General features: G+C 68.8%; 45 protein-coding genes (1 of these 45 running past the window's edge). 26 read left to right on the top strand and 19 right to left on the bottom strand.

From position 1 onward, the window contains the following. The 12 genes from ACWDUD_RS08075 to ACWDUD_RS08020 form a co-directional block, all read left to right on the top strand. Positions 1-1395: the 3' portion of a glycosyltransferase gene (locus ACWDUD_RS08075; RefSeq protein ID WP_450109066.1), read on the top strand. Its footprint begins 534 nt before the window's first position; only the last 1395 of its 1929 coding nucleotides appear in the window; the start codon falls outside the window, past its left edge; it ends in the stop codon at positions 1393-1395. Between the two features lie 46 nt (positions 1396-1441). Continuing rightward, positions 1442-1939, top strand: a complete 498-nt coding sequence (locus tag ACWDUD_RS08070; protein WP_197252616.1) for a phosphatase PAP2 family protein — start codon at positions 1442-1444, stop codon at positions 1937-1939. Beyond that, on the top strand, positions 1936-2841 hold the full coding sequence (locus ACWDUD_RS08065; RefSeq protein WP_197252612.1) for a decaprenyl-phosphate phosphoribosyltransferase: 906 nt from the start codon (positions 1936-1938) through the stop codon (positions 2839-2841). The genes ACWDUD_RS08070 and ACWDUD_RS08065 overlap by 4 nt, the downstream gene beginning before the upstream one ends. A 118-nt stretch (positions 2842-2959) precedes the next feature. Beyond that, positions 2960-4771, top strand: coding sequence for a flagellar motor control protein ZomB (gene zomB / locus ACWDUD_RS08060; protein WP_450109065.1), 1812 nt, complete (start codon positions 2960-2962; stop codon positions 4769-4771). A 281-nt stretch (positions 4772-5052) separates the two neighbouring features. After that, positions 5053-6063, top strand: a complete 1011-nt coding sequence (locus tag ACWDUD_RS08055; RefSeq protein ID WP_450108979.1) for an alpha/beta hydrolase — start codon at positions 5053-5055, stop codon at positions 6061-6063. Between the two features lie 250 nt (positions 6064-6313). Continuing rightward, entirely contained in the window at positions 6314-8176 is a 1863-nt protein-coding gene (locus tag ACWDUD_RS08050; RefSeq protein WP_450109064.1) for an alpha/beta hydrolase-fold protein, read from the top strand. Between the two features lie 192 nt (positions 8177-8368). Continuing rightward, positions 8369-8938 carry a DUF732 domain-containing protein gene (locus ACWDUD_RS08045; protein ID WP_197251575.1) on the top strand — a complete coding sequence of 190 codons (570 nt, stop codon included), beginning with the start codon at positions 8369-8371 and terminating at the stop codon, positions 8936-8938. An 18-nt stretch (positions 8939-8956) separates the two neighbouring features. Beyond that, positions 8957-9916, top strand: coding sequence for a cutinase family protein (locus ACWDUD_RS08040; protein ID WP_450109063.1), 960 nt, complete (start codon positions 8957-8959; stop codon positions 9914-9916). 147 nt (positions 9917-10063) lie between these two features. Then, positions 10064-11065, top strand: a complete 1002-nt coding sequence (locus ACWDUD_RS08035) for an LLM class F420-dependent oxidoreductase (RefSeq protein ID WP_450108978.1) — start codon at positions 10064-10066, stop codon at positions 11063-11065. Between the two features lie 188 nt (positions 11066-11253). Continuing rightward, entirely contained in the window at positions 11254-13143 is a 1890-nt protein-coding gene (gene fadD32, locus ACWDUD_RS08030) for a long-chain-fatty-acid--AMP ligase FadD32 (RefSeq protein ID WP_450108977.1), read from the top strand. A gap of 50 nt (positions 13144-13193) precedes the next feature. Continuing rightward, positions 13194-18179 (top strand): polyketide synthase Pks13, encoded by a 4986-nt coding sequence (pks13, locus tag ACWDUD_RS08025; protein WP_450109062.1) that lies wholly within the window; start codon positions 13194-13196, stop codon positions 18177-18179. Between the two features lie 7 nt (positions 18180-18186). Further along, positions 18187-19728: an acyl-CoA carboxylase subunit beta gene (locus ACWDUD_RS08020; protein ID WP_420753353.1), complete on the top strand. Its 1542-nt coding sequence runs from the start codon at positions 18187-18189 to the stop codon at positions 19726-19728. A 159-nt stretch (positions 19729-19887) separates the two neighbouring features. On the opposite strand, the gene ACWDUD_RS08015 is transcribed toward ACWDUD_RS08020, so the two are convergent. Together ACWDUD_RS08015 and ACWDUD_RS08010 are read right to left on the bottom strand one after the other, a co-directional pair. After that, the gene (locus ACWDUD_RS08015) at positions 19888-23196 is read right to left on the bottom strand and encodes an arabinosyltransferase domain-containing protein (protein WP_450108976.1); all 3309 of its coding nucleotides are present in this window, start codon (positions 23194-23196) and stop codon (positions 19888-19890) included. A gap of 64 nt (positions 23197-23260) precedes the next feature. Further along, positions 23261-26539 (bottom strand): arabinosyltransferase domain-containing protein, encoded by a 3279-nt coding sequence (locus ACWDUD_RS08010; RefSeq protein ID WP_450108975.1) that lies wholly within the window; start codon positions 26537-26539, stop codon positions 23261-23263. A 119-nt stretch (positions 26540-26658) separates the two neighbouring features. Here ACWDUD_RS08010 and ACWDUD_RS08005 point away from each other — a divergent pair, with 119 nt between their 5' ends. Then, entirely contained in the window at positions 26659-29505 is a 2847-nt protein-coding gene (locus tag ACWDUD_RS08005; protein WP_450108974.1) for an FAD-binding and (Fe-S)-binding domain-containing protein, read from the top strand. A gap of 87 nt (positions 29506-29592) precedes the next feature. Here the strand turns inward: ACWDUD_RS08005 and ACWDUD_RS08000 are convergent, their stop codons facing one another. The 4 genes from ACWDUD_RS08000 to ACWDUD_RS07985 all read right to left on the bottom strand — a co-directional run bounded on the left by ACWDUD_RS08000 (position 29593) and on the right by ACWDUD_RS07985 (position 31995). Further along, positions 29593-30042, bottom strand: a complete 450-nt coding sequence (locus tag ACWDUD_RS08000) for a hypothetical protein (protein ID WP_450108973.1) — start codon at positions 30040-30042, stop codon at positions 29593-29595. A gap of 212 nt (positions 30043-30254) precedes the next feature. After that, positions 30255-31325, bottom strand: a complete 1071-nt coding sequence (locus ACWDUD_RS07995) for a hypothetical protein (protein ID WP_450108972.1) — start codon at positions 31323-31325, stop codon at positions 30255-30257. Between the two features lie 77 nt (positions 31326-31402). Beyond that, the gene (locus tag ACWDUD_RS07990; protein WP_450108971.1) at positions 31403-31678 is read right to left on the bottom strand and encodes a hypothetical protein; all 276 of its coding nucleotides are present in this window, start codon (positions 31676-31678) and stop codon (positions 31403-31405) included. Further along, the gene (locus ACWDUD_RS07985; protein ID WP_450108970.1) at positions 31675-31995 is read right to left on the bottom strand and encodes an SAV_915 family protein; all 321 of its coding nucleotides are present in this window, start codon (positions 31993-31995) and stop codon (positions 31675-31677) included. Before ACWDUD_RS07985 ends, ACWDUD_RS07990 begins: the two co-directional genes overlap by 4 nt. Before the next feature lie 125 nt (positions 31996-32120). Here ACWDUD_RS07985 and ACWDUD_RS07980 point away from each other — a divergent pair, with 125 nt between their 5' ends. Beyond that, positions 32121-32552, top strand: coding sequence for a DoxX family protein (locus ACWDUD_RS07980; protein ID WP_450108969.1), 432 nt, complete (start codon positions 32121-32123; stop codon positions 32550-32552). On the opposite strand, the gene ACWDUD_RS07975 is transcribed toward ACWDUD_RS07980, so the two are convergent. After that, positions 32530-34482 (bottom strand): galactan 5-O-arabinofuranosyltransferase, encoded by a 1953-nt coding sequence (locus ACWDUD_RS07975; RefSeq protein ID WP_450108968.1) that lies wholly within the window; start codon positions 34480-34482, stop codon positions 32530-32532. The two genes, ACWDUD_RS07980 and ACWDUD_RS07975, sit on opposite strands and share 23 nt — an antisense overlap. A gap of 204 nt (positions 34483-34686) precedes the next feature. Here ACWDUD_RS07975 and ACWDUD_RS07970 point away from each other — a divergent pair, with 204 nt between their 5' ends. Further along, positions 34687-35007 (top strand): hypothetical protein, encoded by a 321-nt coding sequence (locus tag ACWDUD_RS07970; protein ID WP_197251588.1) that lies wholly within the window; start codon positions 34687-34689, stop codon positions 35005-35007. A gap of 55 nt (positions 35008-35062) precedes the next feature. Here the strand turns inward: ACWDUD_RS07970 and ACWDUD_RS07965 are convergent, their stop codons facing one another. Genes ACWDUD_RS07965 through ACWDUD_RS07955 form a run of 3 tightly spaced genes read right to left on the bottom strand, consistent with a single transcriptional unit; the run spans position 35063 to position 37676 of the window. Continuing rightward, positions 35063-35824 carry a decaprenylphospho-beta-D-erythro-pentofuranosid-2-ulose 2-reductase gene (locus ACWDUD_RS07965; RefSeq protein WP_450108967.1) on the bottom strand — a complete coding sequence of 254 codons (762 nt, stop codon included), beginning with the start codon at positions 35822-35824 and terminating at the stop codon, positions 35063-35065. Continuing rightward, positions 35824-37248 carry an FAD-binding oxidoreductase gene (locus ACWDUD_RS07960; protein ID WP_248673816.1) on the bottom strand — a complete coding sequence of 475 codons (1425 nt, stop codon included), beginning with the start codon at positions 37246-37248 and terminating at the stop codon, positions 35824-35826. Before ACWDUD_RS07960 ends, ACWDUD_RS07965 begins: the two co-directional genes overlap by 1 nt. A 50-nt stretch (positions 37249-37298) precedes the next feature. Beyond that, complete coding sequence (locus ACWDUD_RS07955; RefSeq protein ID WP_197251592.1) at positions 37299-37676, bottom strand: VOC family protein; 378 nt, start codon at positions 37674-37676, stop codon at positions 37299-37301. Here ACWDUD_RS07955 and ACWDUD_RS07950 point away from each other — a divergent pair. After that, positions 37675-38220, top strand: coding sequence for a GtrA family protein (locus tag ACWDUD_RS07950; protein WP_269437587.1), 546 nt, complete (start codon positions 37675-37677; stop codon positions 38218-38220). The two genes, ACWDUD_RS07955 and ACWDUD_RS07950, sit on opposite strands and share 2 nt — an antisense overlap. A 117-nt stretch (positions 38221-38337) precedes the next feature. On the opposite strand, the gene ACWDUD_RS07945 is transcribed toward ACWDUD_RS07950, so the two are convergent. The 3 genes from ACWDUD_RS07945 to rfbA are packed head-to-tail and all read right to left on the bottom strand — an operon-like array spanning position 38338 to position 40270. Further along, positions 38338-38811 carry a GtrA family protein gene (locus tag ACWDUD_RS07945; RefSeq protein WP_197251593.1) on the bottom strand — a complete coding sequence of 158 codons (474 nt, stop codon included), beginning with the start codon at positions 38809-38811 and terminating at the stop codon, positions 38338-38340. Next, complete coding sequence (gene rfbC, locus ACWDUD_RS07940; RefSeq protein WP_450108966.1) at positions 38808-39395, bottom strand: dTDP-4-dehydrorhamnose 3,5-epimerase; 588 nt, start codon at positions 39393-39395, stop codon at positions 38808-38810. Before rfbC ends, ACWDUD_RS07945 begins: the two co-directional genes overlap by 4 nt. Before the next feature lie 2 nt (positions 39396-39397). Beyond that, positions 39398-40270, bottom strand: coding sequence for a glucose-1-phosphate thymidylyltransferase RfbA (gene rfbA, locus ACWDUD_RS07935; RefSeq protein WP_197251595.1), 873 nt, complete (start codon positions 40268-40270; stop codon positions 39398-39400). 65 nt (positions 40271-40335) lie between these two features. On the opposite strand from rfbA, the gene rfbB reads away from it, so the two are divergent. After that, a complete protein-coding gene (rfbB, locus tag ACWDUD_RS07930) occupies positions 40336-41352 on the top strand; it encodes a dTDP-glucose 4,6-dehydratase (RefSeq protein ID WP_450108965.1) in 1017 nt (338 codons plus the stop codon). On the opposite strand, the gene ACWDUD_RS07925 is transcribed toward rfbB, so the two are convergent. Together ACWDUD_RS07925 and ACWDUD_RS07920 are read right to left on the bottom strand one after the other, a co-directional pair. Beyond that, positions 41310-42278, bottom strand: coding sequence for an NAD-dependent epimerase/dehydratase family protein (locus ACWDUD_RS07925; RefSeq protein ID WP_450108964.1), 969 nt, complete (start codon positions 42276-42278; stop codon positions 41310-41312). The two genes, rfbB and ACWDUD_RS07925, sit on opposite strands and share 43 nt — an antisense overlap. A 2-nt stretch (positions 42279-42280) precedes the next feature. Continuing rightward, positions 42281-43282, bottom strand: coding sequence for a glycosyltransferase (locus tag ACWDUD_RS07920; RefSeq protein WP_450109061.1), 1002 nt, complete (start codon positions 43280-43282; stop codon positions 42281-42283). Positions 43283-43437: 155 nt separating this feature from the next. Here ACWDUD_RS07920 and ACWDUD_RS07915 point away from each other — a divergent pair, with 155 nt between their 5' ends. Next, the gene (locus ACWDUD_RS07915) at positions 43438-44277 is read left to right on the top strand and encodes a glycosyltransferase family 2 protein (protein WP_450108963.1); all 840 of its coding nucleotides are present in this window, start codon (positions 43438-43440) and stop codon (positions 44275-44277) included. On the opposite strand, the gene ACWDUD_RS07910 is transcribed toward ACWDUD_RS07915, so the two are convergent. Further along, positions 44264-46498, bottom strand: a complete 2235-nt coding sequence (locus tag ACWDUD_RS07910; protein WP_450108962.1) for a hypothetical protein — start codon at positions 46496-46498, stop codon at positions 44264-44266. The two genes, ACWDUD_RS07915 and ACWDUD_RS07910, sit on opposite strands and share 14 nt — an antisense overlap. A gap of 194 nt (positions 46499-46692) precedes the next feature. On the opposite strand from ACWDUD_RS07910, the gene ACWDUD_RS07905 reads away from it, so the two are divergent. Together ACWDUD_RS07905 and ACWDUD_RS07900 are read left to right on the top strand one after the other, a co-directional pair. Further along, positions 46693-48594: a glycosyltransferase gene (locus ACWDUD_RS07905; RefSeq protein WP_450108961.1), complete on the top strand. Its 1902-nt coding sequence runs from the start codon at positions 46693-46695 to the stop codon at positions 48592-48594. Between the two features lie 3 nt (positions 48595-48597). Further along, a complete protein-coding gene (locus ACWDUD_RS07900; RefSeq protein WP_450108960.1) occupies positions 48598-50109 on the top strand; it encodes a glycosyltransferase family 39 protein in 1512 nt (503 codons plus the stop codon). A gap of 18 nt (positions 50110-50127) precedes the next feature. Here ACWDUD_RS07900 and wzm read toward each other — a convergent pair whose 3' ends face one another. After that, on the bottom strand, positions 50128-50976 hold the full coding sequence (gene wzm / locus ACWDUD_RS07895; RefSeq protein WP_450108959.1) for a galactan export ABC transporter permease subunit Wzm/RfbD: 849 nt from the start codon (positions 50974-50976) through the stop codon (positions 50128-50130). A gap of 53 nt (positions 50977-51029) precedes the next feature. Further along, positions 51030-51593, bottom strand: coding sequence for a TetR/AcrR family transcriptional regulator (locus ACWDUD_RS07890; protein WP_450108958.1), 564 nt, complete (start codon positions 51591-51593; stop codon positions 51030-51032). Between the two features lie 88 nt (positions 51594-51681). On the opposite strand from ACWDUD_RS07890, the gene ACWDUD_RS07885 reads away from it, so the two are divergent. The 5 genes from ACWDUD_RS07885 to ACWDUD_RS07865 all read left to right on the top strand — a co-directional run bounded on the left by ACWDUD_RS07885 (position 51682) and on the right by ACWDUD_RS07865 (position 55445). Next, positions 51682-52128: an anthrone oxygenase family protein gene (locus ACWDUD_RS07885; RefSeq protein WP_450108957.1), complete on the top strand. Its 447-nt coding sequence runs from the start codon at positions 51682-51684 to the stop codon at positions 52126-52128. A 77-nt stretch (positions 52129-52205) separates the two neighbouring features. Then, entirely contained in the window at positions 52206-52823 is a 618-nt protein-coding gene (locus tag ACWDUD_RS07880) for a hypothetical protein (protein ID WP_197251605.1), read from the top strand. A 189-nt stretch (positions 52824-53012) separates the two neighbouring features. Further along, the gene (locus ACWDUD_RS07875; RefSeq protein WP_450108956.1) at positions 53013-54323 is read left to right on the top strand and encodes a TerD family protein; all 1311 of its coding nucleotides are present in this window, start codon (positions 53013-53015) and stop codon (positions 54321-54323) included. A gap of 372 nt (positions 54324-54695) precedes the next feature. Beyond that, on the top strand, positions 54696-55022 hold the full coding sequence (locus ACWDUD_RS07870; RefSeq protein WP_197251607.1) for a hypothetical protein: 327 nt from the start codon (positions 54696-54698) through the stop codon (positions 55020-55022). A gap of 210 nt (positions 55023-55232) precedes the next feature. After that, a complete protein-coding gene (locus tag ACWDUD_RS07865) occupies positions 55233-55445 on the top strand; it encodes a TOBE domain-containing protein (protein WP_197251608.1) in 213 nt (70 codons plus the stop codon). A gap of 235 nt (positions 55446-55680) precedes the next feature. On the opposite strand, the gene ACWDUD_RS07860 is transcribed toward ACWDUD_RS07865, so the two are convergent. Next, the gene (locus ACWDUD_RS07860) at positions 55681-56745 is read right to left on the bottom strand and encodes a PDDEXK nuclease domain-containing protein (RefSeq protein WP_450108955.1); all 1065 of its coding nucleotides are present in this window, start codon (positions 56743-56745) and stop codon (positions 55681-55683) included. A gap of 448 nt (positions 56746-57193) precedes the next feature. Between ACWDUD_RS07860 and ACWDUD_RS07855 the strand changes: the two genes are divergently transcribed. Then, the gene (locus tag ACWDUD_RS07855) at positions 57194-57481 is read left to right on the top strand and encodes an anthrone oxygenase family protein (RefSeq protein WP_420751531.1); all 288 of its coding nucleotides are present in this window, start codon (positions 57194-57196) and stop codon (positions 57479-57481) included. The last annotated feature ends 190 nt before the right edge of the window (positions 57482-57671 follow it).

Below are 57671 nucleotides of genomic sequence, written 5' to 3'. Positions count from 1 at the left end.
GTCGGCATCCCGACGTTCAACCGTCCCGCCGACTGCGTGAAGGCGCTGCGGGCGCTCGCGTCGGATCCGCTGGTCATGGACGTCGTCGACGCCGTGATCATCCCCGACCAGGGCACCCGCAAGGTCCGCGACGAGGACGACTTCGCCGAGGCCGCCGCGCCGTTCGGCGACCGGCTGGTCATCCACGACCAGGCCAATCTCGGTGGTTCCGGTGGCTACAGCCGCATCATGTACGAGGCGTTGAAGACCACCGATTCTCCTTACATCCTCTTCATGGACGACGACATCGAGATCGAACCGGACTCGGTGCTGCGCGCGCTGGCCCTGTCGCGGTTCGCGAAGTCCCCGATGCTCGTCGGCGGCCAGATGCTCAATCTGCAAGAGCGCAGTCACCTGCACACGATGGGCGAGGTCGTGAACCGGTCGATCTTCATGTGGTCGGCCGCCCCGAACGTCGAATACGACCACGACTTCGCGGCGAAGCCGCTGCGTGACCGCGAGAACTCGAAGCTGCTGCACCGCCGCATCGACGTCGACTTCAACGGCTGGTGGATGTGCATGATCCCGCGCGTCGTCGCGGAGGAGATCGGCCAGCCGCTGCCGCTGTTCATCAAGTGGGACGACGCCGAGTACGGGCTGCGGGCGCGCGCCGCCGGCTACCCGACGGTGACGATGCCCGGTGCCGCGATCTGGCACATGGCCTGGTCCGACAAGGACGACGCGATCGACTGGCAGGCGTACTTCCACCTGCGCAACCGGCTCGTCGTGGCGGCGCTGCACATGCCCGGCGACGGCCGCGGCCTGGTGCTCGACACGGTCAAGGCGACGATCAAGCACCTCGTGTGCCTCGAATACTCGACCGTCGCGATCCAGAACAAGGCCATCGAGGACTTCCTCGCCGGACCGGACAGGCTCTTCGAGCTGCTCCCGACCGCCCTCGGCCAGGTGCACGCGCTGCGGAAGAACTTCTCCGACGCGCGGGTGCTGCCGTCGTCGACGGAGCTGCCGTTGCCGTCGGGTGCCGGGGTGGGTGCGGTCGGGCAGCCGCGCGGACCGATCGGGAAGCTGTCGCGGCTCGCGAAGGGCGTCGTGCACAACCTGCGTCCGGCCGCCGAGACGCATCACGAGCAGCCCCAGATGAACGTTCCGACGATCGATGCCCGCTGGTTCCTGCTGTCGCAGGTCGACGGTGTGACCGTCACCACCGCGGATGGGCGCGGCGTCGTCTACCGTAAGCGCGACCGAGCGCAGGCCGGAGCACTGTTGTCCGAGGCGCTGCGACTGCGGCGCGAACTGGCACGACGGTTCCCGGAGCTGAAGAAGCAGTACCAGGATGCGGTTCCTGCCCTGACGAGCAAGGAGGAGTGGGAGCGTGTCTTCGCTGTCGAGCAGTGATCGAGCTGCCGGGAAGACCGAAGCCTGGACGACCACCGAGTCGGAGATCCGGATCCTGCAGGCCGTGCAGGCCACGGTCGGTTCCCGGCCGCAGGCGATCGCGATCGCCCGCAGCATGTCGCACTTCGGTGAGCACGCCCTCGGCTGGGCCGCGATCGGTGGTGTCGGAGCCCTCGTCGACCGTCGTCGTCGCCGGCAGTGGGCGGGTGTCGCGGTCGGAGCGGTCGGTGCGCACGCGGCGTCGATCGTGGTCAAGCGCATCGTGCGCCGGCCGCGGCCCGACGATCCGACGGTCGCGGTGAACGTGTCGACGCCGAGCCGATTGAGCTTCCCGTCGTCGCACGCCACCTCGACAACCGCGGCCGCGGTCCTGCTCGGCCGCCTGACCGGGCTACCCTTGCCCGCGGTACTCGTCCCGCCGATGTTGCTGTCGCGACTCGTCCTCGGTGTGCACTACCCGACGGACGTCCTGGCCGGCGCCGCCCTCGGCGCAGTTTCGGCCGCCGCGGTCGTGCGGGCAGAAAAGAAGTTTGGAGAACGATGAGCGAGGAACCGGCCACCGTCACCCGGCCGCCCCAGAACCTGCCTGCGGGCATCGTCAAGGCCGTCCGGCCGCGCCAGTGGGTCAAGAACGTACTGGTGCTCGCCGCGCCGCTCGCCGCGGGTTCGGCCACCGAACTCGACGTCCTCGGGCCCGTCGCGCTGGCGTTCGTCGTGTTCTGCATGGCGGCCTCGGGTATCTACCTGGTCAACGACGCGATGGACGTCGAGGCCGACCGGGCGCACCCGACCAAGCGGTTCCGGCCGATCGCGGCGGGTGTCGTCCCGGTCAACCTGGCGTTCGGGCTGGCCACGGTGTTGCTGGTCGGGTCGATCGCGCTCTCGTTCCTGGCGAACTGGCAGCTCGCGGTCGTGATGGCCGTGTACATCGGCATCCAGCTCGCGTACTGCTTCGGGCTCAAGCACCAGGCCGTGCTCGACATCTGCATCGTCTCGTCCGGCTTCCTGATCCGCGCGATCGCCGGTGGTGTCGCGGCGGGGATCCCGCTGTCGCAGTGGTTCCTGCTGATCATGGCGTTCGGGTCGCTGTTCATGGCGGCCGGTAAGCGGTACGCAGAGCTGCGGCTGGCCAACAAGACCGGCGCGAAGATCCGCAAGTCGCTCGAGTACTACACCGAGACCTACCTGCGGTTCGTGTGGACGCTGTCGGCGACCGCGGTCGTCATCTGCTACGGCCTGTGGGCGTTCGAGCGCGACATGGTGGCCGAGTCGAACTGGTTCGCCATCTCGATGATCCCGTTCGTGATCGCGATCCTGCGGTACGCGGTCGACGTCGACGGCGGCGAGGCGGGGGAGCCGGAGGAAATCGCTCTCGGCGACCGGGTTCTGCAGTTGCTCGCGATCGTGTGGATCGTGGTGGTCGGTGGTGCTGTCTACCTCTTCTGACGTCGCTGCAGACGTCGAGTCGTCGGCGCGGCAGGGCGGACCGGCCCACCGCGTCCCCGGTACTCCCGGCTGGGCCCGCGGGATCTTCGCGGCGGGTGTCGTGGTCACCGGCCTGCTCATGTTCTGGGGCGCGTGGGAGCGCCGCTGGATCGCCGACGACGGCCTGATCGTGCTCCGCACGGTGCGGAACCTGCTGGCCGGCAACGGCCCGGTGTTCAACATCGGGGAGCGCGTGGAGGCCAACACGTCCACGTTGTGGACGTACCTGGTCTACGCGTTCGGGTGGTTCACCGGGGCGCGCCTCGAGTACGTGGTGCTCGGGCTGGCGCTGGTCCTGTCGACCGCGGCGGTGGTCGTCGCGATGTTCGGCACGGCCCGGCTCTACCGCTGGCGGCTGCGCGAGGCGAGAGGCACGCTGCTGCTGCTTCCCGCGGGCATGCTCGTCTACATCGCGGTTCCGCCCGCACGCGACTTCGCGACGTCCGGGCTCGAGAGCTGCCTGGTGATCTTCTGGATCGCGCTGCTGTGGTTGCTCATGGTGCGCTGGTCCACGACCGAGACGCCGGGGACCGCCGGGGTGCTCGGGACGGCGTTCGTCGCCGGCCTCGGACCGCTGGTGCGGCCCGAACTCGCGGTCCTCGCGGTCATCGCGCTGGCGATGCTGTTCCTCGCCGCCGACCAGACGTGGCGTGTGCGTGTCGCGATGGTCGCGGTCGCGGGTGCGGTGCCGGTGGGCTACCAGATCTGGCGCATGGGCTACTACGGCCTGCCCTACCCGAACACCGCCGTCTCGAAGGACGCGGGCGGCGCCAAGTGGGCGCAGGGTTTCGAATACCTGGGCAATCTCGTGAACCCCTATCTGCTGTGGTTCCCGCTGCTCCTGCTGCTGATCGTCGTGGTGGTGATGTTCTCGACGAGCCGCCGGGACGACGCGACCCTCGGCGAGCGCGTGCGCGGCCTGGCATCCGGCGACGCGCGCACCCTGCTCGCGCGGGGACAGCGGGCGCTGCGCACCCCGACCGCGGTGGTCGTGTTCGTGCTGGGCAGCGGCGTGCTGCTCGCGCTGTACTCGTTGCGCGTCGGCGGCGACTTCATGCACGGGCGGGTGCTGCTGCCGCCGTTGTTCTGTCTTCTGATCCCCGTCGCGGTCGTGCCGTTGCGTCTGCCCGAGAGCGGCGAGCCGCGCCGGGCGACGACGATCGCCGGTGCGGTCGGGGTGCTGTGGCTCGGCACGGTCGTGTGGTCGGCGTTCGCCGCCGGGACCACGGGCATGACCGAGGGGGCGGTGGTCGGCCGGTCCGGCATCGTCGACGAGCGCGCGTTCTACGCCATGAACACCGGTCACGCGCATCCGATCCGGGCCGAGGACTACCTCGACTACCCGCGGATGCGGGCGATGGTGGAGGCGATCGAGAACACGCCGAACGGTGGATTGCTGCTGCCGACACCGTCGTTCGACGCATGGGACGTGGTTCCGCCGCCGGAGCCGATCCCGCCGGGCGGCGCCGGGCACACTGTGTTCTTCCTCAATCTGGGGATGACCAGCATGAATACGCCGCTGGACGTGCGGGTGATCGATCAGATGGGGCTGGCCTACCCGCTGGCCGCGCACACCGAACGGCTCGAGGACGGCCGGATCGGGCACGACAAGGTGCTGTATCCGGACTGGGTGATCGCGGATACCGGGATGGTGAACGTGCACCCGTGGCTGCCCGGCTACCTCGACGAGGACTGGGTGGCGCAGGCCGGGGTGGCGCTCACGTGCCCGCAGACCCGGGAGGTGCTCGATTCGTCGCGGGCGGAGCTGACGTGGCCGCTGTTCAAGCGGAATCTGAGCCATGCGTTCGAGTACGCGAAGTATCGCTTCGACCGCGTCCCGAAGTACGAGATCCAGCGGTGTGGCCTGGAGCTTCCCCCGCCGCGCGGGTGAAACGACGGGTCACTTCTAGATCGTTCGCTTGGGTTCCGAGGCCGATCTCGATAGGATCACGCCAAATTACGAGTAGATAACGGTCGAGGGATGGGCGACCGGACCTCGCGGGCGACTTCCGTTGTGTGAGCAGGGGAGCGGAGGGTTTGTCACAGCTTCCGCAGTCATTTACAGTCTTGACCGCAGTGTGACTTGTGGCGCCGCTCCGCGGGCCGCCACCGCCGAAATCCGACGGGGAACGCGTAGGCGTACGCCGCAGATCGAGAAAGTGAGCATTGTTCATGCGTTTAGTCCCGAGGTTGTCGCAGCGCCTCCGCAAGCGTGTGGTCGGCACCGCCGCTGCTGCGCTCGTGCTGCCGGTCGCGGCCGGTGTCGCCGGAACCACCGCAGCCCTGGCCGCCCCCGCGCAGTCCGCCCCGATCGCGCACAGCGCGCCGGCCGGCGGCTTCGAGGAGGTCTTCGTCGACTCCGACATGGGCCCGATCAAGGTGCAGATCCAGTGGGCCGCCCGTGGTGGCGACGCCGCGCTGTACCTGCTCGACGGCCTGCGTGCCCGGGACGACGCGAACGCGTGGACGTTCGAGACGAACGCGCTCACCCAGTTCGCCAACGACAATGTCTCGCTCATCATGCCGGTCGGCGGTGAGTCGAGCTTCTACACCGACTGGTACGCCCCGAGCAACCTCAACGGGCAGGACGTCACCTACAAGTGGGAGACCTTCCTGACCGAGCAGCTGCCCGAGTACCTCGCCACGCGCGGTGTCTCGCCGAACAACAACGGCATCCTCGGCCTGTCGATGGGTGGCTCCGCCGCTCTGACGCTGGCCGCGTACCACCGCGACCAGTTCAAGTTCGCGTCGTCGCTGTCGGGTTACCTGAACCTGTCCGCTCCGGGCATGCGTGAGGCCATCCGCGTCGCGATGCTCGACGCCGGTCGCTACAACGTCGACTCGATGTGGGGCCCGCCGTGGAGCCCGGCCTGGCTGCGCAACGACCCGTTCGTCTTCGCGCCGAAGCTCGAGGGCCTGTCGCTGTACATCTCGGCGGCCAGCGGCCTGCCCGGCCAGCACGACAACCCGAAGGGCCTGACCGGCTTCTACAACACCGGCAACGCGATGGGCCTCGAGGCGCTGTCCCTCGTCCAGACCCGCGCCTTCCAGGTGAAGCTGGCCACGCTCGGCATCCCGGCCACGTTCGACTTCCCGGCCCGCGGTACCCACGCGTGGAAGTACTGGGAGGACGAGCTGTGGAAGGTCCGCCCGCAGATCCTGGACGCCCTGAACGCGCACTGACGCTTCAACCGCGCACGTAATCGGCGCACACTGCCGACACCATGCCGCCCGATCGCCCCGCAGGGGGTGATCCGGGCGGCATGCGTCGTTGTGAACAATTTTCTCACCAGTCACAGCGCGCCGTCACCGATCCTGGGACTTTCCCGTGTACAAACGATCTTCGGACGCAGTGGAAGCGACCTTCGTACACGAAGGGGTTGGACAGGCTCCCGCGAACCGGCCCCGGCAACGCAGGAAGTGAGCGATGCACATGCGAACAGTGATCGGTGGTCCCCGAGTGAAGCGACGCATCCTGGCCGCACTCGCCGCGACGCTGGTTGCGCCGATGGCGGCGGGACTGACCACCGCCGCGGTCGCATCCGCGGAACCTGCCCGGACCGAGCCCGCCACCACGCAGGCCCCGGCGTCGGGTGTGAACGTCCGGCGCGTCGACTGGCTCACCGATCGCCGCGTCGCCGTGTGGATCGAATCCCCGTCGATGGGCACCCCGATCCAGGTCCAGCTGCTTCTGGCCCGGGACTGGAACATCCGGCCCGACGCGCGCTTCCCCGTCGTGTACATGCTCGACGGGATGCGCGCCCGTGACGACGAGAACGGCTGGACCCTCGAGACGGACGCCGAGGCGTTCTTCGCGGACAAGAACGTCACCGCCGTGCTGCCCATCGGTGGCCAGTCCAGCTTCTACGCGGACTGGGTGGACCAGAACAACGGGCAGAACTACAAGTGGGAGACGTTCCTGACCAAGGAACTGCCGCAGGTCCTCGAACGCGACTGGCGGGCCACGAGCACCCGCGGTGTGGTCGGCCTGTCCATGGGCGGTACCGCCGCGATGTTCCTGCCCGCCCGCAATCCCGGCTTCTTCCAGTTCGCGGCGTCGCTGTCGGGCATCCTCACCACCACGACCCTCGGCATGCCCGAGGCCATCAAGTACGCCATGCAGGACGCGGGCGGCTTCGACGTCGATGCCATGTGGGGTCCGGCCGGTAGCGAGAACTGGGAATCGCACGATCCGTATCTGCTCGCCGACAAGCTGCGCGGCGTGAGCCTGTACGTCTCCAGTGGCAGCGGCAGCACCGGGCCGTACGACCAGCCCTCGGGCGTGCCCGGCGTCAGCACCAACTACGCGGGCATGGGCCTCGAGATCCTGTCGCGGCTGACCTCGCAGGCGTTCGCCACCAAGCTCAACAAGATCGGAATCCCCGCGCAGGTCGTGTACCGCCCGTCCGGCACCCACTCGTGGCCGTACTGGGAGTTCGAGCTGCACCAGCTGTGGCCGCAGCTCGCGAACACGCTCGGGGTGCCGGTGGACAAGCCGTCGTGCTCGGCGGCCGGGTCGATCGGCGACACCGCCGCGGCCAACCCGTGGCTCGGCGACTGCCTCACCGCCGAGTACCCGGTGGCCGGCGGACGGGTCCAGGACTTCCGGTTCGGCCGGGTTTTCGCATCCGACGCGGGCACCTTCCCGGTCGCCGGTGCCATCGGCGGCGCCTACCAGGGCAGTGGCGGTCCGGCAGGCCCGCTCGGCTTCCCGAAGACCGGGGAGAACGGCACCCCCGACGGGCGCGGCCGGTTCAACCACTTCCAGCACGGTTCGATCTACTGGACGCCGCAGACCGGCGCCCACGCGATCCGCGGTGTGCTCCTCGACGAATGGGCGCGACAGGGCTGGGAGGGCGGCCCGCTCGGCTACCCCGTGTTCGACGAGATCGTGACGCCGAACAAGCCGGGTCTGGTCCAGGGCTTCGAGATCGGCTCGCTGTACTGGAGCGAACCCACCGGCGCCCACGCCGTGCAGGGCCTGATCATGGGCAAGTACGCCGAGATGGGGTACGAGAACAGCTGGCTCGGGTTCCCGAAGACCAGCGAGATCCCCGTCAAGGACGGTGGCCGCTTCAACGCGTTCGAGGGCGGCAACATCTACTGGAGCCCGCTGAGCGGCGCCTGGCCGGTGCGCAACGGCCCGATCTTCGACGCCTGGAGGGACGCCGGCTACGAGAACGGCCGACTGGGCTTCCCGATCAGCGACGAGTTCCCGATCGAGGGCGGGGTCCGGCAGAACTTCCAGGGCGGGTTCGTCACCCGGGTCGGTGACGTCACCGCGGTGAGTCCCTAGGCCACGACCCTCCAGGACCGGTCTCGACCGCGCGGTCGGGGGCACCTATCGTCGGGCGGTGATCGGAGCGACGGCTTCGATCACCGCCCGAAGCTCTCTGTAGCCTGGGGCGGGGCCGGCCCGTCCGGCCCCACGACACTGTTCGCCCGTCAGACCGTTTGCTCACGAAACCGGATGCGAGGACACCACCACATGCCTGCACGGACCCGTTCGCGTTCGACCCGCGTGGTCGGCGCCTGCGTTGCCGCACTGACCGCCGCCGCTGTGCTGGGCGCCTGCGGAAGCGACGATTCCACCGCGACGAGCACCCCGTCGGCGACGACGTCCGCGACGGCCGCGACCACGTCGGCATCCGCGACGGCGACGACGGGCGCCGAGGGCACCGCAGCGGAATCTCCCGCCGTCGAAGCACCCGTGACCAGCCCCGGCGAGGCCGCGACCGCGCCGCCGGCCGAACCCCAGACCGCACCGGGCTTCCCCGGCCCGACCGAGGTCCCCACCGATTCGCGGGACGCGGCGTTCCTCGACGCGTTGCGCGCGGAGGGGGTCGAGCCGTCCGGCGATGGCAGCAGCGCGATCAACACCGCCAACTACATCTGCGGTGCGATCGCCCAGGGCGGCAGCGAGGACGAGATCAAGACGATCGTCACGGCCCTGGTCGGCAGCGACGCCGTCGCCTCGGGGATCGAGATCACCGAGGAGCAGGCCGCCGAGACCGCGAACGTCTACATCGCGACCGCCAAGTCGACCTACTGCAGCTAGGGGAGGATCCACAGCATGATGGCCAGGACGAAGACGAGGCGGCGCGGACGCGTCCTCGTCGTGATCGTTGCGCTTCTCGTCCTGGTCGTCGTGCTGGCGCTGTGGTACATCTTCGCCGGGCGGCTGCCCACGCCGGTCCCGCCGATCCCGCCGACGCCGGAGCAGCCGCAGTCGCAACCCGCGGAGTGCCCCGACGTCCAGGTGGTGTCGGTGCCCGGCACGTGGGAATCCGCGGTCGGCGACGATCCGTACAACCCGACGGCCAACCCGTTCTCGTTGATGTTGAACGTGACCCGGCCGTTGCAGCAGCAGTTCGATCCGCAGCGCGCGGACGTCTACACCGTGCCGTACGTCGCGCAGTTCTCCAATCCGATCGCGCTGCCGCCGGACGGTCAGCAGTCGTACAACAACAGCCGCACCGCGGGCACCGCGGCGATGGAGGACATCCTGACGCGCCGCTTCGCCGAGTGCCCGCTCACGTCCTACATCCTCACGGGCTTCTCCCAGGGCGCGGTGATCACCGGTGACGTCGCGGCGAAGATCGGGGCCGGGAACGGGCCGGTGCCCGCGGATCGCGTGCTCGGTGTCGCGCTCATCGCCGACGGCCGGCGTGACCCCGACGCGGCCCCGACGATCGGCCCCCCGGTGTCCGGGGTGGGCGCCGAGCTGGCGCTGGCCGGGCTCCGGCTACCGGGTATCACCCTGACCGGTCCCAGGCCGGGTGGGTTCGGTGAACTCGCCGACCGGACCGTGCAGATCTGCGCGCCCAGCGACGGCATCTGCGACGCCCCGCCGGACGCGCTCAATCCCGGCAATCTGCTCGCGAGTGCGCCGCGGCTGCTCGAGTACTACAACAACCCGGTGCATGCGATGTACAACACGTTCGTCGTCGACGACGCCGGCGCCACGGCGACGCAGTGGGTCGCGAGCTGGGCCGCGGACAAGATCAACGCGGCGCCGACGCCCCCGGAAGAGTGATCCGAGGATCTGGTTACCGGGCGGTAGTGTCGGGGGTCACGACCCGATACAATCTCTCCACCGTCGGCACTTAGACTCGACAATCGGGCTGCGTCCGGAGTGTCCGGGCCGTGGCGCACGGACACAGCACACTGGAGAGAAGGTTCGATGAGTGCGACCGACGGCTCCGCAGCACTTCAGCCGCGGAAGTTCCGCTTCGCCGCGGGTGGGGAGGGCAACGCCGAGGAAGGCGGGGCCAGGCGTTTCGTCAAGCTCGCGCAGCGGGCCGAGGAGCTCGGCTACGACAGCTTCATGATCCCGGATCACCTGGGCAACCAGGTCGGACCGATCGCCGCGCTCGGCGCCCTCGCCGTGGCGACCGACCGCATCCGGATCGGCACCGCGATGCTCGCGAACGGATTCCGCCACCCCGCGATCCTCGCCAAGGACGCCGCCACCATCGACGTGCTCTCCGGTGGCCGCCTCGAACTCGGGCTCGGGGCCGGCTGGATGAAGGACGAATTCGACAAGGCGGGCATCGCCTACGACCGTCCCGGTGTGCGGATCGAGAAGCTCGAGGAGACGCTGCAGATCCTCGACGTGCTGCTGCGCGGCCGGGAATGCACCTTCGAGGGCAAGCACTACCGCATCGACGGCCTCAAGGGCAGTCCGCGGCCACGTCAGGGCCCGCGGCCACCGATCGCGGTCGGCGGTGGTGGTCCGCGCATGCTCGCCCTGGCCGCCCGGTACGCCGACATCATCTCGGTGGCGCCCCCGACCAACAGCGACGGCAAGTTGTTGCTGTCCGGCATCACGATGGCAAGCACGATCGAGCGGGTGGAGACGATCCGGAAGGCCGCCGGTGATCGCTTCGCCGACATCGAGTTGAACTGGACCATCACCATGATCCTCGTCACCGACGACAAGCAGCAGGCCGCGGAGATGGCGCTGGGTGCGCTCGATCAGGGGTTCCCTCCGAACATCGAGGTCGACACCCGCCTGACGGTCGACGACATCCTCGAATCCCCGTATCTGGCAATCGGTTCGCACGAGGAGATCGCCGATCGGATCCGTGCGGTGCGCGCCAAGACCGGCATGTCGTACGTGGGCGTCTTCCCGACTCAGATGGAGGCGTTCGCGCCGGTGATTCCCCTGCTCGCGGGGGAATGACGTAGTGAGGATCTGTAACATATTCGTGATCTCGGACCGATGAACTGGTCCGACGGGTTGCACGTTCGCAGGCCACTCGGCAGCGAATGTGCGACGGTCCGTGTTACGCGGGCCAACGAATCGCGAAGTAATGAACGGGGCGCAACCATGTCGGGTGGTTGTGGGATCGCTTCGACAGGGAGAAGGAATTGAGCGTCGGTTTCGAAGAGTTCATCGATGAGAACGGTCATATCGTTCTGCCCGAGGGCAACACGCTGCTCGATCACCTCGAACAGCACACGAACGGTAACGGCGACGATCTCGCCTACCGCTACATCGATTACTCCCGCGAGCGCGACGGAGAGGTGCACGAGCTGACCTGGCGTCAGTTCGGTGTGCGGATGCGTGCGATCGCATCCCGTCTCCAGCAGGTCACCAAGCCGGGTGATCGTGTCGCGATCCTGGCGCCCCAGGGCCTGGACTACGTCGTGTCGTTCTTCGCGGCCATCTACGCCGGCGCCATCGCGGTGCCCCTGTTCGACCCGGACGAGCCGGGCCACACCGACCGCCTGCACGCCGTGCTCGGCGACTGCACGCCCAGCGCGATCCTGACGACGACGGCGTCCGCCGCGGGCGTCCGCCAGTTCTTCCGTCCGCTGCCGGCCGCGCAGCGCCCCCGGGTCATCGCGGTCGACGCCATCCCCGATTCGGTCGCCGACACCTGGACGCGCCCGGAGATCGGGACCGACGACATCGCCTACCTGCAGTACACCTCCGGTTCGACCCGGGTTCCGGCCGGCGTGGAGATCACCCACCGGTCCGTGCTCACCAACGTCGTGCAGATGGCCGACTCGATCGAGCTCAACGAGTCCTCCCGCGGCGTGACCTGGCTTCCGCTGTTCCACGACATGGGTCTGCTCACGGTGATCCTGCCCGCGATCGGCGGCAAGTACATCACCATCATGAGCCCGCGCGCGTTCGTGGCGCGGCCCGGCCGCTGGATCCGCGAACTCGCCGCCGTCTCCGACGGTGCCGGCACGTTCGCCGCGGCCCCGAACTTCGCGTTCGAGCACGCCGCCGCGCGCGGCCTGCCGAAGCCGGGGGAGACCCTCGATCTGTCCAACGTGATCGGGCTGATCAACGGCAGCGAGCCGGTCACCACGTCGTCGATGCGCAAGTTCAACGAGGCGTTCGCCCCGTACGGCCTGCCGAAGACGGCCATCAAGCCGTCCTACGGCATGGCGGAGGCGACCCTGTTCGTGTCCTCCACCAAGAGCACCGACGAAGCGAAGGTCATCTACGTCGACCGCAGCGAGCTGAACGCGGGCCGCATCGTGAAGGTGGACCGCGAAGCACCGGGCGCGATCGCCCAGGTGTCCTGCGGCTACGTCGCGCGCAGCCAGTGGGCCGCGATCGTCGACGCCGAGACCGGCGCCGAGGTCCCCGACGAGCACGTCGGCGAGATCTGGCTGCACGGCGACAACATCGGCATCGGCTACTGGGGTCGCAAGGACGAGACCGACGAGACCTTCCACAACCGGATCACGTCCCGTCTCGAGGAGAACAGCCACGCCGAGGGCACCGCGCCGGACTCCAACTGGCTGCGCACCGGCGACTACGGCGTCTACATCGACGGCGAGCTGTACATCACCGGTCGCGTCAAGGACCTGGTGATCGTCGACGGCCGCAACCACTACCCGCAGGACCTCGAGTTCTCGGCGCAGGAGGCCAGCTCGTCGCTGCGCCCCGGCTTCATCGCGGCCTTCGCGGTCCCGGCCAACCAGCTTCCCGTCGACGTGTTCGAGAACGAGGCCTCCGGCCTGAAGTTCGACGCCGACGACGCTTCCGAACAGCTGGTCATCGTCGCCGAGCGCGGCCCGGGCGCCGGCAAGGCCGATCCGCAGCCGATCGCCGACGCGGTCCGCGCGGCGATCTCCAGCCGCCACGGTGTGACGGCACGCGACATCCTGCTGGTTCCGGCCGGGTCCATCCCGCGCACGTCCAGCGGCAAGATCGCGCGCCGGGCCTGCAAGGCCGCCTACATCGAGGGAACGCTGCGCGGGGGGTATCAGCAGCAAGCATTCCCCGATAGCGTGTAACAATTGTTCTCTTTCCCGGGTAGCGTGGTGGGTTGATGGCTGACACTGAAATGACCGTCGCGCAGCTGCGCGAGTGGCTGCGGAACTGGATCGCCGACGCGACCGGGCAACCGGCGTCACAGATCTCCGACGACCGTCCGATGGAGGAGTTCGGCCTCTCGTCGAGAGACGCCGTGGCCCTCAGCGGCGAGATCGAAGACCTGCTCGGCGTCACGCTCACCGCGACGATCGCGTACCAGCACCCGACCATCGCGTCGCTGGCCACCCGCATCATCGAGGGCGAACCCGAGGTGCCCGCCGCCGCCGACGACGCGTTCTACGCGGTCGGCGGCGTCACCGGCGCCAAGGACATCGCGATCGTCGGCATGTCCGCCCGGCTGCCCGGGCACGTGGACACCCCCGCGCAGATGTGGGAGCTGCTCGCCGAAGGCCGCAGCGGCATCACCGACCTGCCCGAGGGCCGCTGGTCCGAATTCGAGGGCGACCCGGTCGTCGCCGAGGCCATCGCGAACGCCAACACGCGCGGCGGTTACCTCGACGACGTCAAGGGCTTCGACGCCGAGTTCTTCGCGATGTCGCCGCGCGAGGTCGAGATGGTCGACCCGCAGCAGCGGCTCGCGCTCGAACTCGCGTGGGAAGCGCTCGAGCACGCCCACATCCCGGCGAACGAGCTCAAGGGCGGCTCCGTCGGCGTGTTCATCGGCAGCTCGGCCAACGACTACCAGCTGCTCGCGGTCGCCGACCCGTCCGCGGCCGACCCGTACGCGATCACCGGCACGTCCACCGCGATCGTCGCGAACCGGGTGTCGTACTTCTTCGACTTCCGCGGCCCGTCGGTCACCATCGACACCGCGTGCTCGTCGTCGCTCGTCGCGGTGCACCAGGCCGTGCGTGCCCTGCGCGGCGGCGAAGCCGACGTGGCCCTCGCCGGCGGCGTGAACATGCTGCTCGCGCCCGCGGGCACCCTCGGTTTCGACGAGACCGGCATGCTCACCGAGGACGGCAAGATCAAGGCCTTCTCCGCCGACGCCAACGGCATCGTGCGGTCCGAGGGCGGCGGGCTCGTCGTCCTCAAGCGGCTCGAGGACGCCGAACGCGACGGCGACAACATCCTCGCCGTCATCGCCGGGTCGGCCGTCAACCAGGACGGACGTTCCAACGGGCTGGTCGCCCCCAACCCGGAGGCGCAGGTCGACGTGCTGCGCCGCGCCTACCGCGACGCGCAGATCCTGCCGTCCGGGGTCGACTACATCGAGGCGCACGGCACCGGCACGGTGCTCGGCGACCCGATCGAGGCCGAGGCGCTCGGCAAGGTCGTCGGCCGCGGCCGCGACGCCGACAAGCCCGTCCTGCTGGGCTCGGCCAAGACCAACTTCGGGCACCTCGAGGCCGCCGCCGGCGCCGCGGGCCTGATCAAGGTCGTCCTCGCGATGCAGGAGAACCACCTGCCCGCGTCCCTGAACTACACCGCCCCCAACCCGTACATCCCGTTCGAGCAGGCCCGCCTGAAGGTGGTCGCGGAGGGCGTCGACTGGCCGCGCTACACCGGCGCCGCCGTCGCGGGTGTCTCCGGTTTCGGGTTCGGCGGCACCAACGCGCACGTCGTGGTCCGCGAATACACCGGGCACGCCGGACTCGAGGAGTCCGAGGCCGAGGTCGAGGTCCTGCCGGAAGAGGTCGAGGCCCTTGCCGGCGAGACGGCCGCCGAGACCCCCGCCGCCGAGAGTGCGGCCCGCGAACTGCCCGTACTGCTCCCGGTGTCCGCGGCGCTGCCGTCGCGTCGCCGCCGGGCCGCCGCGGACCTCGCGGACTGGCTCGAGACCGAGGTCGGCAGCACCACGCCGCTCGCCGACATCGCACGCACCCTCTCGCGCCGCAACCACGGCCGCTCGCGTGCCGTGGTCATCGCGAACGACCGCGCCGAGGCCATCGCCGGACTGCGCGCGGTCGCGGCCGGCAAGCCCGCCCAGGGCGTCTTCAGCTCGGACACCCCCGACACCAAGGGCCCCGTCTGGGTGCTGTCGGGCTTCGGTGCCCAGCACCGCAAGATGGCCAAGCAGCTCTACCTCGAGAACCCGGTGTTCGCCGCCGCCGTCGACGAGGTCGACGAACTGATCTACGACGAGTCGGGCTACTCCATGAAGGAGAAGTTCCTCGACGACGCGCAGGACTACGACGTCGAGACCGCCCAGGTCGGCATCTTCACCATCCAGATCGGCCTGGCCGCGTTGCTGCGCCACCACGGCGCCGAGCCCGCCGCGATCATCGGGCACTCGATGGGTGAGGCGGCCGGCGCGTACATCTCCGGCGGCCTGTCGCTCGAGGACGCCGTGCGCGTCATCTGCGCGCGCTCGCGGCTGATGGGCGAGGCCGAGGCCGGCCTCGAGGGCGACGACATCCGTCTCATGGCGCTCGTCGAATACAGCGCCGACGAGATCTCCGCCGTGCTCACGGACTTCCCGCACCTCGAGGTCTGCGTCTACGCGGCGCCCACGCACACCGTCATCGGCGGACCGCAGGACGAGGTCAACGCGATCGTCGCGCGGGCCGAGTCCGAGGAGAAGTTCGCGCGCGTCCTGCAGACCAAGGGCGCGAGCCACACCTCGCAGGTCGATCCGCTGCTCGGCGAGCTCGCCGCCGAACTCGCCGGCATCGAACCGCACCGCCTGAAGGTGGACGTGTACTCGTCCGTCGATCAGGAGACCCTGTACCGCGCGGGCCACGAGGGCATCCACCCGGTCGAGTACTGGACCAAGGGCCTGCGGCACAGCGTGTACTTCACGCAGGCCGTGCGGCAGGCGCTGGCCGACGGATACACCACGTTCCTCGAGCTCAACGCCAACCCCGCGACCCTCATGTCCGTCGCCGCCACCGCGTTCGACGCGGGCGTGCAGGACGGCAAGTTCATCCAGACGCTCAAGCGCAAGGAAGACGAGTCGCTCGGCGTGCTCACCGCGCTCGCGCAGCTCTACACGTACGGGCACGCGGTGGATCTGCGCAGCCTGCTGCCGGACGGCGAGTACGCGGACCTGCCGCGGACCGCGTTCCTGCGCAAGGAGTTCTGGCTGAAGACGCGCATCGGTTCCGGCGGCAACGGCCGGGTCCCCGGCGCCCGCGTCGCCCTGCCCGATGGCCGCTTCGCGTGGGAGGTGCAGGCTTCGGCCGTCACCGATTCCGCGGCCCTCGCGACCGCCGCGGCCGCGCAGGTGTATGCCGACGTCACGCTCGTCGCGAGCGTCCCGCACGCGCCGGTCCCGGCCTCCGGCACGCTCACCACGACCCTCACCCCGCATCCCGGTGGCGCCTCCCTGCAGGTCCACGCGAAGGATGCCTCCGGGTTCACGCTCGTCCACGAGGCCGTCGTGTCCTCCGGCGAGGTGCTGCCGGAACCGGTCGTCGCGCCCGTCGAACGTGCGGCCGACACCGTCGAGGAACTGCCCGAGGTCGTCGAATCCTTCGGCGACAGGTGGGATCCGGAAGGTTCGGAGAGCCTCGAGGACCGGCTCGCGGTGATCGTCGCCGAGTCGATGGGCTACGCCCCGGAGGACCTGCCGGTCGAGATCCCGCTCATCGACCTGGGCCTGGACTCGCTGATGGCGGTCCGCATCAAGAACCGCGTCGAGTACGAGTTCGACATTCCGCAGCTGCAGCTGTCCGCCGTCAAGGACGCGAGCCTGCGCGACGTCGCCAAGTACCTGCGGTACGCGGTCGAGAACCGCGAGGAGGTCGCCGCGCTCGCCGCGCAGCAGGCCGCCGAGAAGGCCGCCGAACGGGCAGCGGAGGACGCCGAGGACGCCGCGAACGCGGTCACGGTGCCGCCGGTCGAGGACACCACCGTCATCGCCGAGGCCGAAGCGATCCTCGCCGAGGCCGAAGCCGAGACTGCGAAGGCCGAAGCGTCACCGGCTGAGGCGGCCCGGACCGACATCACCGATCAGCAGGCGGTTGCGGAGGCGTCCGGTCAGCACGTGCCGCCGCGCGACGCCGCCGAGCGTCTGACGTTCGCGTCCTGGGCGGTGATCACCGGCGAATCGGCCAAGGGCATCTTCGACACGCTGCCGATCCTCGACGACGAGACCGCCGAGCGGCTCGCCGCGCGCCTGACCGAGCGGTCCAACGGTGAGATCACCGTCGACGACGTGCTCGACGCCGAAACCATCGAGCAGCTCGCCGAGACCGTGCGCCAGCACCTCGAATCCGCCGACCGCATCGACGGCCTGGTCCGTACGCTGCGTGCCCGCCCCGAGGGTTCCGACGCCGTGCCGGTGTTCGTGTTCCACCCCGCAGGCGGATCCACCGTGGCCTACGAGCCGCTGCTCAAGCGTCTGCCCGCCGACACCCCGATGTACGGGTTCGAGCGGACCGAAGGCCCGATCGAGCAGCGTGCCGCCGAGTACCTGCCGTTGATCAAGGAGATCCAGGGCGACGGCCCGTACGTACTGTACGGCTGGTCCCTCGGTGGCGTGCTCGCCTACGCGGTCGCGCGGATGCTCCGCGCCGAGGGCAAGGACGTGCGGTACGTCGGCCTCATCGACACCGTCATGGCCGGTGAGAAGGTCGAGGACACGCCGGAAGAGATCACCAAGCGCTGGCAGCGGTACGCGAAGTTCGCGAAGAAGACCTACGGGGTCGATGCGCCGCTGCCGTACGAGCAGCTCGCCCAGGCCGACGACGAGGGCCAGGTCCGCATCCTCATGGACCTGCTCAAGCTCAGCGGCGCGAAGATTCCGGGCGGCATCATCGAACATCAGCGCACGTCCTGGCTCGACAACCGTGCCATCCAGACCGCGAAGCTCGAGCCCTACGACGGGACCGTGGTGCTGTACATGGCCGACAAGTATCACGATGACGCGATAGACCTCGAGCCGGCGTTCGGAACCCGGCAGCCCGACGGGGGGTGGGGCGAGGTCGTCCGCAATCTGGAGGTGATCCACGTCGGTGGTGACCACCTGCAGATCGTGGATGAACCGTACATCGCGAAGGTGGGGGCCGACCTGACCCGGAAGCTGGCCGAGATCGCGGCCACGAGGAGCTGAACGAGTAGTGAGCACCACGGCAGAAAAGCTGGCCGACCTGCGCAAAAAACTCGAAATCGCGAAGGAGCCTGCGGGCGAAGCCGCGATTGCGAAGCGCGCGAAGAAGGGCATCCCGAGCGCACGGGAACGCATCGACATGCTGCTCGACAGGGGCAGCTTCATCGAGATCGGTGCGCTCATGCGCACGCCCGGGAACCCGGACGCGTTCTACGGCGACGCCGTCGTCGTCGGGCACGGGACCGTCGACGGGCGGCCCGTCGCTGTGTTCTCCCACGACCAGACCGTCCTGGGTGGCAGTGTCGGTGAGATGTTCGGCCGCAAGGTGTCGGCTGTACTCGAGCACGCCCTGAAGGTCGGTTGCCCGGTCGTCGGCATCAACGACTCCGGTGGAGCCCGCGTCCAGGACGCGGTGACCTCCCTCGCGTGGTACGGGGAGATCGGCAAGCGCAGCGAACCGCTGTCCGGGCTGGTCCCGCAGATCTCGGTCATCGTCGGCAAGTGCGCCGGTGGTGCGGTGTACGCGCCGATCAACACCGACGTCGTCGTGGCGACCGAGGACGCGTACATGTTCGTCACCGGTCCCGACGTCATCAAGGCCGTCACCGGTGAAGACGTCAGCCTCGAAGAGCTCGGCAGTGCCCGCAAGCAGGCCGAATACGGCAACGTGCACCACATCGCCCCCGACGAGAAGGCGGCGTTCGAATGGGTGCGGCAGTACCTGAGCTACATGCCGTCGAACGCGCAGGAGAAGCCGCCGGTCATCAACCCGGGCCTCGAACCGGAGATCACCCCGGACGATCTCGAACTCGACACCTTCATGCCCGACGCCGACAACGCCGGCTACGACATGCACGACGTCCTGCTGAAGATCTTCGACGACGGCGAATTCTTCGAGATCCGGTCCCAGGTCGCGCCGAACATCATCACCGGCTACGCGCGCGTCGACGGACGTCCCGTCGGTGTCGTCGCGAACCAGCCGATGTTCCTGTCCGGTGCGCTCGACGCGGCGGCCGCCGACAAGGCGGCGCACTTCGTGCGGGTCTGCGACGCCTACGACATTCCACTCGTGTTCGTCGTCGACACCCCCGGCTTCCTGCCGGGTGTCGAGCAGGAGAAGATCGGCGTCATCAAGCGCGGCGGTCGCTTCCTGTTCTCGTACGTCGAGGCGTCGGTGCCCAAGGTGACCGTGGTCGTGCGCAAGTCGTACGGCGGTGGTTACGCGGTGATGGGTTCGAAGCAGCTCGGCGCGGACATCAACCTGGCGTGGCCGACGGCCCGCATCGCCGTGATGGGTGCGGAGAGCGCGGTCGCGGTGATCGGCCGCCGTCAGATCGAGGCCGCCGGCGACAACGCTCCGGCCGTGCGCCAGCAGCTCATCAACTTCTACAACGAGCACGTGGCGACGCCGTACATCGCGGCCGAGCGCGGCTATGTCGATGCGGTGATCGAGCCGTCGACGACCCGCCTCGAGATCCGTCGCGCGCTCAATCTGCTGCGCGACAAGAAGGTCTTCAAGAACCCGCGCAAGCACCACCTCCTCCCGCTCTGACGCTCCCCGGTGGCGGAACCTTCGTGGAAGGTTCCACCACCGGTGGATGCGCTCACGGATTCGGAATTCGCCTGCGCTACAGCATGAGCGATTCGAACTCAGCGCGTAGACAAAAAGTCGGCCCGTACGGAAGTTCCGTACGGGCCGACTTTCGTCATGTCACTCGTAGACGCGGAGGGTGCCCGGATTCCACAGGCCGGAGCGGGTGACCACCGTGGTCGCCTCCTCGGCGGGGGTCGCCTCGGGGTAGAACGGCGTGTACCGCTCGAGCGAACCCCAGTCGCGGGCCCAGTCGTCCTTCAGGTAGGTCGGCACCTGCTGGGGGCGGGCCAGCACCTCGGTGAACCCGAGGGGGCCACCGAACTCGGCGGCCTGCCACGTGTCGGTCGACGACACCGCCAGCGGACGGTCCGGCAGGATCCGGTAGTTCGGCATCTCGGCGATGCCGTAGCGGTGGTCGAACGGGCGCTGGCACGGGAACTGCAGGCCCACGGCCCAGTCCAGCAGCACCGGCTGCTCGGAGCCGACGACCGAGTTGAGGGTCTCGAGCGTCGGCACGCGCGGCGGCGTGAACGCCAGCCACTGGTCACCGGTGAGGTTCGGGTCGTTCGCGACGATCCGCACCACGTTCGTGTCCTCGGGCAGGTCCGCGAGCGGCACCCGCAGGTTCCGCCACGTCGGGGCCGGGCCGATGTCGCGCGGCAGGTAGGTGCCCTGGACCTCGACCGTTCCGTCCGGCTGCCGGGTTCCGTACTCGAGCAGCATCGACTGCCCGTAGGTGGTGGCGCCGGTGTCGTCGACGGACCAGATGCGGCCGGCCGCGGAGATCACGATGAGCGGCGCGTCGTCGCTGCGCTCGGGCAGCTGGTACCAGCTCGACGTGAGCATCGCCGGTTCCTGGATGCCGGTCTGGTAGCTGCCCAGCACCGGGGTGACCGCCGGGTCCAGCCCGAACGGCAGCTTCGCGGTGCTGCCGTTGACGGTGCGCGCACCCGATCCACCGGTGGTGCCGCCACCGGCTCCGGTTTCGAAGGTCGGTCCGACGCTCTGGTTGTCGGTGTTGCCCTGGCCCGGCTTGACCTCGACGTAGTCGGCGGTCAGGTCGGACGGAATCCCGTCGGGGCTGAAACCGCGCGGTGCGGCACCGGCCAGCGCGTCACCGTCCTGCGGCGGGTTGGCCGGGTCGATGATCGGTTGGAGCCGGCCCTGGTTGGGATCGACCTCGACGAGCACGTCGTCGGCGAGACCGCACGTCTGCCCGGCGAGCGCCCCGATGTTGGACCGCGCCAGCGAGTACGCCGGATACTGCGAGACCGCGCCCTTGAGCAGCGACAGCACCTCGAACAGCACCATGATGCCCGCGACGACCGTCAGCGGTGCCGCGGCGAACGCGCGGATGCGCCGGCCCTTCGGCGACGTCGGTTTCTCCGGCGGCGGCGCGTAGCCCTCGCGCAGGTACTGCCAGGCGACGAGCGCGAGGGACAGTGCGAACAGCACCAGGAACAGGGAGCTGGACTGGCGGCCGTTGAGCGAGACCGTCTTGTCGAACCACGGGATGCCGTAGCTCGACACGTACCACCAGCCGTTGATGCCCGCGAACGACACGGCCAGCACGAACAGCAGTCCGGCCAGGAAGATCGTGCGGTTGCGCCGCGACCGCAGCGCGCTGGCGGACACGACCACCGCGGTCAGTGCGCCGAGGGACCCGGCGATGCCCGCGTACGCCCCGAAGTGGTGGGTCCACTTCGTGGGGTTGAACATCATGAAGAAGATCGTGCCGAAGACGATGCCGATGAGCCGCCACGACGGGCTCACCGCGACCCCCGGGATGCGCCGGCGGCGCAGCAGCACCAGCAGGCACGTGAACAGGCACAGCAGCATCGTGAGGAACGCGAAGCGGCGTGCGAGCGACCCGTCGACGGTCTGCACCATCAGGTAGTAGTAGCGGAGGAAGTCGTTCCACCACTCCTCGTTGGGGCCGATGATCGTGCGCACGCGGGTGGCCTCGAGGACCGACGCGAGGGTCTGGTCGGAGAACACGACGACGAGCACCAGGGTTCCGGCGGCGAGGATCGGCGCCACCAGCGGCAGCGTCCCGACCTGGCGGTGGCGGCGCACGACGATGCGCGTCATGGGCCGGATACCGGCGAGCAGCGCGGCGATACACATCAGGCCGGTGGGGGCGGCGGCGAGCGTGAACGCGCCGACCAGGACCGCCGTCGCGGCGGGCAGCAGCCGGCCGGTGGCGATGGCCCGTTCGATGGAACACCAGGTCAGCAGGGCGCCGAGCGCGACGATCGGCTCGGGCCGCAGGCCGTTGTTGTAGGGCAGCCAGAACGCGAGGAACACCAGGCCACCGGTCCACAGCGCGATCCGGTTGGTCCGGACCGCCCGGCCGAGGCGCGGCACCACCTCGCGGCTGATGACCATCCAGCACAGCATCGCGGCGACCAGCGCGGGCAGGCGCATCCAGGGGCTGGCCGTCGAGATCTTCGCGAACACCGCGAGCACGTCGTAGTACCAGCCGAACGGTGCCTCGGGGACCCCGAACCAGCGGAAGTAGTTGGCCATGTAGCCGGAGTGCTCGGACGCCCGGGCCATCGTCAGCAGATAGCCGTCGTCCGAGGTGTTCGCGCCGAAGAAGTGCCAGCCGATCAGCGTCGCGAAGACCACGACGTCGACGCCGGTGAACTTCCACCACCGGGCGGGCAGGAACCGGCGGTGGCCGCGACCGTCCGTGCCGTCGAGTTTGGCGAGGGCACCCAGCGCCAGCGCCGTGGACAGCACCGCCAGGATCATCGCGAGCAGTTTCACGACCGTCGGCGACGACGAGAAGCGCGAGTCGACGTCGACGGTGACGTCGAGTCCCGGCACGTCGGCGTTCAGGTCGCTGAACACACCGACGACGAGCGGACGCAGGTCACCGGTGAGTTCGCCGGCGCGGGGGTTGCCGTTCTCGTCGCTCAGGCCGACGAACTCGGCGGTGGTGCGGTCGACGTCGGAGAAGATCGTGATCTCGCGGCAGGCGCTCGACTCGACCTCGCTGCGCGGCGCGGTCGCGACCACGACGTTGCGGTCGAGCACGTCGACGTTCTCCTCGCCGACCCGCACGAACATCGCGTTGAGCGCGGCACCCTCGCCGTCGGCGGGTGCGGTCGAGAGCAGCATGCCGCCGCCGTCGGGCAGTTCCGAGACGGTCGTGCACGGCAGGGTCGCGGACAGCCGCAGCGGTACCTGCGACATCAGCGGTGAGGTGACCGCCTCGGTCGAGCCGTTCTGCGGCCACGACACCGTTGCTTCGGTGACCTTCACCGGCAGGAACGGGGTGGCGATCGCGAGCAGTGCACCGAGCAGACCTGCGACGATGGCGACGAGGCGCGCAGTGCGGTACTGCGCGCGCAGGTCGGTCACGACCGGTGGCCGCAGGGCGGCAGGAGGAACGGTGGTCGTCGTCACGTCGTCGGGCACGATTGTCGATGTTATCTGCCGGTGACCTGTGGCGACACGCCCCCTCACCTGGGCGTAGCCTGGGTCACTCGATCAGATCCGGAACACCGTCACGAATCGGACCGGGCGACCACAACCCGGAACGGGTGACTTTCGTGACCTGGATGTCCGCCGTCGTCGCGGTCGGATCGATCGGGCTGTAGCGCTCGAGCGAACCCCAGTCGCGGTCCCAGTCGTGGTTCAGATAGGTCGGCATCGTCTGCGCGGTCAGCAGCAGCGGGATCCAGCCGAGCGGGCCGCCGCCGATGTGGTCCTGCCAGCCGTTGGTGGAGTCCGCCCCGACCCGGTCCGGGAGGATCCGGAAGTCCGGAACCTCGGCGACCCCGTAGCGGTGGTCGAACGGGCGCTGGCACGGGAACGCCAGGCCGACGGACCAGTCCAGCAGCACCGGCGCCTGATCCCCGACCACCGTGTTCAGCGTCTCCAGCTGCGGCATCCGCGGGGGCGTCACCGCGACCCACTGGCCGGGCGCGAGGTCGCCGTCGGTGACGACCAGGCGCACCGCGTCCGCGTCGGCCGGGATCTGTTCGCGCGGCACCCGCAGGTTCCGCCACGACGGGGCGGGCCCGATGTCGATGGGCGCGACCGCGCCGATCGGTTCGACGGTCCCGTCTGCGGTACGGCCGAATTCGAGCCGCACGTCCTGACCCGGGGTGATGACCCCGTCCGGGTCGACGTACCGCACGCGTCCGGCGGCGGTGACGACGAGCAGCGGCGTCGCGTCGGTGCGTTCCGGCAGGGCGTACCAGCCGGATTCGAGTTCGGCGCTCTGCTGCACGCCGGTGCGGTAGCTGCCCAGGACCGGGGTGGTCGCCGGGTCCAGGCCGAACGGCAACGCCACCGTGCTGCCGTTGACACCGGTCTCCCCGCGACCGCCGCCGGTGCCGGCACCGGTCGAGGTGCTGGTGCCGCCCTCCTCGGGGTCGACGGTGTTGGCGCCACCGCTGGTGGTGGTTTCCGGGTCGGCGGTCAGGTCCAGCGCCACCCCGTTGGGGGTGAAGCCTTCGTCGCGGCCCGCGCCGAGCGCATCCGCGACGGACCCGTCGAGCGGAACCAGCGCGGTCGCGTTCGGATCGGTTTCGACGAGCACCTCGTCGGCGAGACCGCACCCGCCGGTCAGCGACGCGATGTTGGACCGGGCGATCGAGTAGGCGGGTCCCTGCGCGACCGCGCCCTTGACCAGCGACAGCACCTCGAACAGCACGACGCCCGCCGCGACCACGGTCAGCGGCGCGGACGCGAGAGCCCGCACCCGCCCGTTGCGGTCGGGCTTCGGGGTGGTGAACGGTTCGCGCAGGTGGAACCACGCGGCGACGACCAGCGCGACACCGGTGAGGGCGAGCAGCGCGGTGGAGAAGGCGCGGCCGGAGATCGACGGCGGCTTGTCCCACCACGGGATGCCGTAACTCGAGACGTACCACCAGCCGTTGGAGCCGGTGAACGCCATCGCCAGCACGAACAACACCCCGGCCGTGAACAGGGCACGGTTGCGCGCCGAGCGGATACCCGCGGCGCCGACCCCGACCGCGGCCAGCGCCGCGACCGATCCGGCGAGGCCCGCGTACACACCGAAGTGGTGGGTCCACTTGGTGGGCGTGGCCATCATCAGCAGCAGCGACGCGAACACGATGCCGAGGATCCGGCGCGACGGACCGATCGCGGTGCCGGGGATGCGGCCCTTGCGCAGGATCAGCATCACGCACACGACCAGGCACAACAGCATCACGAACACGCCGAAGCGGCGGGCCAGCGACCCGTCCGGCGACACGGTGAGCAGCGCGTCCCAGCGCAGCCGCTCGTCGAACCACGGCACGTTCGGGCCGACCGCGGACCGCACCCGGGTCGCCTCCAGCACCGACGCGAGGGTCTGGTCGGCGAACACCGCGACCATCACCACCGTCCCGGACGCGAGGATCGGGGCGAGCGGCGCGAACCAGCCCACCAGCTGCCGCCGCGCCATCAGCGTCTTCACGAGCGGGCGGGCACCGGCGATCAGCGCCGCGACCGCGATGAGGCCGGTCGGTCCGGCGGCGAGCGAGAACGCGGCGATGAGCACCGCGATCGCGGCGGGCAGCATGCGCCCGGTCGCGATGGCCCGTTCGATGGAACACCAGGTCAGCAGGGCGCCGAGGGCGATGATCGGTTCGGGGCGCAGGCCGTTGTCGTAGGGCAGCCAGAACGCGAGGAACACCAGCCCGGCCGTCCACAGTGCGATCCGGTTGCGCCGCACCGCGACGCCGAGCCGCGGCATCACCTCACGGCTGATGACCATCCAGCACAGGATCGCGGCGATCAGCGAGGGCAGGCGCATCCACATGCTCGCCGTCGACACGTTCGTCATCAGCACGAGCACGTCGTAGTACCAGCCGAACGGGGCTTCCGGCACCCCGAACCAGCGGTAGTAGTTCGCCATGTACCCGGCGTGCTCGGAGACCCGGGCCATGTTGAGGATGTAGCCGTCGTCGGAGGTGTTGGCGCCGATGACGTGCCACACCAGCAGGGTGCCGACGACCACGACGTCGACGACGGTGATCCGCCACCACCGGGCCGGCAGCACCCGGCGGGCACCACGGCGATCCACCCCGTCGATCCGGTGCAGCGCGACGAGCGAGAGCAGCGTCGACAGGACGCACACGATCATCGCGACCTGCTTGACGGTCGTCGGCGTGGAGGTGAAGCGCGAATCGAGCTCGGCGCGCACCGACAGCCGCTCCGCAGCCGGCCCGGTCGTCAGATCCTGCGCGGCGCCCTGCAGGTCCGTGAAGATCCCGACCATCTGGGGGCGCACATCGCCCTCGACGGTCGTGACGGGTTCGTCACCCGGGCCGACGATCTCCGCGGCGGTCCGCTCCGCGTTGGCGGCGACGGTCACCGCCGTGCACGGCTGATCCGTCGGGGCCGACACCAGCACCGAATTGCGCAGAACCGCCTCGATGCTGCCCGGGGCGCCGTCCCGGCCCGGCACCGACCGGATCACCAGCGCGTTCTCGGTGGCGTCGGGGGCGTCCGGGGGAACGGTCGAGACGAGGGTGCCGCCGTCCTCGCCGAGCAGGCCGACCGCCGAACACGGGACGCTGACGCGCAGCTCCAGCGGTGAGTACGTGATGAGGGGGACTTCGAGGTTGGTGAGGCTGCCGTTCTGCGGCCAGTTCACGCTCGCGGATTCCTGTTTCACCGGCAGGAACGGCAACGACAGGGCGAGGACGAACCCGAGCAACCCGGTGACGATCGCGACGATGCGGGCCGTGCGTACGGTCGCGCCGGGGGAAGCGGTCGTTTCGGGCGAAGGGGAATCGGCGGGCACAAAGGTCGATGCTAGGCGAGTACGCGGCAGTGGGGGACCGTGCCTGTTCAGCAGCACCTGCGTGGCACGCGCCCGGATCGCGCTCGAGCCCGCGAGACGTCGGACTAGCATCGTCCGGTATGGCCCGCGCGACCGATCCCGTCGACGCACCGCCCGCCCGAGGCGGGGCCGGGCCGCTGCACGACGGAGATCTCGTCGCGGCGCTGCGTTCCGTGGGCGTCGCCGAGGTGTGCGGTGACACCACCACCCGGGCCCTCTACTCCTCCGACGCGTCCCTGTACCGGGTACCGCCGCTCGCGGTCGTGCGGCCCCGCGCCGCCGACGAGATCGCCGCGGTGCTGGCGGTGTGCCGCGAATACGGTGTCCCGCTGACCGCGCGCGGCGCCGGCACGTCCGTCGCGGGCAACGCCGTCGGGCCCGGTGTGGTGATGGATCTGTCCCGGCACCTGAACGAGGTGCTGGAGGTGGACCCGGCGACGCGTACCGCGCGGGTCCAGCCGGGCGTCGTGCAGGCGCAGCTGCAGCGCGCGGCAGCTCCGCACGGACTGCGCTTCGGCCCCGACCCGTCCACCCACAACCGCTGCACCATCGGCGGGATGATCGGCAACAACGCGTGCGGAGCCCGCACCCTCGGATACGGGCGCACCGTCGACAACGTCGTCGGCCTCGAGGTGATCGCCGGGACCGGGGATGTTCTGTCGCTGCCGGGTGCCGGCTCGCTGCTCGAGCAGTTGCGGACGGTCGCGACCGGTCATCTGGCCACGATCCGCACCGAATTCGGCCGGTTCGGGCGGCAGGCGTCCGGTTACGGGCTCGAACACCTGGCCCCCGAGAACGGATTCGACGTGCGCCGCATGTTCGTCGGCAGCGAGGGCACCCTCGGTGTGGTCACCGAAGCGACCGTGCAGCTGGTCGCCGACCCGCCGGTGCGGACGCTGGTGGTGCTCGGCTACCCGGACATCGCGGCCGCCGGCGACGCCGCGCACGGTGTGCTCGCATTCGGTCCGACCGCGTGCGAGGGGCTGGACTCGCGGATCGTCGAGGTGGTGCGCACCCGGCGCGGTCCCGGTGCGGTGCCCCCGCTCCCGCGCGGCGCGGCGTGGCTGTTCGTCGAACTGTCCGGGGACGAGGCCGGGGAGGTCCGAGCCCGCGCTGCGGCGCTGGAGAAGGCCGGGGGAGCGGTCGACTCGCTGCTCGTGGAGGACGCGGTGCGCGCGGCCGCGTTGTGGCGGATCCGGGAGGACGGTGCGGGACTGGCCGGACGCAGCCCGGCGGGCCTGCCCGCGCACGCCGGGTGGGAGGACGCGGCGGTCCCGCCGGAGCGGGTCGGTGCGTATCTGCGCGAATTCGAGTCGCTGCTCGAGGGGTACGGGATCACCGGGTATCCGTACGGCCATTTCGCCGACGGCTGCCTGCACATCCGGCTGGACATTCCGCTCGAGGTTCCCGGACTGCTGCGGGAATTCCTTTTCGCGGCAGGACAACTCGTCGCGTCGTACGGAGGGTCGATGTCGGGGGAGCACGGCGACGGCCGCGCCCGCAGCGAACTGCTGCCCCTGATGTACTCGCCTGCGGCACTCCGGTTGTTCGGTGCGGTGAAGACGGTGTTCGATCCCGACAACATCCTCAACCCGGGGGTGCTCGTCGACCCGGCACCGGTCGATCGTGACCTGAGAGTGCCTGCCGCACAGATCATCCGGAAGGACCTGGCGTTCCGGTACGAGGACGACGACGGTGATTTCACCCGCGCCGTGCACCGCTGCACCGGCGTCGGCAAGTGCCGCGCCGACACGACCGCGACCGGCGGGGTGATGTGCCCGTCCTATCTGGCGACACGCGAAGAGAAGGACTCCACCCGCGGGCGGGCGCGGGCGCTGCAGGAGATGCTCAACGGCGGTCTGGTCACCGATTCGTGGCGCTCCCGCGAGGTGCACGAGGCGCTCGATCTGTGCCTGTCCTGCAAGGGTTGTGCTTCCGACTGTCCCACCGGCGTCGACATGGCCATGTGGAAATCCGAAGTGCTGTACCAGACTTACCGGAACCGTCCGCGCCCGGCCGCTCACTACTCGCTGGGACGGTTGCCGCGCTGGGCGGCGTTGGCGAGCCGCGCCCCGCGCCTGGTCAACGCCGTCGTGCAGATGCCCGGGGTCGCGGCCGCCGGGTTGACGGTAGCCGGACTGGATCGACGACGCAGCGTCCCGCGGTTCGCGACGCGCACGTTCCGGCGCTGGTTCGCCGACAGCGCGGCCTCGCGGTCGCGGACGGGTGATCCGGTGCTGTTGTTCGTCGACACCTTCACCGACTACTTCACGCCGGAGGTCGGGATTGCCGCCGTGCAGGTGCTCGAGACGGCCGGATTCCGGGTGTGTGTCACCGAGCGGCAGCAGTGCTGCGGTCTCACCTGGATCACCACCGGACAGCTCGACGCTGCACGAAAAATACTGGGCCGCACCGTCTCCGAGCTGTTCCGCATAGGGGTGCCGATCGTCGGGCTCGAACCGTCGTGCACCGCCGTCCTGCGTTCGGACACCGTGGATCTGCTCGGGTCGCAGTCGGCGCGGGTCGTCGCACGGTCCACGGTGACGCTCGCCGAACTGCTCGCCGACCGGCCGCTGCCGTCGCTGGCCGGCACCACCGTCGTCGCGCAGCCGCACTGCCACCATCACGCCGTGATGGGCTGGGACACCGACGCCGACCTGCTGCGGCACGCCGGTGCGAACGTGACCCGGCTCGGCGGATGCTGCGGTCTTGCAGGGAACTTCGGCGTCGAGCGCGGCCACTACGAGGTGTCCGTCGCGGTCGCCGGGCACCAGCTTCTCCCGGCGGTCGAGGCGGCGGCCGACGACCACGTCGTCCTCGCCGACGGCTACTCGTGCCGCACCCAGATCGCCGATCTCACCGATCGTCGCGGGCTGCACCTGGCCGAACTCCTCGCCTCCCGCATTCCCCCGGCCTCCGGGTCCTGACTCGAGCCTCCGCCGAGCGGGAGGTTGTGCGCGATATTCCCGAGGATTTCGCGCACAACCTCCCGCTCGGGTGGTCAGAGGCCATGTTCACCAGAGTCGTCTTCTGTCGGCGCGCTTTCCGGTGGGGCGTGGTCCGAGTTCGTATGGGATTCGGAGGACTCGGCGGGTCTTGGCGTCGATGTCGCAGTTGCCCGACGCGACCGAGTGCAGGATGCCGTTGTAGACGAGGTCCCACAGGTCGGGGTTGCCTTGGATGTCGCTGATCTTGAACGAGCGTATTTCGTTGCCATGCACGTCTTTCAGCCGTAGGACGCGGGAGTATCCGTCGGCGGAGAAGCGGACGCGCGTGAGGTGGAAGGTGTCGACCCAGCTGCTGCGCCATTGCACCCAGGTGGCACCTGCGGCGGTCCAGACATTTCCGTACGTGCGGAACATCATCCATGCGCCCGTAGCGATGATTAGCCACGCGCCCCACCAGTGGATCCAGCGGAGATCACCGTTGGTGATGGTGAAGAATGCGATCGTGATCCCCGCCATGAGGATGGCAGCGGTGTACTGATCGCGGACGGTCGGCTGGATCCATTCGAGCGTGGGGCCCAGATGGTCCGGTGGTTCGGGTGGGTTTCGCGGGTGCCGGTCCGTCGGCGTGTGTTCGGTTGCGCGGTGGATTCTGGGTGCAGAGGGTGGACGAGGTTGGCCGGTGATCGGGTCGGGGACCGGGGGCAGGTCGGATATATGCATGATGTTCCTCAGAAGAGATTGCCGACCCAGCGCGCTGCCGAACCGGCAGCGCCGGAGATGTCGTCCCAGTGTTCGATCACTTCACCGACACCGAACGCGACACCGACTCCCGCGCCGACAGCGAGCAGCGTGACGGGTCCGCCTGCAGCACTAGCGAGGATCAGCTCGGTTGCTATGGTTCCCGCAACGAAACCGCCGACGTCTTTGGCGACTGCTTTCACCGCATCGCCGGTAGTTTCGGCATTTGCGACATCGCTGAAGGTCTGAGCCCCGGTCAGAATTAGTCCAGCTACCGGGATCTTAGATCCGAGTGACGATCCGATTGGCAAGAAAGTGTCCAGGTTCCTGCCGAGACTCTGTACAAATCTGTTGCCTCCAAGTCCTGCGAGCAGCCGGGAGTTCTCAGCAGCAAAACGAGCGGCGTCGTCGGCACTACTCTGGAATGCACGGATTGCCCTGGCGGCGGTCGCTTCCGGATACGGATCGCCCAGTCGAGCAGCTTCCGCTGCGAGTTCACGGAACCGGGACAGCATCGCCGCCCGATTCTCTGCAATCGGACCCCACTTCGTCAATTCGTTGACTGCGGTTCCGATGTATCCGGTGACGATGAACGCCAGGAGCCAACCCCACTGCGCCTCGGCATCTTTCAGGATCGTGGTCGGTCCGCGGAGCGCCTCCGCGAACCTGCTGTGCGCCGCGCCCTCGATTTCGCGACCTTCGGCAACGAGCTCGAGCGCGGCGTTGTATGCCGCCACCTGACGGGCGCGAAGGACCTGCGGTGCAAGGTCATACGAATTCGGATCGATCTCGATCGGTTCACCGATGCCGATCCCGAACTCCACCGGCAGACCTGCTTCCGCCGCGGTAGTTTCGGCCTGCGTCATGCGGGCACGAGCGGTGACGAGCTGGTCGGCGAAGGTGCGCAGGGCAGTGGCGATCGCATCGGTTTGGTCGGCGACCTCGGTTGTCCCGGAGATGATGCTGTCCAGGCGTCGTCGGAACTCGTCACCGGTGGTGCCGATGAACTCGTGCTCCGACTCGGTGCGACCGGCGCGTGCCGATGTCAGCTGCTGGTTCACGCCGGCAGCGAGAGTGGCGAGGGAGTCGGCGCAGGTGTAGCAGGTCGCGGGGTCGCCGAAGACCCGGGTGTCGATGCTCATCGCTCGCCGCCCTGGGCGATGTTCTGCGTGTTCTGTGCTTCGAGTGCCTGGTAGTCGCGCAGGTTGTTCTGAGTGAGATCGGCTGCGTTGGCCAGCGACCGCACGGCCATATCCAGCGCAGACGCGAGCGCACCCAGGGATTCCGCGAGCAGCGCGGTGGATGCTCCGGCGTCGGGCAGATCGGCACTCTCGGAGCCGAGTTCGTTGATCCCGTCGGCTCCGGTGGCCAGGTGCCGGGCCACCGCGTTGAGATCCCCGATTTCGATGCTCACGAGGCGTCCGCCCGTCCGAGCGGGTCGCGCAGCCAGCTGCGTGGCTGCGTGTACTCGTCTTCCGACGGGGGAGGGGGCGGTGGTGGCTGTCTGCCGTCGAGGAGGACGACGTCGTAGCCGGTGGTGCGATGGATTTCCTGCAACCCGGCGCTGTCGACGCCCATCCACGCCTGGCGTGGGCCGCAGCAGCGGGTCAATTCCGGGAGGGAGGTGTACGCGGGCAACGCCAATCGGCCGTCGGGCAGTGCCCGCATCTCCAGCTGAACCTGCCCTGAACCGTCGCGCCGACGGGTCGGCACGAACAGAATTTCCCCCATCGAATCCCCCGATTCCGCCGCACCCCCGTACGACCTGCCCGGGACGATACCGCAACCGCGATGAGTTTCCGTGCGCTGCCCGGTCTGTACACGCGACCGTACTGATGCGACCTCAGGAGACCGTCATGACCTCGACTTCTACGTTCACGAGCACCGCCCCCGCCGATGGTGCGCCGTCGAAAGGCGCCCGGATCGCCGGGCTGATCGTCAGCGGACTCGTCGTGCTGTTCCTGCTCTTCGACTCGGTGATCCACGTGCTCAACACGTCCCAGGTGCAGGAGGCCATGGCCGACCTGGGATTCGATCCGAGCCTCAACCGCGTGTTCGGCATCGTGCTGCTCGTGTGCCTGATCGCGTACGTGGTTCCGGCGACTTCGATCCTCGGTGCCGTGCTGCTCACCGGCTATCTCGGTGGCGCGGTCGCGACGAATCTGCTGACCGAGCAGCCGATCGTGAGCACCACCCTGTTCCCGATCTACACCGGCATCTTCGTGTGGGGCGGCCTGTGGCTGCGTGACCTCCGGGTCCGGCGGATCATGCCGGTTCGGCGCGGGTGACCACGACGAACGGGCCGACCTCGGTCACCGTGAAACGCGGATCGTCGAACAGCGCCTTCGGGAACGTCACCGTGTAGCGACGCACGTTCGGGTCGTTCGGGTACACGTCTTCGGCCAGTCGGAGCGTGTACCCTTCGGCGTTCTGCCGGAACACCACCGCGTCGGGGGCCCGCCACGGCGCGGCGTCCCATGCGGCGAGCAGTTCGTCGGGGGTCTCGAGTTCCGCCCATTCGGCGATCGCCGCGGCCCGTGCCGGGAAATCGGCGAGGGGATTCGCGTAATGCGAAGTGAGAGACTGGAATCCGTAGTACGGGTAGTAGGCGAGGAAGGTGGTGTCGGCGGTGAGGACCACGATGTCGTGGCGGTCGCGGCCGAGCTGCGAGGTGATGGTCTCGTCCACTTCCGCGAAGTACGACGCCGCGCCCGGCGGTCGCTGGTCGGCGCGTTCGCCGTTGCCGTCGGTGTCGGTGTAGGCGACGGTGATCTCCCCGGCGAGGACCTGCGGGATGTTCTGGGTGAACGCGACTGCGCCGAGCGCGCCGACGGCCACGAGGGACCAGCGCACCCGCGGATTGTCGCTGCTGGCCAGCACGATCCAGCGGGTGAAGTCGACGAACGCGAAAGTGCCTGCGGCGCCGAGCAGCACCAGCAGGATCACCTCGAGCCGGAACGCCAGGAGCGTGGTGCCGACGGCGGTCAGCGCCAGAGACGCGAGGTACCACAGGTATACGGCGACGACACCGAGCCCGAGTGCCTGCGCCCGGCGTGACGACGATGCCCGGCCGACGAGCCACACGGTGCCCAGCAGGCACAGCAGCCCGATGAGCGAGGCGTGGAACATCGGCAGCGGCAGGCGCGCGCCGGCCTCGGGCAGGTAGTGGGTCGCGGTGCCGGACCCGGCGAGTTGCGCGCCGCCGAGGACGTCGAGCAGGAACGGTAGCCACACGATGAGCGCGACCACGATCGCGATCGCAGCCATGACGGCCAGGCGGACGACGACGGGAATCACCGCCCGCCACGTCCGGGCCGCGCGCCACGCGAGCGCCGCGGCCACCACGGCCATCACCACCACCGCGAACGCGGCGAGCCCCAGGTAGAGGGTGTAGAAGGTGGCGGCCAGGCCGAGGAACAGGCCGGTGCCCAGCACGGCCCCCCATCCCTGCCGCGTCCCTTGCGGTGTGCCTTTGTGGCGGTCCTGACCGCCAGAAAGGCACACGGGCGCGAAAGCGCCCCACGCCAGCACCAGGGCGGCGGGCAGCAGCAGCGCGATGATCGCCCCGTACGGTTCGGGGGAGCCGTAGGCGAGCACGATCGCGGTCGTCGCGGTCGCGACGAGCACCGCCAGATCCGACCGCACCAGCTCCGACCACAGCACGACGGCCACCGCCGCCGTCACCGCCAGCGAGGCGATCGCGTACGGCTTGAACGCCTCCCAGCCGTCCATGCCGAGCACGTTCGCGACGCGACCACCCACCCAGAACCAGCCCGCCGGATAGAACGGCGGCAGATCCGCGTACGTCATGTCGTGCAGCGCTGCCGAATCCGTGAACCGCGTCAGGTACTCGGTGCGGAACTCCTGGTCGACGGAGACGCCGTGCAGATACAGCTTCGTCGCGGCAAGCGGCATCCCCAGCGTCGCCGTCACCAGGCCCGACAGCCCGGCCCACGACAGCACCCGCGCCACCCACGGCCACCGGCGCCGCCGCAGCATCCACACCGACACCGCGAGCACCGCCAGCGCCGCGACCTGCAGCACCGTCGTGATCGCCTGCGTCACGTTCGACGAATTGAACGCCGGCCACTGCACCCGCGCGAACGCGAACAGTCCGACCGCGGCGACCACTGCGGCGACGACTGCGGCGCACGCGAACTGCGTGAGCGCCGAGACGACGCGGCGTGCGGGGGCTACTTCGGAAGCGGTGAGCACCATCCGAGCATAGGGGGACGCGTGGTGCCGCCCGCGGCGCGGCAACCGCAGATTCGAGTAGTGCCAACGCTGGCCTCGAGCCCACCTGACCTTGCATGCTGGATGGAAGCGACGGTGGCCGGACACGCCACCGGCAGGAGCATGTCCGCCATCGCGTCAGGGGGTCGCCCGGAAACACCGGGTGAAGTCGAACGGAAGGCTGGACTCATGAGACGAACATCCGTGCGCGCGTTGTTCGCTGCACTCGTGGCAGCACCGCTCCTCGTGGCCGGGGCCGCACAGGCAGCGGCAGACCCGGTGATCCTGCCGGGACCTCCCGGAGGCCCCATCGACGGGAATTTGTCCGACAACGAAGGCGTCGAGTCCTATCAGTGCGTCATCGTCGGGCAACCGGGCGTCGGCTACGCGTCGAACGCACCAGGTCAAAGCGGCGACGTGAACGGCGTCTTCACCAACGAAGGTTACGTCAACCACGCCTGTTACGGGCTGAACGACGGATTCTCGACCGGAGTCGGCTACCTGCAGTAGAGACGCGACCGCCCCGCCGGATATCGAACCCGGCGGGGCAGCGGTGAAAAGAACTCTAGACCGGCAGCTTACGGAAGATCGCGCGCGGGATGTGCCGCAGCACGACCATCACGAAGCGGAACGGCCCCGGCGCCCACACGATTTCCTTGCCCTTGCCGGACGCAGCGACGGCCAGCGCGGCCACGTCCTCCTTGTTCACGGTGAGGGGCGCTTCCTTGACGTGGGCGCTGAACTTGGTGCGCACCATGCCCGGTCGCACCACGGTGACCTTCGGCCCGAACGGGGCGAGCGCCTCACCGAGACCGAGGTAGAAGCCGTCGAGACCGGCCTTCGTCGAGCCGTACACGAAGTTGGCGCGCTTGACGCGCTCCCCGGCCACCGACGACATCGCGATGATCCGGCCGAAGCCCTGCGCCTTCATCTTCTCGCCGACCAGCACACCGACCGACACGGACGCGGTGTAGTTGACGTTCGCGACGAGCACGGCCTTGCGCTGGTTCTGCCACAGCTCCTCGGGGTCGCCGTCGAGCGCGAACGCGACGATCGCGATGTCGACATCGCCACCCGCCCACGCCTCGTCGATCACCTTCGGGTGGCTCTCGGTGTCGAGGGCGTCGAAGTCGACCAGGTCGACCTTCGTCGCGCCCGCGGCCTTCACCTGGGCGACCGCGGACTCGCGCAGCGGATCGTTCGGCAGCGCCGCGAGCACGACGCGGGCCGGTGCCTTGCGCAGGTACTCCTCCACGATGGCCAAGCCGATCTCGGAGGTGCCACCGAGCAGCAGCAGGGTCTGGGGGTTGCCGACGGCATTGATCATCAGTGGAGTTCCAACCTTCTGGACATATCGGAGGCGAAGACGTTGGTGGGGTCGACCGAGCGGCGGACCTTGAGCCACTCGCCGATGCGCGGGTACATCGCGTGGAACGTCTCGGCGGTGGTGCGCGAATCCTTCGCCGTGTAGAGACGACCCCCGAATTCGAGGACGCGCTTGTCGAGCTCGGTCACGAACTCGTTCAGGCCCGCCTTGATCGGGAAGTCGACGCAGATGTTCCAGCCCTTCATCGGGAAGCTCAGCGGCGCCTTGTTGCCCTCACCGAACAGCTTGAACACGTTGAGGAACGAGTAGTGCCCGGACTTCTGAATGTCGACGATGATGCGCTTGAACTCGTCGACGGCCTCGGGCGGCACCACGAACTGGTACTGCAGGAAGCCCTTGGAACCGTAGGCGCGGTTCCACTCACCGAAGAGGTCGAGCGGGTGGTAGAACTGCGTCAGATTCTGGACCTGGCCGGTGGCGTTCTTCGTCTTCCGGTAGTACAGCTCGCCGACGATGCTGAAGTCGAACTTGTTCGCCAGACCGTTCGGGAAGACGTCGGGGAGTGTCAGCAGGGTCGGCGCGTTGAACCGCAGCGGATCCTTCTGCAGCTTCTTCGGCAACTGATCGAGCTTGGCCAGCGAACCGCGCGACACGGCGGCACGGCCGAGCTTCGGCGGCGCCGAGATCGCGTCGAACCACGCGCTCGAGTAGTCGTAGTTGTCCTCGGAGCCGTCGCTGTGGAGGGCGATCGTCTCGTCGAGACCCGAGGTGCGCACGCTGTCGGCGATGAAGTACGCCGTCTCGGTCGGCGTCATCTCGATGGTCGCGCGCAGGATGATGCCGGTCAGGCCCATGCCGCCGACGGTCGCCCAGAACAGCTTCGAGTTGCGGCCGCCGGGGGTGATCGTGCGGACCTGGCCGTCGGCGGTGAGCAGATCCATGGAGCGGACGTGGTTGCCGAAGCTGCCCGCGCTGTGGTGGTTCTTGCCGTGGATGTCGGAGCCGATGGCGCCACCGATCGTGACCTGCCGGGTGCCCGGCAGCACCGGAACCCACAGGCCGAACGGCAGCGCGGCCTTCATCAGCTGGTCGAGGGTCACGCCCCCGTCCACGGTGACGAGCCGGGAGTCCCGGTCGATCGTGTGGATCTTGTTCAGCGCCGTCATGTCGACGACGAGGCCACCGGCGTTCTGCGCGGGGTCGCCGTAGGAGCGGCCGAGGCCACGGGCGATGACGCCGCGACGCAGGTGCGCCGGCTTCGACTCGTTCTGCTCCGCGACCCGGGCGACCGCTGCGGCGATCAGCTCGACGTCGGGGGTGGACAGCACTTCCGCGGTGGTCGGCGCAGTGCGCCCCCAGCCGGTCAGAGTGCGGGTCTGGGTTGGGAGCGGCGCAGTCGCCTGCTCTGCAGCTGTCGTGGACATCGGCATAGAGGCTACCCGCGCGTCTGGGCAGGTCCGCAAGATGCCGTTTGTCACCCGCCGTACGGTCGCGTGATGATCTCGAGGCTGTGACCGTCCGGATCGTTCCAATACACGCCGCGCCCGCCGTCGTGCGTATTGATTTCGCCGGACCGTCGGTGCATCGGATCGGCCCAGTACTCGAGGCCGCGTTCGCGGATGCGTCCGAAGATCGCGTCGAAGTCGGATTCGCCGACGAGGAAGGCGTAGTGCTGGGGCCGGACGGGCCCGCTGTCGCTCATGAAGTCCAGCGAGACGTCGTTGTCGACCTGCACGACCAGGAACGGGCCGAACGGTTTCGGGGCGGCGAGCCCGAGGATGTCGGCCAAGAACCGGGCCGAGGCGTCGCGGTCGCTGGCGTGGACGATGGTGTGGTTCAGTTCGACGGCCATGCCCCGATCGTGCAACCTCGAGTCGGCTCGAGGTCAAGGCTCGCGTGACCTGGGCGTTATTCTCGACGTCGTGCCCGAAACCCACGACGTGTCCGAGCCCGAGCACCGGGCACCCCTGCCGGTTGAGATTCCCGTCACCGAGAACATCGCGGACGAAGCTCTCGACCTGAAGACCCAGATCGTGCGGTTCGTGCTCACCGGCGGGCTGTCGGCGATCGTCGACTACGGCCTGTACGTGCTGCTCATGGCGCTCGGCGTCACCCGCGACCTCGCGAAGGCGATCTCCTTCGTCGCCGGCACGACGACCGCCTACCTGATCAACCGCCGCTGGACGTTCAAGGCGGAACCGAGCCGCGCGCGGTTCGTCGCGGTGGTGATCCTGTACGCGGTCACGTTCCTCGCGCAGGTCGGGATCAACCGTCTGCTCAACGAGTCGCTGCCCGACCAGTGGTGGCGTATCCCGTTCGCGTTCGTCGTCGCGCAGGGCACGGCGACGGTGATCAACTTCGTGGTGCAGCGCGCGGTGATCTTCCGCATCCGCTGACCCCGGTCTGCCCTGCCGTGACCGAGCGAATGTATCGCTCGTCTCCTTGGATCGACTGAGCGATACATTCGCTCGGATACGAGGGGCGCGCGGCTCGCGCGGAAGGCGAGGGGCAGCTCAGCCGCGCTTGGCCCGGCGGAAGGAGAAGTCCCGGTAGCCGAAGAAACTCGCGGTCGCGGTCACGAGGGTGATCACGATCTGCGACGGGATCGGCGGGAACCCGAGCACCGAGACGGCCACGGTCATCAGGGCGAGGTTCAGCAGGAACGCGCTCAGGTTGACGGTCACGAACCGCCACAGGTCCCGCAGCACGTGTCCGCGTACCCGGAACACCAGGTAGCGGTAGGTCGAGAAGGCACACAGGACGTTCGACGCGTAGCCCGCGACGATCGCGAAGTGGTAGCCGAGGGTGTCGCCGACGGCGAGCTGCCAGACGATGAACCATGCGGTGCCCAGCGCGGTGTTGAACGCGCCGACCAGCAGGAACGCCACCGCCTGGTTCCGGAACAGGCGCATGAGCGGGCCGGGCGCCCCCGACATCCCGCCGGGTGCGCGGACAGGATCGGGAGCGGACACCGGCTTCGCACTCACCCCTGGAACCGCGGCAGCGAACCCGCCGCGACCGCGTCGGCCAGCGACGGGGCAGCCCGGTCCTTCGCCGAGAGTTCGTAGCGCAGCGGTTGTCCGTCGCGGCCCGTGGTGGGCCAGTCGATGCCGATCTGCGGGTCGAGGGGGTTGATCTCGTGTTCGCGCTCGGGGTTGTAGGTGGTCGAGCACAGGTAGGCGACGGTCGAGCCGTCGGCGAGGGAGCAGAAGGCGTGGCCGAGACCTTCGGTCAGGAAGATCGCGCGGCGGTCGACGTCGTCGAGCAGGACCGCGTCCCACTGTCCGAAGGTGGGGGAGCCGACGCGCAGGTCGACGGCGACGTCGAGCACCGCCCCGGCGACGCAGGTGACGTACTTGGCCTGGCCCGGCGGGACGTCGGCGTAGTGGATGCCGCGCAGCACCCCGGCGGCGGAGACCGAGCAGTTGGCCTGGGCCAGCTCGAGCGGGCGACCGGCGGCGTCGGTGAAGGTGGGTTGTTTGAACCACTCGTAGAACACGCCGCGGTCGTCACCGAACTGGCGAGGGGTGATCTCCCAGGCCCCGGGGATCTTCAGTTCGCGGTAGTGCACCGTCAGTTTCCTTCCCGGTCGAGCAGGTCGAGCAGATAGCTGCCGTAGCCGGACTTGACCAGCGGCGCGGCCAGGGCGCGCAGGTCGTCGTCGGTGATGAAACCGAGTCGCCACGCGACTTCTTCGGGGGCGCCGATCTTGAGGCCCTGGCGTTGCTCGATGGTACGGACGAAGTTGCCGGCGTCGAGCAGTGAGTCGAAGGTGCCGGTGTCGAGCCAGGCGGTGCCGCGGGGGAGTACCTCGACCTGGAGCCGGCCGGCCTCGAGGTAGGTGCGGTTGATGTCGGTGATCTCGTATTCGCCGCGGTCCGACGGACGCAGGCCGCGGGCGATCTCGACGACGTCGTTGTCGTAGAAGTACAGACCGGGAACCGCGAAGTTCGATTTCGGGGTGGCGGGTTTCTCTTCGAGCGACAGCGCCCGGCCGTCGGCGTCGAACTCGATCACGCCGTAGGCGCTGGGGTCGGAGACGCGGTAGGCGAACACCGCACCGCCGTCGAGGTCGGCGAAGCGGGTGAGCTGGGTGCCGAGCCGCGGGCCGTAGAAGATGTTGTCGCCGAGGACCAGGGCGGCGCCGCCGTTGCCGATGTGGTCGGCGCCGAGAACGAACGCCTGGGCCAGGCCGTTCGGTTCCGGCTGGACCTTGTAGGTCAGGTTCACCCCGTAGCGGGATCCGTCGCCGAGCAGCCGCTGGAACTGCGGCGCATCCTCGGGGGTGGTGATGATCAGGATGTCGCGGATCCCGGCGAGCATCAGCGTCGACAGCGGGTAGTAGATCATCGGTTTGTCGTAGACCGGAACGAGCTGCTTGCTCACTCCCAGCGTGATCGGATGGAGCCGAGACCCGGTGCCGCCGGCGAGAATGATTCCGCGCATGAGGGACAGTCTCCCATCCCGGGGCGGACGCGAACCAACGAGCGCGCCCCCGGTAGGGTTGCCGCATGCGGCTGCTCGTCACCGGCGGTGCCGGATTCATCGGCGCGAACTTCGTGCACCAAACCGTCGCCGAACGCTCCGACGCGCAGGTGACGGTGCTCGACAAGCTCACCTACGCCGGCAACCGCGCCTCCCTCGACCCGGTCGCCGACCGGATCCGTTTCGTGCAGGGCGACGTCGCCGACGCGGACCTGGTGGATGCGCTGGTGGCCGAGTCGGACCTGGTGGTGCACTTCGCCGCCGAATCGCACAACGACAACTCCCTCGCCGATCCGTCGCCGTTCGTGCAGACCAACCTGATCGGCACGTTCACCCTGCTCGAGGCGGTGCGCCGGCACTCGGTGCGCTACCACCACATCTCCACCGACGAGGTGTACGGCGACCTCGAACTCGACGACCCGGCGCGGTTCACCGAGGCCACCGCCTACAACCCGTCGAGCCCGTACTCCTCCACCAAAGCGGGCTCGGACCTGCTGGTCCGGGCGTGGGTGCGCTCGTTCGGGGTGGCCGCGACCATCTCGAACTGCTCGAACAACTACGGGCCCTATCAGCACGTGGAGAAGTTCATTCCGCGGCAGATCACCAACGTCATCGACGGCGTCCGGCCCAAGCTGTACGGCACCGGGGAGAACGTGCGGGACTGGATCCACGTCGACGACCACAACCGCGCGGTGTGGACGATCATCGACAAGGGCGAGATCGGGCAGACCTACCTGATCGGAGCGGACGGGGAGACGAACAACCGCACCGTCGTCGAGACCGTGCTCGAGCTGTGCGGCAAGGACCGTACCGACTTCGATTTCGTCACCGACCGGCCCGGCCACGACCTGCGCTACGCCATCGACGCGACCCGGCTGCGCACCGAACTCGGCTGGGAACCGTGCTACCGCAACTTCCGGGAGGGTCTGGCCGCGACCATCGACTGGTACCGCAGCCACGAGGACTGGTGGCGTCCGCAGAAGGACGCGACCGAACAGGCCTACGCCCGCTCCGGCGAGCGCACACTCGGCCGCGCCGACTGACCCATCGCGCGTCGCGTCGACTCCAGCGTCGCGGCGATCCCGGCCGGCAGCGGCCGATGGCTGCGACGGTCCAGCTCCGGCCACACCACCGACCGTAACCGCAGGTCCCGGCCCTGCACCGACGCGAGCGGCGACGACGCCAGCACGACATTGGGGCGGCGTCGGAACACCGTGCGGCAGGCGCCGAGGATCGCGCCGATCGTCACCGACCGGCCCGACGCGAAGATCTTGGTGCTCACCCCGCCCGGTTCGGCCTCCGCCCGGTCCAGCGCGTCGGCCACCATTTCTCCCGCGTCGGCGACGAACAGGTAGTCCCGCAGGGTGTCCATCGAGACGTAGATCGAGACCGGCGTCCCGGTGAGATAGCCGCGGCACAGGTGCGAGATGAGTCCCTGCGGCTTGTCCAGGTTCTGCCCCGGCCCGTACAGGTTCGCGAAGCGCCCGATCACGGCGGTCGCGCCGGTCTCGCGGGCGAAATCCGTGATGACGGCCTCGGCGGCCAGCTTGGCGTGTCCGTACGGACCGAGCGGGGCCGTGGGGGTGTGCTCGGAGTGCGGCGCGCCCGTCGCGGCCGCGTACACCCCACCCGCCGACGACGCGTGGAACACCGTCCCGTTCTCGGCGCTGCCGCCGGACGCGCGGGCGAGGCCGTCGAGCACGTCGCGGAGCAGGTCGTTCTCGGCCGCGAAGGCTTCCGGAGTCGTCCCGTTCACGCCCGCACCGGCGCACCACGCGACCCGCCACCGTCCGCCCCGGGTGCTCCGGACGAACCGGTCCGCATCGGCCAGCAGCACGGATCGGGCCTGCTCCGACTCTTCCCACGGCACCGTGCTCGTCGTCACCGGGACGTCGCGGCGACGCAATTCGCGGGTCACCCACGAACCGAGCAGTCCTCCGCTTCCGACGACCCAGGTCGGCGCCGGCACGATTACCCGCTCCGGAAGGATTCGAGGTCGGGATAGCGCTGGGTGCGGCCCAGCGGGCCGGACTCGGGATCGCTGACGATCAGGTAGGGCGGCTTGCCCATCGCCGTCTTCACCGCCACCCCGACGTACTCGGCGATCACCCCGAGGGAGAACAGCACGGCCCCGAATCCGAGCAGCAGGATGACCGTCGTCGACGCCCAGCCCTGCACCGGAATGCGGTTGCCGAAGAACAGGGAGGACACCAGCACCCACACCGCCCACAGGAAACCGCCGGTGGCCAGGACCACGCCGAGCAGGCTCACCATGCGCAGGCCCTTGGTTCCGCTCGACAGCACCATCCGCCAGAAGTGCGAGAGCAGGGTGCGCAGCCGGTAGCCGGATGCCCGTCCCTGCTCTTCGCGCAGCTCGACCGGGCTGGTGGTCACCTTCCCCGCGATCCATCCGAGCGCGACATCGAGGTAGGCCTCCGACCCCGCGTAGGCGGCGAGGGACCGTCCCACCTCGCCCAGCACCAGGCGGAAACTCTGGTAGTCGGTGCTGTCGGACACGGCCAGCGCCCGGGACAGGAACCACTTGGATCCCCGGGACGCCGCGTTCCGCAGCGCGCCGTGCGGCGCCGGATTCGTCGGCTTCGCGTACACGACGGTCGCGCCCTCGTCGAGCGCGGTGTCGAGCAGCCCGCCGATCGCGGCCGGGTCGTGCTGGCCGTCCTCGTCGAGCGTGACGATCCACTCGCCGCCGCTCGACGCCATGCCCGCGAGGGTCGCCGGGTGCTGGCCGAAGTTCCGGCTGAGCCACACCCCCGCGACGAACGGGTATTTCGTGGACAGTTCGCGGATGACACGGGCCGAGTCGTCGGGGCCGTTGTCGTGGACGAGCAGGACCTCCTCGACGACCATGGGTCGACCGCCGGGGGTCAGCGTGACCTCGGTCCACGGAACGATCTGCTCGAGCAACGTACCGAGGGTGTGTTCGCCCTGGTAGACCGGCACGACAATCGACACGCGGTGTGGCGTGCCCGTCGGCGCCGGGTTGTCGCTGCTCACAATTCGGCAGTTTATACGTCGGGTGGGGCAGTATCGGGGCACGAACCGTACCGATGTACGGTGTCGCCGTCCACCGGCCTGCCCGCGCGGGCCCACAGAGAACGGGATGAGCAGTGACGAGGCCGAAACTCTCCGTCGTGATTCCGGCCTACAACAACGCGCCGTTCATCGAGGCCACGGTCGAGTCCGTGCTCGCGCAGGACTTCGGGGATTTCGAGCTGATCATCGCCGACCACAGTTCCCCCGACGGCACTGCCGACCTGCTCCGCAAGTACGAGGACGACCCGCGCGTGACCCTGTTGTCGACCCCCGCGGGCGGTGGCGCTCCCCGGAATTGGCAGCGCGTGACGGCCGAGGCCACGGGGGAGTACGTCAAGCTGGTGTGCGGCGACGACCTGCTCTATCCGGGTGCCCTCTCGGCCCAGGTGGCGGCGCTGGATGCGCATCCGTCGGCGGTGGCGGTGGCGTCGCAGCGGGACATTCTCGACGCGCGCGGCGAGAAGATGATCGCCGGACGCGGGCTCCAGGGACTGTCGGGCCTGGTGCCGGGTGCGGAGGCGATCCGGCGCACGGTGCGGCTCGGCACCAACGTGTTCGGCGAGCCGATGTGCGTGACGATGCGGCGCGACGTTCTCGAACGGGCCGGCGGATGGGACGGCCGCTTCCCCTACCTCATCGACATGGCCTCCTACTCGAAGGTGCTGTTCCACGGCGATCTGTACGCGTTGCGGCAGGTCGTCGGCGGGTTCCGGGTCAGCGCCGGTCAGTGGAGCGTGGCCCTCGTCGCCGAGCAGGCCCGGCAGGCGAAGGCCTATCACCGGTGGGTGGCCGAACAGCTGCCCGGCGGGCTGCGGGCCGCCGACGTGTGGCAGGGCAATCGTCGCGCCGAACTCTCCGCGCTGCAGCGGCGGGTGTTCTACACGCTGTTCCGGTCGCGTCTCACCCCCCTGTAGCGGCCGCTACCCGTGCCTCTCCCGGGTGCTCATTCCGGGTCTTCCGCCGGTCTCGCAGGTACAGCGCCTCCATGACCGCGGCGCCGGCGATGCCCAGGCCCAGTCCGACGAATCCGATTCCCTGTCCCGGCGGGGTCCAGCTCACGACGAGGTCCCCGGCCTCGGTCCCGGCGGGAATGTCCACGGCCAGGAACATCTCGTCCACCGACCGCGCCTCCAGCGGCCGGCCGTCCAACGTGACCGTGTAGCCGGGCCAGTTCAGGCGGGCGAAGACGACGCGTCCGCCGTCTGCCGAATCGACGCGGACCCGGCTGGTCGCGTAGTCCTCGGCCACCGAGGTCGCGGTGACTCCCTCGGTGAAGGAGATGCGCCCGTTCCGGCCGCTGATCGGCCCGTCGATCCGCTCGAGGATCACCGCGTCGACGGCATCCGCGGACCCGGGCGGGGACTGCACCCACCGCCAGCCGGGCGGTGCCGGCTTCGAGTCGGCGTCCGGGTACTGCCGGCGCTGGAGCACCACCCGATCCACGAGCATCAGGTCCACGTAGGTCCGGCCGGTGCTGGGTTCGGTGGCGAAGGCGGCGGCGAACGCGTCGTCACAACTCGATCCGTCGTGCCGCATGCACAGGTGGAAGGCGAATTCCTCGAAGCCGATGGGGGTGTAGGCGTTGACGTAGGTCTCGTCGAGGGACTTGGCGAAGTTGCCGAACACGAGGGACCGGTAGACGCCCTCCGGGTTCGCCGTCCACGACAGCACCAGGGTGCGGTCGCCGAGTTGCAGCGTGGTCCCCGGACGGTCCGGGAAGTTGGCCTTCGCGACCGACTGTCGGGCCGGCAGGTTCCACGCGAGCGGGTGCGGGGTCGTCGACGCCACCTGGAAGTACACGACCGGCAGGGCGGAGAGCAGCAGGATCGTCGTCACCACCCACTCGCCGGCGTGGCGCGCGGTCCACAGGACGAGGGCCCCGACGAGGAGGACGGCGGCGGCCCAGAGCACGTGACGATTCATGAACTCCGGGGACGAGGACCCGGAGCGCAGCGTCATCACCAGTACGAGCGTGGCCGCCGCGCCCGCTCGGGCCGGGAGGTTGCGGAGCGTGCCGTGGCGGCTGACCAGCACGCACACCACGACGAGTGCCGCGAGGGCGAACATCGGCAGCAGCCGCGCCGGCCAGCGCAGCGGCCCCATCACGCTGGGTCCCGCGGTCGCGATCAGCATCGCGGCGAGGAAGATCAGCGCGCCCGCGAGGCTGCGCACCGAGCGGTGCACGGCTTTCCAGTTCACGAAGGCGAGCGCCGGGACGGCGAACCAGGCGATGTAGGTGACGGGGAACGGCTGCACTTCCCCGAACCAGGCTTCGATGGCGGGCAACGCCGAGGGAATGCCGGAGTTGAGGGTGTCCGACCAGGGTGCAGTGAGGAAGTTGTCGTTCTGGAAGCCCTGGTCGGAACGCCAGGTCACGGAGCTCGACAGAACCCCGGGCAGGTAGGTGATCAGTCCGCCCGCCGCGGCGCAGGCGGCGACGATCGCCAGCCGGAGCGACGGCCCCCACGACTGCCGATGGATTCGTTCGCCGATCACGAGGCAGCCGGTCAGGATCCCGGCGACGAGCGCGGGAAAGACGTAGCCGACGCTGATCGCGAGATAGAGGAAGACGAATGCCGGCAGGGGGCCGGAGCGGCCGCGCAGGTAGCGCAGCGAACTCGCCCATGCCTGGGCCACCCAGGCGGAGCCGGTGAGGGCCGTGACCCAGGTCGCCTGGTCGAAGAACAGCGCGAATCCGGTGAAGGGAACCGCGGCGCCGGCCACCGCGGCCCAGGGCGCGCGGGCGCCGTACTCCAGGCAGATCCGGTACACGCCGAGCGCCAGCAGGACGGAGAACGTCCACTTCACACCCGTCGCGAGCAGCACCATGTTGTCGACCGACGGTGAGATCAGGTTGACGAGCAGTTGCGGCGGATTCCAGAGCCCGCCCTGTCCCTCGACCGGGTAGTTGCCGGCCATCCACTGTTCGGGCACGAGACTCGGGAACTGCCCGGTCCGCAGGATCCGGCCGAGGAAGATCCAGTTCGGTACCGCACCCGATTCGGTGTCGTCGGTGTAGAACCACCGATCGTCGGCCGCCAGGATCACCAGGTAGGTGACCGTCACCATCGCCGTCACCACGGTGCCCCAGAGCCACCGCTGTCGTCGCGTCGTGAGCTCGACGGCGGACGTCACATGTGCTCCAGGGGTCGGACGGGGCTGGCCAGAGGCTCAGAATAACGCGGGGGTTCTCGGGAAATGCCCGACCCGGCGGGCGGCGATTCGCGGTCCGGTCTGCCGCTGCCAGGCACGTTGGTAGCCTTGGACAAGTTGTGTCCTGGGGGAAGACAAGGCTCTGAGAGCAAGGCTCTGAAAGGTATTCGGACGGAATGGACAAAGCCGAAATCGCTGCGATCGAACCGACAGGAGGGGTCGGCGACGCGGCCGACGGTTCGTCCGTCCTCGAGCGTCCTGCCGCCCGGCAGACCGCTCAGCGAGCGCTGTTCGCGGGGCCGTCCCCGCTGGTCAGCGACGACATGTACGTCACCGTCAAGGGGACCGTGGACCGCGAGCGGACCCGCGTGCGCCTCGGCCGCCGGAGCCGTATCGAAACGGACACCTACTTCGGCCGGTTCCCCGCCAGCTACTGGCAGCGCTGGACCGCGGTCACCGAGGTCGCGTTCGAAGCCGAGATCGACGGCGACGGCCGCATCGAACTGGTCGCCACCGACACCCTGGGCCGGCGACGGATCGTCGCCACCATCCCCCTGTCGTCGAAGGGCACGTCCACCACGGTGACGGTGTCCACCCCGATCGACCGGTTCGTCGACGGTGGTGCCCTCTTCGCCCGGATCTCCACGAGCTCCGGCGAGCTGACCGTCGAGAACGCCCGCTGGACGGTTCCCACACCGAAGTCCCTGCGCAAGGCCGCGGTCGTCATCTGCACCTTCAACCGCGCCGACGACTGCGCGGCGACGCTGGCCGCCATGGCGAACGACCCGACGGCGATGGCCGACGTGCAGTCGATCCACGTGGTCGATCAGGGCAACGACCGGGTGGAGACCCGGCCGGAGTTCCGGCGCGTCGCCTCCGAACTCGGCGACCGACTCGTCTACATCACGCAGCCCAACCTGGGCGGTGCCGGCGGATTCACCCGTGGCCTGTACGAGGTCGCCGGGGCGTCGCGCAATCCCGGGGCCAACATCGTGTTCATGGACGACGACGTCCTGTGCGAACCGGAGGCGGTGGTCCGGCTCAACACGTTCGCGAACTGCACCGTCGAACCCGCGATCGTCGGCGCGCAGATGCTGTACCTGCTGCATCCCGACCGGGTCCACGTCGGTGCCGAGGTCGCGGACCTGCAGCGTCTCCAGGCCGGTATCGAGGTGCAGAACGCGTTCGCGGACAAGAGCACGCTCAAGAAGCAGCAGGAGATCCGCGTCGACGCCGGTTACAACGGCTGGTGGTCGTGCCTGATCCCGTCGGAGGTCGTCGAGAAGGTCGGCTACCCGCTGCCGTTGTTCTTCCAGTGGGACGACATCGAGTACGGCTACCGCTCGCGGGCGAACGGTGTCGCGACCGTCACGCTGCCCGGCGCCGCGGTGTGGCACGCGGATTTCGCGTGGAAGGACTGGGACGAGTGGCATCGCTACTTCAACCTCCGCAACGCCATGATCACCGCCGCGCTGCACACCGAACTCGACGGCAAGGCACTGGCCAAGCAGCTGCGGACCGACCTGTTCCGCTACCTCGTCTCCATGCAGTACGGCATGGCGTTCACCCTGATCAAGGCCATCGAGGACTTCCTGCGAGGACCGGAATTCCTGCGCGACGGGGGCATGGAGGCCGCGGCCGCCATCCGTCGTGAGCGCGCCGAGTACGGGGAGACCATCCGCCACAACGCGAACAACGTGCCGGACCTGCGTGCGGCCGACATGTTCATCACCCCGGCCGGACCGTTCCCGCGCAAGAGCCTCGAATGGGCGGTGCTGGCCAAGCGCGCCCTCAACCAGTGGCGCGGCACTCTTCCGGCCGATCCGGTCGCGATCCCGTCGTCGGACGCGCACTGGTGGCACGTCTCGCTGTTCTCGCACGCCGTGGTCACCGACGCCTCCCAGGAAGGTGTCCGCGTCCGCAAGCGGGACAAGAAGCGGGCCGTCGCACTGCTCCGTCGCGGAATGAGCGCGCTGCAGGCGCTGAAGAAGGAGACGCCCGCGGTATCCCTGCGGTATCGCGAAGCTGCGCCGCAGCTCACCAGCCGCGAGAACTGGGCCCGCCTGTACGGGCAGTAGCCCATGGCCGATCGGACCACAGCGGGCGCGCGGGACGCTGTCCTCGTCGCACTGCTGGGTTCGATCGTCGCAGCGTGGGGGTCGTGGCTGCCCTCCTTCTGGTACGACGAGCTGGCCACCCTGTCGGTGGCGCAGCGCTCCCGCGTCGACCTGGACCGGGTGCTCGGCAACGTCGACGTCGTCCACGGCCTCTACTACGTGGCGATGCGGTACTGGTTCGCCGTGTTCGGGGCCTCGGAGTTCTCGGCACGGGTGCCGAGCGTCCTGGCCGTGGGCGCGGCGGCCGGCGGCGTCGTCGTGCTGGGCCGGAAACTCGGTGGCCGACGGCTGGGCGTGATCGCGGGTGTCGTCTTCCTCGTGCTCCCGCGCGTGACGTGGGCTGCGGTCGAGGCCCGCAGCTACGCCCCGTCCGCGGCCGCCGCCGTGTGGCTGACCGTGCTGCTCATCGTGGGGTGCGAGTCCGGCCGGGTCCGATGGTGGCTGCTCTACGCCGCCGTGCTGGCGCTGTCGGTGGTGCTGTTCGTGTACGCGATCGCGCTGGTACCGGCCCACCTGATCACCCTGGCGCTGCGGGGCGACCTGCGGCGTCGCGGGCTCGCGTGGCTGGGGGCGGTCGTCGCGGGCTCGGCTGTGGCCGTCCCGCTCGTGGCGGAGGCGTTCGCCCAGGCCGGGCAGACCACGTGGATCCCGCCGATCGACCGGAACCTGCCGCGGATCGCCTGGGAGTACCAGTGGTTCGTGGGCGCCCCCTGGTTCGCGGTGGCGTTCACGGTGTTGATCGTCGTGGGGCTCGTGGCGGCTCTACTGCGACGCACGCGGGTACGGCGACACGGTGTTCTCGTGGTAACCGTGCCGTGGATCGTCGTGCCGATGGCGATGCTCGTGACGTACTCGCTCGTCGCGTCCCCGGTCTACCTGGACCGGTACCTGACGTTCACGACCCCGGCGGTCGCGCTGATCGGTGCCGCTGCCGTCGCGGCCGTGGCCGTCCGGACGTGGGCGAGTGTCGCCGTCACCGGTGCGCTGGTGCTGCTGTCCGTGCCGTCGTTCGTCGCGCAGCGCGGCCAGTGGTCCGACCCCAGCGGCATGGACTTCAGCACGGTCAACCACGACGTCGCCGGTCGGCTGGCGCCCGGTGACTGCGTGCTGTTCGGGGGCGCCGCGTGGAATCCGGCGTCGCAGCGTCTGGTGATCACGGCCCGGCCGGAGACCTTCGCGGGCACCCGTGACCTGGGCCTGGGACGGACCGCCGCCGCGGAGGGCTGGCTGTGGGACGAGAACCTGCCGTTCCCGGCGGTCGCGGGGCAGCTGTCCACGTGCGAGGTGGTGTGGTTCTTCGCGGACGCCGAGCGGACGACCGAGCAGCGGATCTACCACACGTCGAACCAGTGGTGGACGCTCCCGCCGCACCGGTTCGAGTCGACGCCGGAGTACGCCGGGCTCGTGCAGGCCGGGTTCCGGATCGACGACCGCCGGCAGTTCGACGTCAGCCAGGTGATCCGTTTCGTGCGGTGACGTTCACCGCGGGTGCACTCAGACCCAGTAGGCGACGCGCGAGCGGTAGTTGCGCAGTACGACCAGCGCCAACGCCCAGCCGACGACGGTCACACCCAGCACGATCAGCCAGTGGTAGAGCTGCTGGTCGCCGCCGAGCAGCGGCGTGCGCACGATGTCGAGGAAGTGGTACAGCGGGTTGATCTCGGCGATCCGGGCGCGGCCCTCGTTGCCGGTGCCCTGGAGGGTCTTCTCCGTCCAGATGATCGGCGTCATGAAGAACAGCAGCTGCACGAGGCTGCCGAGCAGCGGCGCGATGTCGCGGTAGCGGGTCGCCAGGATGCCGAACACCAGCGACACCCACACCGCGTTGATCGCGATCAGGGCGAGGGCGGGGATCGCGAAGACCGCCGTCCACTTCAACGGCTGCGGATAGATGATCAGGATGACGAAGTAGATGACGATGTTGTGGGCGAACAAGATCATCTGCCGCCACACCAGCCGATACACGTGCACGCTCAGCGGCGTCGGCAGCTGTTTGATCAGGCCCTCGTTGGACATGAACACGTCCGCGCCCTCGAGGATGGATCCCTGGATCAGGTTCCAGACGATGAAGCCCAGCGTGACGTACGGCAGGAACTCGGCGAGGTCGAGGTTGAACAGCGTGCCGTAGAGCAGACCCATCGCGACCGCGGACACCGCGGTCGCGATCGTGATCCAGAACGGGCCGAGTACCGACCGCCGGTATCTCTGCTTGATGTCCTGCCATCCGAGGTGGAGCCACAGCTCACGATGGTTGAAACCTTCGCGAAGGTCCTTGAATGCACGCTTGAACGTGCGGGAGGACGATTCGATCGGGGCATCGTCGAGGACGGAAGGGGCAGACACGGGTACCGAGGGTACTCGGCGCGCGGTCGAGCCTTCCCCGGCGAGGGCGTCGTTCATGCTCCGGCGAAGCGTTCCACGAGCACGTCGATGCGCCGGGACGTGTCCTGCGCGGGGATCCGGCCCGAGCGGGTGAGGCCGACGAGCCCGTGCAGGGCGGCCCAGAAGACCTCGGTGAACAGCTCCGGATCGACCGCGCCGGACAGAGGTCGCAGAGTGTCGAGCAGGACCTGGAACGCGTCGCGCAGCGGTGCGGGAGTTTCGGCGTCGGCGAACTGCAGATCGGTCGTGAGCTCGAACATCGCCTCGTACACGGCGGGGTGGGCCTGTGCGAAAGCGAGGTAGGTGGTCGCCAGCGTGCGTGCTCCGGGCTCTTTGCGGACGGCTTCGGTGAGTTCGGCTCCGAGCTGGGTGAATCCGTCCAGCGCGACCGCTGTCACGATCTCGTCCTTGCCGCGGAAGTGGCTGTAGAGCACGGGCTGGCTGTATTCGATCTGGTCGGCCAGGCGTCGGGTGGTGACCGCACCCCAGCCTTCGTCCTCGGCGATCCGGCGGGCGGTCGAGATGATCAGGCGGTGACGGGCGGCTCTGTCGCGGGCTCTGCGTTCGTTGACCGGCATTGTCGAATTCTAGCATTGCTAGTTCTTGGATCAGTGCTAGTGTTGTCATCGACAGAAGAACTAGCACTGCTAGGTACTGGAGGTCCCCATGTTGGACTCGGTTTCCGTCGTCACGGTTGTCGTCGTCGGTTTGCTGGTGGGGGTGGAGTTCGCGGTCGCGGTGTTCGTGAACCCGATGCTCGCGCGGCTCCCGGGCGACGGCGCACTCATCGCACGCAGTGACGGCGCCCGCGTGCTCGGTCGCGTCATGCCGTTCTGGTACATCGCCTCCACAGTTCTCGGAGCGTTGTGGTCGATCCTCGCGTGGGGCGAGCCGCACGCATCGCTGGTGATCGTGGCGACGGCCCTGCTGGTGCTCAGTGTGGTGATGTCCGTTGTGCTGCTCGTGCCGATCAACAATCGCGTGGCCGCGTGGGCAGGCGGGGGAGCGCCGGACGACTGGCAGGACCAGGTCGGCCAGTGGGATCGCTACCACTACGCGCGGGTCGCCGTCCTCGTCGGGGCGTTTGTTCTCCTGGTGGTCGCGCTCGCGTGACGTTCCGTCAGAATCGATAGCGGCGTCTATATACAGTTCTGCTGGTCTCTACGAGCAGAACAAGGTGGTAGCGCCGAGTGAGTACCGGTCACGGCAACAGCGAGAACGAGTACCCCTCGGCATCCGAGGAGAACTTCCGCGAACTCGCGAGCGACGAGGACGTACTGATCATCTGCCTCGACCTCGTCGCGTTGTATCTGGACCTGGCCTTCGACGATCCGGCCTCCGGTGAAGTCGAGAGATGGACGCTGAGTTGTCTGCCGGCCACCGATCGAGGGCGACGGCTGTTCACGCTCAATATCGGACCGATGGAAGTTCTCCACGTCGAGAACCCATTCATCGAGGACCGGGATATCGACGTGTGGTCTGTGTCGGTGTATGTCTCCCGTTCGGCGCTCGAGAGTCGGACGGGAAAGACGTTCGACGAATTGACTTCGCAGTTTCCGAATCTGCGATTCCACCGCTCCCAGCTCGCATCGGCTGAGGGCGACGCCGTCGTCATCAGGATCAACCTGCTCGACGACGCCTCGAATGAACAGTTCGTGACACTCATCGATGATGCAGAGTTGGTCAGGCGCCTCGCCGACAGGTTGGTCGCCAAGGGGAAGGGGCCGTACGGCCGCTACCACAATCGGTGGTTTGCCCAGGCGGTCCTCGATCATTTGCGGGAGGCGTGGGACGAGGTGCCTGCGTAGTCTCATCGTCTCGACGAGTAATGTTGGGGTGCAATACATTTCGACCTGAAGGGCGAGGCTCGAACGGTCGAAAGGGCTACCGCCTGACGTAGTCGCCGTAGGAGCGTGAAGCCACGGTGCAGGTTACGTTGTATGCGCTGCAGTCGACTTCGCTGCGGATGGGATGACGGCAGAAGCAGGAGATCGCGGATGAGTGCAGTGATCAAGGGATCGAAGACCGACCTCGTCGATCTCGGATATGAGGTCGTGCTCGTCACCGGTGGTCCTGTGGGCGCGGTCGATCTCACCGCCGTACTCCTCACCGCCGACGGACGGGTGCGATCGGACGAGGACTTCGTCTTCTTCAACAACCCGAAGGCCCCCGGCGTCCGGCTCACCTCCGACACGTCCGCGACCGTGGACCTGTCGGCTGTCCCCGCCGACATCCACCGAGTGCTCGTCGCGGCGAGCACCGAAGCGCAGGGGCGGCGATTCGGTGACGTGCCCGGGCTCTGCGCAGAGATTCGGGGCGCTCGACAGACCATCGAGTTCACCCCGCCCGGCCTGACCACCGAGACCGTTCTGCAGGTCGTCGCGTTCTATCGCCGCGGCGCGGGATGGCGACTCGACGCGGTCGGTCAGGGCTATCAGGACGGCCTGGCGGCATTCGCCACCGACCACGGCATCGTCGTCGATGAACCGGGATCAGCTGCGGGCCAAGCTGAATCGGCAAGTACGCTGGCTGCTGTGGCTCCGCCTCAGCCGGCGGCGCGCCCGATCTCGTTCGAGAAGGTTCAGGTCTCCCTTACGAAGGATTCGGCGGACAAGACCGCCCGGATCGACCTGCGTAAGTCCCAGGGCGATCCGAACTGGGTGCTCACCGTCGGCCTCGAATGGGACGGCCGTGGAGCCATCTACGACCGATCCGGGAACGTGAAGAAGTTCGGCGAGGGCGATCTCGACGTGTACTTCTACTGCCGCAACGAACACACCAACGAATACGTCGTGATCAGCGGCGACCGCGGCCACCGCGGCGATCTCGGAACGTGGCCGTACATCCATCACTACGGTGACAGCAAGGGGCCCGGGCGCGGCAAGAAGCCTGCCGTCGAACAGGTTCGGGTGCTCCCCGATGAGAACGGGGATCTGCTCGTCAACATCTATCAGAGCGTCGACAACGGCACCGGCGCGATCGACACGTTCGGCCGGCCGCGCGTCGCGATCCGATACGGCCGGGCCGGCAAGGACGGGCTGCCGGGTCCGGACGCCGACGAGATTCTCGTGTACGTCGGGAACGGGAAGAACGCCTACTGGGCGACCGTCGCGCACATCGACGTGCAGGACGGTGTGCTGACCGTCGACGGCGAAACCCGTTACAGCAGAATCGGAAGCGAGCGCATGCCCGGGATCGATTCGAAGGGCACCTGGGTGCGGAGCCCGAAGGGTGGTCCTACGGGTCGGAGCAAGAAGCGCAACGGCGGCCGCGGTCTCGACCGTTACCAGGGGACGTGCCCACGATAGATTCGGACGCCCTGCGGGCGGCTGTCTTGAACCGGCCAGCACTTCTGGCCCCACGTCGGGTGGTGACGTGTGGCTTCGGCTGGACCCGGTCGTTCGTGTCGACCCGTGCGATCGGGTGCTCCGCCACCAGCTGCGGAGGCTGAAGGTGCTGGTGCCCTGCCGGTTTCGGGTTCGGCTCCGTGGCCGGAGACCCGCAGCGTCGATGCGCTGACGTCGGACTGCGGGAGGGTGCTGGGAGAAACGAGCCAAGAAAGAATCGACCTCGGGGACGTCGATAAAGCGCCGCGCTACCGCGCGTTCTGGGAGGCCGTATCGGATACAGATCCGGCTCCACCATCCTTGACATGATCTTCGTTATCGGCGAGGTGCTCTGTGCAGGTATGCGGCGCACGAATTGGCCGAAGGCCGAGGCCATCACGCGCCCGCATCTTCACCTACATCCCGAAGACCGGCTACGTCGGCGTCGGTGAAGTAACCAGCGAAGCCCAGCCAGCCGACGAGGAAATTCTCACCGTCTACGGGAACGAACTGCCGTCCCGCAGCCTTGAGCTGAGCAGGCCCTACCGCCATGAGATCCACGACGAGAAGGACGGTGAGGACTACAGAGGATGGGTCTTACCGGTCCGGTGGATCACGACCACCTTCACCCTCGCCGACCTTCCCTACATCATTCCGGCAACAGCTGGATTGTCCACCTGATCCACCCTGATTTGAGCTGTGCTGTTTGACGATCCTCAAACAGCACACCCGCAACACCCCGGCGCCCGATTGGCGTCCCGCGGTATCCGGCCATGTGCAGTGCAGCGTGCCGGCCGCCTTCTGTCGACCCGGTCGTCGTCCTTGACGGTGGGGTCGGCGCGCCCGTCGACCGTGCTCTGTGTGCCGGTGAGGCATTGAGGTCCACCTTCGATGCGTTTGTCCACCCGCAACCAGCTCACCGGCACGGTCACGGAGGTCACCGTCGGCGCCGTGATGGCAACTGTGAAGGTCAAGCTCGACGGCGGTGAGCAGATCGTGACCGCCCCGATCACCAAGGAGGCCGTCGACGAACTCGGTCTCGCGGCCGGAGTCGCAGCGACGGTGTTGGTCAAGTCCACCGAGGTCATGCTCGGGTTCGAATAGTCCCGCCGGCGACCGGGTCGGGCGCACCCCGGGTGCCTGTAATCCGGTGCAACCACAGCCGATCTGGTTGAATGCGGCCGTGAAGTCCGCACCGAAAGCAGCGTCCGGGGTCGTGTTCGACTGCGACGGACTGCTGACCGAAATCCTCATCGGGTATGCCCGATGCTCCACCGTGGGCCGTGATCTGCGGGCGCAGCGCACATCCCTCACACGCCTCGGCCGGTAGGCAGGATCCTTACGGGCGGGGGCTCAGTGTCCGGCACGTGTCCCGTGGCGACCGTCGTGGGCGGTGACTTCGAGGGCGACGCGGGTGAGGGTCTCTTCGGCGGGGAGAGCGGCCTGGGCGGATGCCGTCAGGTCGTATCGGGAAAACAGCGACAGGGTACCGGGTGCCGGCGAGGGCGTACCGGACGACGGTTTCGTTCTTCTCGGCCACGAGGAGCATGCCCACCGTCGGTTGGTGTATGTCGTGGAGCCGCAGTCGATCCTCGACCAGAGCAACGTAGAAGCCGAGTTGCCCGGCATCACGCGGGTCGAACTTCGTTGTCTTGAGCTCGATGACCACGTAGCGCAACTGCTCGACGTGGAAGAACAGCAGGTCGACGTAGAAGTCGTCCCCGTCGACGTCGAAATGCACCTGGCGACCGACGAATGCGAATCCCCGACCCAACTCGCGCAGCGTGTCGATGATCCGCGCGACCAGACGCTCCTCGAGTTCCCGCTCGCTCGCGTCGCCGCCGATCGCAAGGAATTCCAGCGCGAACGGATCCTTGGTGAGCTGCTGCGCCAGCTCGGAGTCCCGCTGTTCGAGCGCGGAGCCGAAGTACGAGGGCGCAGCACCCTGACGGCCGTGGAGGCAGGTGGTGATCTGATGAGCGAGCACCGAGCGTGACCACCCGTGCTCGACGTCCCGGGCGGCGTACCACTCACGCAGGTCCTGGTCGTCGAGCTTGTCGAGAAGTTCGGCGATGTGACCCCACGGCAATTGTCCAACGGGTCGTTGGATGATTGCTTCTTCGTCGGGCCATGCCTCGGCGAAGCGTCGCATGTAGAACAGGTTCGCTCGCGAGAAGCCCTTCATGGTGGGGAACTCGGCGCGTAGGTCCGCGGCGAGACGGGACAGCACCTTGGTTCCCCAACGCTCGGTCTGCTGGCGATCCAAGATCGTGCGGCCGATCTGCCAGTAGAGGCCTATCAGCTCGGTGTTCACCTTCCGCTGCGCCTGATACCGCGCCTGGTGTACGCGGCGCTTGAGTTCCTCGAGCGTAGCGGCGTAGTCCGTGGGTTCGAGCTCTGCCATGCCTTGAGCATTGCACCCGCCTCCGACCAGTTCGGTCGAGGCTCCCCGAGCCGGTACACCGCCATAGCGGCCAGGGACTTGACCCACGTGAGCCAGGACGGACTTCGGTCCTGATCGGACATGGCTACTCGGAGATACCGACTGCTGCCGTGCGGACCGTGTACCGGGTCCGAGGCGATGGGCGTGCGGTGCGTGCATGGCGTGCACGCACCGAAGAGACATTGTGCGGCCGCGCTTGCAGATCCCGGCATGCGGACCGGGGTGGTCACAATCCGTCCAGCACGGCGAACAGGTCCCTCGAACGGGGTGTCGGCGCGCTGTTCGATCTCGTCGAAGACCTCGGTGAGGTCCTCGAGGGTCTTGTGGTCGCGGCGCGCATTCCGGAGTGCCGACTACCAGTCGACCAGCAGTCCTTCGTTCCCTGGATGCAATCCCCGAGGGTGGCGTGATGCCGCCCTGGTACACAGCCGCGACCGCTCTCGGAGTGCTGTGGTCGATCCTCGCGTGGGGCGAGCCGCGCGCATCGCTGGTGATCGTGGCGACGGCGCTGCTGGTGCTCAGCGTGGTGATGTCCGTTGTGCTGCTCGTGCCGATCAACAATCGTGTCGCCGCGTGGGCGGGTGGGGGAGCGCCGGACGACTGGCAGGACCAGGTCGGGCAGTGGGATCGCTACCACTACGCGCGGGTCGGCGTTCTCGTCGGCGCGTTCGTTCTGCTGGTGGTCGCGCTCGCGTGAGGTTCCGTGGGATTCCTGCACGGGCAAACACGAATCGACGCGGACGCCCTGCGGGCGGCTGGATTGAACCGATCGGAGACCCTACGGGTCGCTGAGTCTGCTCGGCCCCTTCCCCAACGCTGCCCGGTCGCCATACCCCGATAGACCGTCTCGGCCAGCACTTCTGGCCCCACGTCGGGTGGTGACGTGT

Source organism: Rhodococcus sp. NPDC003382 (assembly GCF_053589135.1).
Note: the sequence above shows the minus strand (reverse complement) of the source record. Positions and strands in the feature narration are given on the sequence as shown.

Coding starts and splice junctions, on each gene's coding strand:
- ACWDUD_RS08065 (WP_197252612.1), top strand. CDS start 1,936: ATGAGCGAGGAACCGGCCACCGTCACCCGGCCGCCCCAGAACCTGCCT.
- ACWDUD_RS07985 (WP_450108970.1), bottom strand. CDS start 31,995: ATGGGGGAAATTCTGTTCGTGCCGACCCGTCGGCGCGACGGTTCAGGG.
- ACWDUD_RS07875 (WP_450108956.1), top strand. CDS start 53,013: ATGAGTGCAGTGATCAAGGGATCGAAGACCGACCTCGTCGATCTCGGA.
- ACWDUD_RS08035 (WP_450108978.1), top strand. CDS start 10,064: ATGAGTGCGACCGACGGCTCCGCAGCACTTCAGCCGCGGAAGTTCCGC.
- ACWDUD_RS07855 (WP_420751531.1), top strand. CDS start 57,194: ATGCCGCCCTGGTACACAGCCGCGACCGCTCTCGGAGTGCTGTGGTCG.
- zomB (WP_450109065.1), top strand. CDS start 2,960: ATGTTCTGGGGCGCGTGGGAGCGCCGCTGGATCGCCGACGACGGCCTG.
- ACWDUD_RS08000 (WP_450108973.1), bottom strand. CDS start 30,042: ATGGCGGGGATCACGATCGCATTCTTCACCATCACCAACGGTGATCTC.
- ACWDUD_RS07905 (WP_450108961.1), top strand. CDS start 46,693: ATGGACAAAGCCGAAATCGCTGCGATCGAACCGACAGGAGGGGTCGGC.
- ACWDUD_RS07885 (WP_450108957.1), top strand. CDS start 51,682: ATGTTGGACTCGGTTTCCGTCGTCACGGTTGTCGTCGTCGGTTTGCTG.
- ACWDUD_RS08005 (WP_450108974.1), top strand. CDS start 26,659: ATGGCCCGCGCGACCGATCCCGTCGACGCACCGCCCGCCCGAGGCGGG.
- ACWDUD_RS07980 (WP_450108969.1), top strand. CDS start 32,121: ATGACCTCGACTTCTACGTTCACGAGCACCGCCCCCGCCGATGGTGCG.
- ACWDUD_RS07890 (WP_450108958.1), bottom strand. CDS start 51,593: ATGCCGGTCAACGAACGCAGAGCCCGCGACAGAGCCGCCCGTCACCGC.
- ACWDUD_RS08040 (WP_450109063.1), top strand. CDS start 8,957: ATGGCCAGGACGAAGACGAGGCGGCGCGGACGCGTCCTCGTCGTGATC.
- ACWDUD_RS07860 (WP_450108955.1), bottom strand. CDS start 56,745: ATGGCAGAGCTCGAACCCACGGACTACGCCGCTACGCTCGAGGAACTC.
- ACWDUD_RS07900 (WP_450108960.1), top strand. CDS start 48,598: ATGGCCGATCGGACCACAGCGGGCGCGCGGGACGCTGTCCTCGTCGCA.
- ACWDUD_RS07970 (WP_197251588.1), top strand. CDS start 34,687: ATGAGACGAACATCCGTGCGCGCGTTGTTCGCTGCACTCGTGGCAGCA.
- ACWDUD_RS07950 (WP_269437587.1), top strand. CDS start 37,675: ATGCCCCGATCGTGCAACCTCGAGTCGGCTCGAGGTCAAGGCTCGCGT.
- pks13 (WP_450109062.1), top strand. CDS start 13,194: ATGACCGTCGCGCAGCTGCGCGAGTGGCTGCGGAACTGGATCGCCGAC.
- ACWDUD_RS07955 (WP_197251592.1), bottom strand. CDS start 37,676: ATGGCCGTCGAACTGAACCACACCATCGTCCACGCCAGCGACCGCGAC.
- ACWDUD_RS07960 (WP_248673816.1), bottom strand. CDS start 37,248: ATGTCCACGACAGCTGCAGAGCAGGCGACTGCGCCGCTCCCAACCCAG.
- ACWDUD_RS08055 (WP_450108979.1), top strand. CDS start 5,053: ATGCGTTTAGTCCCGAGGTTGTCGCAGCGCCTCCGCAAGCGTGTGGTC.
- ACWDUD_RS08045 (WP_197251575.1), top strand. CDS start 8,369: ATGCCTGCACGGACCCGTTCGCGTTCGACCCGCGTGGTCGGCGCCTGC.
- ACWDUD_RS07965 (WP_450108967.1), bottom strand. CDS start 35,824: ATGATCAATGCCGTCGGCAACCCCCAGACCCTGCTGCTGCTCGGTGGC.
- rfbB (WP_450108965.1), top strand. CDS start 40,336: ATGCGGCTGCTCGTCACCGGCGGTGCCGGATTCATCGGCGCGAACTTC.
- ACWDUD_RS07865 (WP_197251608.1), top strand. CDS start 55,233: ATGCGTTTGTCCACCCGCAACCAGCTCACCGGCACGGTCACGGAGGTC.
- ACWDUD_RS07975 (WP_450108968.1), bottom strand. CDS start 34,482: ATGGTGCTCACCGCTTCCGAAGTAGCCCCCGCACGCCGCGTCGTCTCG.
- rfbA (WP_197251595.1), bottom strand. CDS start 40,270: ATGCGCGGAATCATTCTCGCCGGCGGCACCGGGTCTCGGCTCCATCCG.
- ACWDUD_RS08050 (WP_450109064.1), top strand. CDS start 6,314: ATGCGAACAGTGATCGGTGGTCCCCGAGTGAAGCGACGCATCCTGGCC.